Consider the following 56,693-nt stretch of genomic DNA (forward strand, 5'->3'; position numbering starts at 1 on the left):
CGTTGGCTTTGTCCTACGCCCCCTTTCCGGATTCGGTTGGGTTTTCGGCGAGTTGTTCGGGGCCGACGGGGGTGGGGCTGGGGAAGCGTTCCTGGAGGAGGCCCATGATCTCTACGCGCTTGATGGAGTCGATGCCCAAGTCCGCCTCCACGTCCATGGTGAGGTCGAGCATGTCGGCCGGGTAGCCGGTCTTCTGGGACACCACGTCGAGGAGTGCGGTCCGTACGTCGTCCGCGGAGCCGCCGGACGCAGGCTCAGCGGGGGGAAGAGCTGCGGGGGCAGAGGCCGCGGGTTCCAGGGCCGCGGGCGCGGCAGCGGCGGGCGTCTCGGGCAGCGGCGCCGCCACCCGCGGTACGGGCGCGGGAGCCACGACGGCGGGGGGCTCGGCGGCCGGGGCTGCCGCAGGGGCGGCCGGGGCGGCGGCGCCGTACTCCAGGGCCGCCAGGTCCCGCAGGATCTCGTTGGCCCGCAGATGCGTGCGCCCGATCGCCAGTCCGTGCTCCTTGACGGAGGCGACCCCCGGGAGCACTTCGCCCACGCGCCCCTGCTCGTCGGCCCGCTCCAGCAGCCCCATCAGGCGCTGGGCGCTGGACAGTTGGCCGGTGAGGTAGTCGTCGTGCAGGGACAGGTGGTCGGCGAGCAGCCCGGCGAGCCGCTCGTCGGGTGCGGGGGCCGGGTGTTCCTCTGCCATGAACTCGTACTCCAGGACGTCCGGTGGGGCGGGCTGCGCCAGCGGCGCGGCCTGCGGGGCGGGGGGCCGTTCGACGGGCGTGACCGGCTGGGAGTCCGACGTGACCTGCTGGGCGAGCTGCTGGGGTGCAGGTGCCGGGACGACCGCAGGTGCTGCCGGGACAGCCGTAGTTCCTGTCGGGACAGCCGCAGGGGAGGCAGCCAGGGGATTCGGCGCGGTCGGCAACGAGACTCGGTAGCCGCTCTCCAGCGCCTCCCGATAGGCCATTCTCCTGGCCTCGGGCACGTGGTTGATGCCGTTGAGCGGCACGGTCATGCCCTTGACCGGCTCCTCGTGCGGCGGCTCGGCCACATAGCGGTCCGTGGTGGCCAACGGCAGGCCGAGGACGGCCAGTTGGGCCACGGCGCGCTTCAGCGTCAGCTCGGCGTCGCCCTTGTCGCCCGGATCGAGCTGCACGGCGAAGTGCTCGCGCTCGCCGAGGACGCGGCGGACCAGCTGCGTCAGCACGCCCTTCGGACCGAACTCGACGAACGTGCGGAAGCCGGCCGCGTACATCTCCTCGATCCGGTCGGCGAACTCGACCGGCTTGACCAGTTGCTCGACCAGGGTGCGCCGGTTGGCGTCGGTGTCCGGGCCGTACGAGGCGCCCGGCGAGTTGGCGTACACGGGGCGGCGCGGCTCGCCCACCTCGGCGTCGGCCACCCGCTGCCCGAACTCCGCCACGGCGTGGGCGACGAACGGCGTGTGGAAGGCGGCGGACACCGGCAGCCGGAGCGCCCGTGTCCCGGCCGCGTCCGCCGCCTCCACCAGCCGCTCGACGGCCTCGGTGGCGCCGCCCACCACGATCTGGTCGGGGGCGTTGCGGTTGCAGACGGTCAGCTCCGGGTGGGCGGCGAGCAGGTCGCGCACCTGCTCCTCGGGGGCGCTGAGGGCGGCCATGGCGCCGGCGTCGAAGTCCGGGTCTGCGGGCGGTGCCATCGCCGCGCCCCGGGCCCGGGCCAGGGCGAAGTACGTGTCGTCGTCCAGGGCGCCGGCGGCCCAGAGCGCCGCCAGCTCGCCGAAGCTGTGGCCCAGGAACCCGTCCGCGTCGAAGCCCAGTTCCGTCAGGTAGCGGAAGTGACCGGCCGCCAGCGCGCCGATGGCGGGCTGGGCGTACTCGGTGCGGCGCAGCGCCGTCTCCTGGGCCGTGCGGGTCACCTCGTCGAAGGCGGGCGGCGGGAAGGCGACCCGGGACAGCGGGAGTCCGTGTCCGGCGAAGGCCGCGTTCGCCCGGTCGAAGGCCGCCCGCAGCGGGGGCAGCGCGAGCACGGCGGTGCGGCCGGGCTCGACGTACTGGCTGCCCTGCCCGGCGAAGAGCGCGCCCACCTTGCCGATGGGGGCGGCGGACTTGCGGAAGTACACGCCCTTGGGATGCGACCAGGACTCGGCCGACGGCTTGGCGCGCAGCTCGGCCGCGGCCAGGGCGCGCAGTTCCGCGAGTTCGGCGTTGCTGCCGGCGACCAGGGCGAGCCGAGGATGATCCGCCGGAGCGGGTTCGGTGCAGGGTTCCCCGCCTTCGCCGACCGCCCGCACCACCTGCTCGATGTCAGGTGCATGCCACATAAACACCCGGTTCACGGGGAACATCACCCGCAGGTCGGAGCCGTCGCCGAACTCCTCCATCACCACGTGGAAGTTGGTGCCGCCGAAGCCGAACGACGACACGCCCGCCCTCCGCTGCGGCCGGGCCGGGTCGAGGATCCAGGGCCGGGTGCGCGTGCCGACGTAGAACGGGCTCTCCGCCCAGTCGAGCGCCGGGTTGGGCCGGTCCACGTTGATGGTGGGCGGCAGCAGCTTGTGGTGCAGCGCCAGCGCCAGCTTGATCATCCCGGCCGCGCCCGCCGCCGCCTTGGTGTGGCCGATCTGCGACTTCACGCTGCTGACGGCCGCGAACTGCCGTTCCTCGGTGAACTCCGAGACCACCGCCGACAGCGCGGACAGCTCGGTCGCCTCACCGACCGCCGTGCCCGTGCCGTGCGCCTCGAACAGCTCGACGGAGGCCGGGGAGCAGTCCGCGTCCTCGTAGGCCCGGCGCAGGGCGGTCATCTGCCCCTCCTTGCGCGGGGCGTAGATGGACTTGAAGCGGCCGTCGCTGGAGGAGCCGATGCCGCGGAGCACCGCGTAGACGCGGTTGCCGTCCCGCTCGGCGTCGGCGAGCCGGCGCAGGGCCAGCATGCCGATGCCCTCACCGATGAGCGTCCCGTCCGCGTCCCCGTCGAACGGGCGGATGCGGCCCTCCTTGGAGAACGCGGGCGTCTTGCTGAAGCACAGGTACATGAAGATGGTGTTCTCGGCGTCGCAGCCGCCCACCAGCATCGTGTCCGAGCGCCGTTCCAGCAGATCGCTGACCGCCGTCTTGACCGCGCCGAGGGAGCTGGCGCACGCCGCGTCGATCGTCATGTTGGTGCCGCCGAGGTCCAGGCGGTTGGCGATGCGGCCGGCGACGACGTTGCCCAGCATGCCGGGGAAGGAGTTCTCCTCCCAGGGTGCGAAGGCCAGCTTGAACTTCTCCGCGATCTCCTCCGCGTCCCGCTCGGTGAGCCCGCAGGAGCGGACCACCTCCTTCAGGACCGGCGTCTGGAGCCGGGCGGTCAGCGGCTGGGTGAGCTGGTTGGCGCCGGTGACGCCCAGCACCACACCGGTGCGCGAGGCGTCGTACCAGTCCTGGTCGGCGGCCGCGTCCTTGAGCAGATCGCGGGCCACGACGAGGCTCAGCAGCTGGAGCACGTCGGTGACTTCGAGGGTGTTGGGCGGCAGCCCGAACTCCAGCGGGTTGAACGGGACGGTGGGGACGAAGCCGCCGCGCCTGGCGTACGTCTTGTCGGGCGCGGCGGGATCGGGGTCGTAGTGCTCCGACACGTCCCAGTGGGTCGCGGGCACGTCCTCGATGCAGTCGGCCGCGGAGACGACGTTGGCCCAGAACGCGCGCAGATCACGCGACTTGGGATACAGGGCGGACAGGCCGACGATCGCGATCGGATCCCGGGCGAGCCGGCGATCGAGGTCGGAAGGGTGCGAAGCGTTCACGGCGAGGCTCTCTTGGTCGGAACGGCGGGGCCTGGGGGAGACGCCCCGGGGCGGTTCGGGACCTGCGGGTGGCGCGCGGAAGAGGAGCGAAGCAGGGTCAGGCCGCGTGCAGCAGCGGCGCGATCACACCGAGGGAGTCGGGGCGGCTGAGCATCGTGTAGTGGTCGCCCGGACAGCTGTGCCGGGTCAGTCCGAGCGGGGCGAGCGGTGACCAGCCGAGCGTGGGGTCGTCCGGGACGAGGCTGCGCTCGGCCTGCACGAGCACCAGCGGCAGCGGCGCGGGACCGGGCCGGTACGGCGCGGTCAGCCGGTTGTTGCGCAACAGCCCGTCCACATAGGTGTCGTAGAGCTTGCGCAGGCCCGGCAGCGGGGTGTCCGGGAGCAGGGCACCCGCGGCGACGGCCGCGTCGAGCACGACGGGCAGCCCGTCGTCCGCCCCGCGTCCGGCGAGCGCCTCGGGGGCGAGCCCGATCGGCCTGCCCCGCTTGGCCCCCAGATACATCGCGAACCAGCCCAGGAGCAGCCCGGGTTCGAGCGCCTCGTCGGGCTGCTTGTACTCCTCGGTGGGCGCGATGCTGTCGAGCAGCACCAGCCGCCCGGGGCGCCGCTCGGCCGGCATCGCCCGGGTCATGGCCAGGGCGAGCACACCGCCGAAGGACCACCCGGCGAGCGTGTACGGCCGCTGGACCTGCGCCATCGCGGCGAGCAGGCGGCCGGCCAGGGCGTCCACCGTCGTGTCGGCCCGGCCGCCGTTGAGCGCCGCGTCCGCGTACTCGCCGAGCGCACCCAGGTCCAGTACGGTCAGCCCGTCGCCCTCCGGCAGCGCGTCGGCCAGGCCCCGGTGGACCTGGGCCGCGAGTGCTCCGGGATGGACGACGCACACGGTGCGGCCGCCGGCCGTGGCGGGCCTGAACTCCAGGGCGACCGGCGGGCGTCGGTCACGCGGCGGTCGCACGCCGGTCGCTCTCCTCGGCCAGGAAGGACGCCAGGTCCTTGACGGTCGGGTGATACCAGAGCGTGGTCGTGCTCAGCTCGAAACCGAGCCAGTTCTCCAGCTCGCCCGCGAGAATGAGGGCCTCGGTCGAGTCGAGGTCCAGCTCGTCGAAGTACACCTCGCGCGAGACCTCGCCCGGTGCCACGCCGAGGCGGTGGGCGATCTTCTCGATCAGCCAGCTCTCGGCCTCGGAAGCGGTCACTACGGCCATGGTGGGTCGTCCTTCCTCAGGCACGGCTCCGGGATGTCCGGAGCCGCGTGCGGTCGATGGGCATGCACCGGCCCGTCGCGCTCGGGGCGTACGGGCACACCGGGGCCCGTGGACGGTGCGGTGCGCACGCCCCCTCGGCCGGCCGGGTTTCCGCCCGGTCGGCGGGGCGCAATCCCGAAGCGCCGCCCAGAAGTCGGGCAGGCCGGGAAACGGGGGAGATATGAGCGGTGTTCTGCTTTGGGGATTCACTGCCGGGGAGGGCAGACAACAACTCGTCAGTAATCTGGCGGGTGATCGGGTCGAGCAGTGGTCAGGCCGGTCTTTCTGGTACAGACCTGCAGGTCCGCGATGTCTTCGGAGTGGCCGCCCGAAGCACGCGGGTCACAGTCTTGCCAGCTTCCGGATTCCTGGACAACCGGTCTTCCAGAGAGTGGAAAGAAATCCTGGTTGCGGGTCGCGGCGTGATGGTCGAATACGTTACGGGGAGGTGAAGCGCTCGCCGGAATCGCGGGATTCGGGCTGATGGCGGGTCCGCCCGTCCCGCCGGAATGCCCCGGGTGTCATATTCACGCGCCGCACGAAGAACTTGCCGAAGTTGGTGACCTCGGAGAAGCCGAGATGGCGGGCGATCGCCGCGATGGACAGGTCGGTGTGCAGGAGCAGCCGGCGCGCCTCCAGCGCGACCCGGGCGTCGATCACGTCCTTGGCGGACGTACCGGCGGCACGGCAGGCCCGGGACAGGGCGCGTGTACTGCAACTGAGTCTGGCGGCGTAGTCCTCCACCAGCCGGGTGGAGCGGTACGAGCCCTCCAGCTCCTGGCGGAAACGGACGAACAGTTCGTCCGTCTCGCCGCTCGGAGCAGCGGCCTCCTCGTGACGCAGACGGCACGCCTCGTCGACGCGGAGGAGCACCACTGCGAGCAGGTGCTTGAGCACCTGCTCGCCGGTTCCCCGGTCGGAGCGCCGTAACTCTGCCTGAAGCAGTGTCAGAACCTGCTGGAAAAAGGCCAGTTCGGTGTCGGAGAGCTGCCAGTGGCTGGGGCGCAGCACATCGTCGAGCAGTCCGAGGCTCGCATGCATCGGCAGGGGGAACGCCTCGGTGAACATGAGAAGTTCGCCGTCCATGTCCCCCGGAAACGACTGGATCACCTGGTTCGGCCGGGTCCACAGCAACGTGCCGGCGGAGCACGGTATGCAAGCGGAGTCGACGGCGTAGGTTCCCTGGCCGGTGGTGACCAGCATGATCTGGTGGAAGTCGAGCCGATGCGGAGCGGCGAGGAGGCCCAGGGGTGCCCGTTCGCGCAGGTCGCTCAGGGTCGAGATCGCGATACCCGGGCCGGGTCGGCAGATCGGGGTGTACGGGACGACAGGGATCGGTAACGAAGCGAAATCGACCATGAACGTTCCGAGATCGACCTTCCTTGGGCTGCTTGAAGACTTGATGATAGCGATGGCCGCCCGTCACCAGTTCACGCCTGGTGCCAGCACGAGTAAGCAAGCACCCCTGACGTGCAGGTGAAGGGAACTGAACGGGATGACCACCTCCCACTCCGGCGCCCCGGAGCGCTCCGTCGTCGACCGGACGCTCAGCATCCTCGGCGCCTTCGACCGCGACAACCGCACCCTGACGCTGACGGACATCAGCCGACGGTCGGGGCTGCCGGTCGCCACCGTTCACCGCATCGTCACCAAGCTCACCGGATGGGGAGCCCTGGAACGGGACTCCGACGGCGGCTACAACATCGGTCTGCGGCTGTGGGAGACGGCAGTGCTGGCACCGCGCGGCTCGTCACTGGCCGAAGCGGCCCAGCCCCATCTGGTCGAACTGCACAGGCAGACCTCGGCCGGGGCGACCATCGCCATCCGCGACGGCGCCGAGAGTGTCTGCCTGTCCCTCGTGACCAACCGGACCGATCTCGCTCACCTGCACTCCGACCCGGGCGGACGGCTGCCGCTGCACGCCTCCTCGGTGGGCCTGGTGCTGCTCGCCCACGCGGGAGAGCCCCTGCGGAGCGCGGTCTGCGCCGGTCCGCTGCCCGCGTACACACCCGCCACGATCACGGACGGCGCCGCTCTGGGCCGCTGCCTCGTCCGCATCAGACGCGAGGGCCACGCGCTGGTCCGCAACACGCTCACCGTGGGAAAGGGCGGGCTCGCCGTTCCGGTGCGCGACGGCCGCGGCGCCATCGTGGCCGCCGTCGGGGCGGTCGGGCCCGTGGAACTCGTCCAGCCGGTCCGGCTGCTGCCGCACGTCCGTGCCGCGGCCGAGGCCATCGCCCGCGCCGTCCGGTCGGGCGGCTGGCGGGACGTGGAGGTCGGCACATGACCGACGCGACGACGGAGCAGACCGTGCCGAATCCGCCGCGGAGTGGTGTTCCGCACAGCGGACGACATCCAGGTTCCTTAGGGATTTTCCTGACCATTTCGGGCGTGGATGCGGGGTGCACGCCGAGGTCCGTGGTGGATCGGGGGCGCGGAGGCACTAGCGTGGTGGGTGCTGTGTGCGAGCCTGCCCGGGTTCGTGCTGGTCCTTGGGTGTGGATGGGGTAGACGTGCTGGCCGGAGCGGTGTCGTGAGAGTGCTGCACACGTCCGACTGGCATCTCGGCCGGGCCTTCCACCGGGTGAACATGCTCGCGGCCCAGACCGAGTTCATCGGCCACCTCGTCGCCACCGTGCGCGAGCACGCGGTGGACGCGGTGGTCGTGTCCGGGGACGTGTACGACCGCGCGGTGCCCCCGCTCGCCGCCGTCGAACTGTTCGACGACGCCCTGCACCGACTCGCGGACCTCGGCGTGCCCACGGTGATGATCTCCGGCAACCACGACTCGGCCCGCCGCCTCGGCGTCGGCGCCGGACTCATCGACCGCGCCGGCATCCATCTGCGCACCGAGCCGTCCGCCGCCGGCACCCCGGTCCTGCTCGCCGACGCCCACGGCGACGTGGCCTTCTACGGTCTGCCGTACCTCGAACCGGCCCTGGTGAAGGACGAGTTCGCGGTGGAGAAGGCCGGCCACGAAGCCGTGCTCGCGGCCGCCATGGACCGCGTCCGCGCCGACCTCGCCGGCCGCGCGCCGGGCACCCGTTCCGTCGTCCTCGCCCACGCCTTCGTCACCGGCGGCCAGGCCAGTGACAGCGAACGGGACATCACCGTCGGCGGAGTGGCCGCCGTACCGGCCGGCGTGTTCGACGGCGTCGACTACGTGGCGCTCGGGCATCTGCACGGCTGCCAGACGATCACCGAGCGCGTGCGCTACTCGGGCTCCCCACTCGCGTACTCCTTCTCCGAGACCGACCACCGCAAGAGCATGTGGCTCGTCGACCTGGACGCCGACGGCTCGGTCACCGCCGAGCGCCTCGACTGCCCGGTGCCGCGCCCGCTGGCCCGCATCCGTGGCACCCTGGACGACCTCCTCGCCGACCCCGGGCTCGCCCGCCACGAGGACGCCTGGGTCGAGGCCACCCTCACCGACCCGGTCCGCCCGGCCGACCCCATGGCCCGGCTCACCGAGCGCTTCCCGCACACCCTCAGCCTGGTCTTCGCCCCGGAACGCGCCCCGGACGACCCCGAGGTGTCCTACGCCCGGCGGCTCGCGGGCCGCAGCGACCAGCAGATCGCCGAGGACTTCGTGGCCCACGTGCGCGGCGCCGGACCCGACGACCAGGAGACCGCCGTGCTCCGCGACGCCCTCGACGCGGTGCGGGCCGACGACGCCGTGCGGGAGGTGGCCCGGTGAGGCTGCACCGGCTCGACATCTCGGCCTTCGGCCCCTTCGGCGGCTCCCAGAGCGTCGACTTCGACCCCCTGTCCGCCGCCGGACTCTTCCTGCTGCACGGCCCCACCGGCGCGGGCAAGACCTCCGTCCTGGACGCCGTGTGCTACGCGCTCTACGGCTCCGTGCCCGGCGCCCGGCAGAGCGGCCAGGGCATGACCCTGCGCAGCGACCACGCGGAGCCCGGCACCCGCACCGAGGTCAGCCTCGAACTGACCGTCGCAGGACGCCGGTTGGAGATCACCCGGCAGCCGCCGTGGGAGCGGCCCAAGCTGCGCGGCAAGGGCACGACGGTCGACAAGGCCCAGACCTGGCTGCGCGAGTACGACACCACAGCCCGCGCCTGGAAGGACCTCAGCCGCTCCCACCAGGAGGTCGGCGAGGAGGTCACCCAGCTGCTCGGCATGAGCCGCGAACAGTTCTGCCAGGTCGTCCTGCTGCCCCAGGGCGACTTCGCACGCTTCCTGCGCGCCGACGCCGAGGCCCGCGGCCGGCTGCTCGGCCGCCTCTTCGACACGCAGCGCTTCGCCGACGTCGAGAAGCGGCTCGCCGAACGCCGGCGCGCCACCGAGGCCCGGGTACGGGAGGGCGACGCCGCGCTGCTCGCCGACGCGCACCGCATGCAGCAGGCGGCGGGCGACGCCATGGAGCTGCCCGAGCTGAGCCCCGGCGAGCCCGGCCTGACCGAGACCGTCCTCGGTGCCGCCGCCGCGGCCCGCAGCACCGCACGCGAGCGCCTCACCATCGCCCACTGCCGCCTCACCGCCGCCGAGTCCGGCCACGCCGCGGCGCAGCGCGCCCTGGACGACGTACGCGAACTCGCCCGGCTGCAGGCCCGGTTCGCCGAAGCACGGCAGCGGGCCGAGCGCCTCGAGGAACGCGTCGGTGCCCACCGCGAGGCGCAGCAGCGCATGGCCCGCGCCCGCAAGGCGGAGACGGTGGCGCCCGCGCTGGAGCTGTGGGAGTCCGCCGAGGCCGAGCACCGCAGGGCCGCCGAGGCCGAGGCCCGCGCGCGCGGAGCGCTCCCCGACTCCACTGCCACCGCCGGCGCCGGTCCCGCGGGCCTCGCGGCCGCCGCCCGCCGCGCCGCCGAGGAGCTGGGCGGTCTCGAGTCGGCCCGGCGCGCCGAACAGCGGCTCGCCGAACTGGTCGAGGAGCGAGCGGGGTTGGACCGGCAGGAACGTGCCGACGAGGACGCCCTGCGCGAGGCCGACGGCTGGCTCGACGAGTGGGACGCCACCCGCGCGGGTCTCCGGTCCCGCATCGAGTCCGCCCAGGAGGCGGCCACCCGCGCCGAACAGCTCGCCGTCCAGCGCGAACCCGCACGGCGGCGCCTTGGCGCGGCCCGCACCCGGGACGAGCTGGCCGCGGACCTGGAGGAGGCACAGCGCCGGTCCCTCGCCTCCGGGCAGCGCGCCCTGGACGCCCGCACCCACTGGCTGGACCTCAAGGAACAGCGCCTGAACGGCATCGCCGCGGAGCTGGCCGCGCACCTCACCGACGGCGCGCCCTGCGCCGTCTGCGGAGCCGTCGAGCACCCCGCCCCGGCCCGCAGGGTCGCCGGACACGTCGACCGTGAGGCCGAGGAGCACGCCCTCGCCGCCCACCAGCGGGCCGGGGAACAGCACACCGAGGACGAACGGCGCCTGGGCTTCGTACGGGAGGCCCTGGCCGCGGCCGGCGCCGAAGCCGGCGACACACCCACCGCCCGGCTCGCCGCCGAGGCCGACGCGCTGGAACAGGAGTACACGCGCGCCCGCCGCAACGCCTCCGCCCTGCACGCCGCACAGGAGGAGCTGCGGCAGGCCGAGCACGAGCGGGAACAGCGCCTTCGGGCCCGCCAGCAGGCCGCCGTGCGGACCGCTTCCCGCCTCACCCGGCGCGAGACACTGGACCGTGAACAAGGGGCCCTGGTACAGGAGTTGACGCAGGCGCGCGGTACCGCCGCCAGCGTGGCCGCCCGCGCCGCACAGCTGGAGCGGCAGGCGGCACTGCTCACCGAAGCCGCCGACACCTCACGCGCCGCCGAGGACGCCGCCCAGCGCCTCAAGGACGCCGACGCCCGCCTCGCCGACGCCGCCTACCGCGCCGGCTTCGACACCCCGCAGGCCGCGGCCGCCGCCCTCCTGGACGACACGGCCCACCGCGATCTCCAACACCGCCTGGACACCTGGCAGTCGGAGGAGGCGGCCGTACGCGCCGTGCTGGCGGAGGCCGGCACGGCGGACGCCGCCCAGCAGCCGCCCGCCGGCCTCGCCGCGGCCGAGCAGACGGCGGCCGAGGCGGAACGGCGGCTGCGCGAGGCCGCCTCCCGGCACGACGCTGCGGCCCGCAGCCGCACCGAGCTGGACCGCCTCTCCGCCCGCGCCGCCGAGGGCGTACGCGGCCTCGCCCCGCTGCGCGAGGAGTACGACCGGGTGGCCCGGATGGCCGCCCTCACGGCGGGAACCTCCGCCGACAACGAACGCCGGATGCGCCTGGAGTCGTACGTCCTGGCGGCCCGTCTGGAGCAGGTCGCGGCCGCCGCGACCGTACGCCTGCAGCGCATGTCCTCGGGCCGGTACACCCTGGTCCACTCCGACGACCGCACCGGACGCGGCCGCAGCGGACTCGGACTGCATGTCGTGGACGCCTGGACCGGCCGCGAGCGGGACACCGCCACCCTGTCCGGCGGCGAGACCTTCTTCGCCTCCCTCGCCCTCGCCCTCGGCCTTGCCGACGTCGTCACCGACGAGGCCGGAGGCGTCCGGCTGGACACCCTCTTCATCGACGAGGGCTTCGGCAGCCTCGACGACCAGACCCTGGACGAGGTCCTGGACGTCCTCGACTCCCTGCGCGAACGCGACCGCAGCGTCGGCATCGTCAGCCATGTCGCCGACCTGCGCCGCCGGGTCCACGCCCAGCTGGAGGTCGTGAAGGGACGGTCGGGGTCTTCGCTGCGGCAGCGGGGCGCGGACGGCTCGTGAGCCTTCGCTCGCCCGCCCGTACATTGCGGCCAGTCAGGACGCATTTATCACCTGCCTTTTTGTTCCCTTCCTTGGTCGTCTTCGCCCTTCTGTCCCCCGCCTGTCCCCCGGACGGGCCGTCGCGTGAGCCACGGGTGTCAACGCCGTTCGTGGCCAGGAGGTCGGTGATGCCATGGGCTGCAGCAACCCTGCGGGGACTGTTGAAGTTCATGGCGGTGGCGAGGTCTTCCGTGGCGAGGCGTGCCTGGAAGCCGCGGACCGTCGCTGCGTCGGGCCATGCCTTTTGGAACTGCAGAAGCCGCGGCCGGAGCATGGACATGTACTTGCGGCGCGCATGGAAGCCGGCGTCGCAGATCACCGCCCCCATGTGTGTCCAGCCGCGAGGCGGGGGAAACGGGCCCTCGCCGAGGACGGTCTGTGCATGGGCGGCGAGTTGCTGGACGGGGTTGCGAGCGGTCATGGGCCAATGGTGGTTACCGGGCCTGACCATCCGGGCGGCAACCTGGAAATCAGGTGGGCTCAGGATTTCGGTCGCCTGTGCGGGCGGCGGTCAGGTCGTGGGTGCGGCCGGGCAGGGCGCGCGAGATCCACAGCAGTTGTCCGGCCGGGTTGGTCACCACCTGTAGGTTCGTCCTGTGCCGGCGGTGCCTGGGGGAGAAGTCGGCCCGGCCGTCGCCGACCCGGTCGCGCTCCGCCAGGGTGCCGTCCAGCAGAACGTGGTCCGGCTTGGCTTCGCGCAACGCGGCCTTTTCAGACCTGCGACGTCTGTGACCCGGCATTCCGTGCGCCGGAGCCCGGACGCTGGCGGGACCTGCCGATCCGGCAAGGGTCTTCGTGTGGCGGCCGAGATCCGCAGTCTCCCCTCCCATTCGACATCGCCGTGATCACTCGGTCACCGTCGCCGTGATCATCCGGTGTGTTCAGGGCGCACCCAGGAGGCGATCCAGTGACGGCGCCAGAACCGGGGCGAGCGCCTCGGCGTACGCCTCTGAGAGGTGGCTGTCGTCGCGGTAGACGGCGGTGTCGGCGACGACTACGGGGCACATGCCGGTGCGGGGGGAGCAGAGCCAGGGGGTGGGGTCGATGACTGTGGTGGCCGTTGCGGATGCGGCGGTGCGGATGGCTGCGCCGCGGGTCGCGTCGCGGGTCGCGTCCGGCAAGTGGTTTGCGCAGGTGCGTAGTTGCAGGGAGTTCCTGGCGGCGCAGTCGATCGGGTCCCCCTTGGGCCATGGGGTGTCGAGTAGGGCGGTGACCCGGGAGCCGGAGGCGGCCAGGGCGCGGAAGGTGTTCTCGAAGCCGGTGGTCCACTGGTGGAGGGAGTCGGCGGCGGGGCGGGCCGGGTCGCCGGCGTCCGAGGAGGAGACGACGACCAGGGCGGGGCGCAGGGTCTTGATCCTTGCCATGGCGTTGGAGCGCCAGGTGTCGCAGGCGGTGTACGGCTTGTGACCGGTGACGATGGTCACGTCGGCGACCTTGCATGAGGCCTTCGTCAACGAGACCAGCTTCCAGCCGCGTGCGGTCGCGAGCTGTTGCAGGGCCGGGAACCACTGGGCCGCGTGGGAGTCGCCGAAGAGGACGACCGTACGGGACGATGTCCGGTCACCGTAGACGCAGGGCCGGGTGCGGGTGGCGGCGTAGTCGACGTGGCAGCCGTCTCGGTAGACCGCGGAGCGGGAGGACTTCACCTTCGGCAGGGGCGGGGCGAGGTTGCTCGGCAGGGCGGTGGGGGACGACGTCAGGAGTTCGTTGAGACGTGCCTGCGGGGCCGGTGCGTCGGAGAGAGTCGGCGCCAGCGCGGGCGCGGGGTCGCCCACCTCGATCGTCGGTGGAACCGCCGTCGCCGTCAGAGACAGCGCCGAGGCGCCCGCGGACAGCGCGGCCCCGAGGGCCAGGGCACGGCGGGGGCGCCTGCGGAAGGCCCGGTGGAAGCGGACCGGGTTCTCGACGAGGCGCAGCGTCAGCCACGCCAGGCCGAGCGCCGCCGCGGACAGCCCGAGCGCGAGCGGCACTTCGGCGGTGCCGTCGGCGCGGCCCAGCGCCGCCGGGGCTATGACCAGCAGCGGCCAGTGCCACAGGTACCAGCCGTACGAGAGTCCGCCGAGCCACACCAGCGGTCGCCGCCCCAGCAGCCACCCCGCGCCGTGCGGGGTGGGCGCGCAGCCGCCGGCCAGTACGAGCGCGGTGCCGACGACCGGCAGGAGGACGTGGTAGCCGGGGAAGGGCGTCTCGTCGTCGTACCAGACCGCTGCCAGCGTGACGCAGGCAAGGCCGAGCCACGTCAGCGGGGCCATGAGGGCGGCGGGCAGTCGTTCCAGCCGGCCGGTGGCCAGCGCCAGGAGCGCGCCGACACCCAGTTCCCAGACTCGGGTGTGGGAGCCGAAGTACGCCCAGGGCGCCGAGGAGTTCGTCACGAGAACGTCCTCCGCGAACGACCCCAGGCACAGCACCCCGAGCGGAACCGCGACCAGTCGGCGCCGACCGCGGGCGACCCGCCAGGTGAGCAGCAGGAGCAGCGGCCACACCAGGTAGAACTGCTCCTCCACGGCGAGCGACCAGAAGTGCTGGACCGGCGACGGCGGACTGTTCTGGGTGAGATAGTCCGTACCGGCCGCCGCCAGCCGGAAGTTGACCGCGTACACCGCGCTGGCGAGCGCGTCGCCCGCGTACTCGGCGAGCCGCGCCTTCGACAGGAACAGCCACGACCCGCCCAGCGTGACGGCGATGACCAGGGACGACGCGGGAAGCAGCCGCAGTGCCCGGCGGGCGTAGAAGGAACGGACCGACACCCGGCCGGTGGTGGCGAGTTCGCGGGACAGCAGCGACGTGATGAGGAAGCCGGAAATCACGAAGAAGACGTCGACACCGATGTAGCCGCCGCTGACCTGGGACACCCCGGCGTGGGAGAGCACCACCAGCCCGACGGCCACCGCGCGCAGCCCCTGGATGTCGAGCCGCAGGGCGTGGCCTTGGGGCGGTGCGGATCTGCCGCTCGCCGGGACGGTACGTATCTCGGCGGACGTGATGCTCGGCATCAGGGGGTGACTCCTTGGGGCGACTGACATGCTTCGGCCAATAGGATCTGTCCGGCCGCCACACGGGTTCCGCTGGTGTCGCCCCCCGACTTCGCCTCAGCCGTGAACGTTCAACCGCGTGAAACCATCGGTTCACCCCCATTCAGCCCGGTGACAAGAAAGCTCTTCGAGCGTTGCCGCTCCAGGGTGAGGACCGCCGCAGTGATGGGCGACATTCGATTCGGACCACACCGGGCCTCGCGGAAGACCCGCCGGGACCTCAGCCGGGCCACACCTTGTTTTCATGGTGTTGCCCGCCCGCCGGATCGGCATGCCGTCGACGTCACGACCACCTGCGGCGGAGTGGGCGGCCGCGGCCGCGTCGGTGAGGTTGCCGGCGCTGTCGTAGGCGTAGGTCTCGCACCAGCCGTGGGCGCGTACACCCGTCACTCGGCCCATGGCGTCGAGGTCGAAGCGGCGCGTGCCCGTGGAGAGCTCTCGGATCGCCGCTCGTGAGCCTTCGCCCGCCCGCCGGTACGTGACCCATTCGGGGGCGGCAACGCTCCGGTCGGGTCAGCGGCCGAGCGGGCGCCGGGGCAGGGGCGAGGAGTACACCACGCTCGTGGTCACCGAACCCAGCGCGCCGATCCGGCCGGAGACCTCCTCCAGATGCGGCATCGACCGCACGGCGACCTTGATGACGAAGCAGTCGTCGCCGGTCACGTGGTGGGCCTCCAGGATCTCCGGGGACGCCGCCACCAGGTCGTGGAAGGGCTTGTAGTTGCCGTTCGGGTAGCGGAGGCGGACGAACGCGAGGATCGGCAGGCCGAGACGCTCGGGGTCCACGACCGCCGCGTACCCCTGGATGACGCCGGCCTCCTCCAGCCGGCGTACCCGTTCGGTGACCGCGCTCGGCGACATGGAGACGGCGCGTGCCAGCTCGGCGTAGCTGGCCCGGCCCTCACGCTGGAGGACTTCGAGGATGCGCCAGTCGGTGGCGTCCGGGGAATACACGGTCATGCCGGATGGATAGCAGGGAGATCCCCGGCCGAACAAGAGGAACCCCGGGGATCGCCACTTCAGTGAGCCGGCCCGCGGCCCTAGATTTCTGGTCATGATCACTCACTCCGTGAACCCCGTCCTGCGGGTCGCCCCCGCCGCCCCTGCCGAGGCCGCCGCCTACTTCCGGGCCGGCCTGGCCTTCCACGCCGACGTGTCCGACGTGGCCACCGCGCTCGCGGCCGGCGGCGACCCCGGTTTCGTCGTGGTCGACTCCCGCTCGACCGAGTCCTGGGACCAGGGGCACATCCCCGGCGCCGTGCACCTGCCGACCGCGCTCATCCCCGAGCAGGCCGAGCAACTCCTCGACAGGTCCGTCCCGGTGGTGACCTACTGCTGGGGCCCCGGCTGCAACGGCGCCACCCGCGCCGCCCTCGCCCTGGCCGAACTCGGTTACCAGGTCAAGGAGATGCTCGGCGGCTTCGAGTACTGGGCGCGAGAGGGCTTCGGGTACGAGACCTGGGAGGGACCGGCGCAGCGGGACGCCGACCCGCTGACCGCACCCGTGGAAGGCGCGTGCGGCTGCTGACTCCCGCCCGTGTAGGTTCTGCCCATGGCTCGATACGCGGATCCAGGCGCACTGGAGTGGGTGGAGTCGGGCGGCGGCCCGCTGATAGCCGTACCGGAGACGGTGCTGGCCTTCTGGGCGGGCGCCGACAGCGAGGAGTTGGCCACGGACTACGACCGCGCCTGCGAGGTCGACGGGTACGTCGGACTGCTCCCGGTCGGCGACAGCGCGGCCCTCGTCTTCGGCGACGAACCCGCCTCCACCTCCTACCTGCCCGACCACGGCACCTTCGTGCGCTGGTCCGCCGCGAACTCCGAGAGCGAGCTGCTGGCCCGGATCCCCGCCGCGCTCGACACGGCCGTGTGGGAACACGAGATCCGCTGGAACGTGCCCGGCCCGGTGGTGCTGTTCGACTCGGCCTGGCCGGGCGGCGCGGCGGCGGGCGAGGAGCACCTGCGCGTCCCGCTGGATCCGGGCCCCTACCTGGTGCGCGCCGCCTACGCCCAGCCCGGACCGGAGACCTGGGTCGGCCTGGTCCGGCTCAGCCGGCTCGCGCACTGACCCGGCCGCCGACGGGAGTGCCCTCGCGCCGGCTCCGTCCGAGCGTGGGGGAGGTCACTGGAGGGCGTCGAACGTGATGTTCAGGTGGCGCGGGCCGCGGAGCACGGCGTTCGGGCGGTAGGGCGGCGGGTCCTCGACCAGCCGGGGGTTGTCGAGGCGGCGGACGAGTTCGGTGAGCGCGATCTGGGCCTCCAGCCGGGCCAGCGGGGCGCCGAAGCAGCTGTGGATGCCGCTGCCGAAGCCGAGGTGCTGGATGTCCCCGCGGTCCGGATCGAAGCGGTCGGGGTCCGCGAACCGCTGCGGGTCCCGGTTGCCCGCGGCGAGCACGAGCCAGATCCGCGAGCCCTTGGGAATGGTGACACCGCGCACCTCGATGTCGGCGATGCAGGTGCGCTGCGGCACGAGCTGCACCGGCGGCTCGTAACGCAGGAGTTCCTCGACGATCTTCACGGACAGGCCCGGGTCGTCGCGCAGCCGTTGCAGGTACTCGGGGTGGCGCAGCAGGGTGAGCATGCCGTTGGTGATCAGGTTGACGGTCGTCTCGTGGCCCGCGATGAGCAGCAGCACCGCGGTGCTGAGCACCTCCATCGTCGTCATGGCGCCGTCCGGAGCGTGACTGTGCACCAGGTCGGACAGCATGTCGTCGCGCGGTTCCCTGGCGCGCTGCTCCACCAGCCCGTTCAAGTACATGCCGAGCTGCAGCCGTGCCTCCTGCGCGGCCTGCTCGGAGCCGGGGCTGGTGCGGGTGTCCGGGTCCAGGCCGGCGACGATCGGGTCGACCCAGGCACGGAAGCGGGGCTCGTCCTCGCGGGGCACACCGAGCAGCCGGCAGATCACGGTCACCGGGAAGGGGTACGCGAACTGGTCGACCACGTCGATCTGCCGCGCGTCCCCGAACCCGTCGATCAGGTCGGTGACGATCCTGGCGAGTTCGCCGCGCATGGAATCGATACGGGTGGGCTGGTGCGGGGGTCCGAAGGAGCTGTTGGCGATCCGCCGCAGCCGGTCGTGCTCGGGCGGATCGAGCCGGATGAAGCTCGGAGGCAGCCCCGTCGCCTCCGGTCCGGACAGCTCGTCGTCGCCCACGGCGGTGAGGTTGGTGAAGTCGGAGCTGATCCGCGGGTCGTGGAGCAGGCTCTCGATGTCCCAGTACGAGCTGATGACGAACGGACCGTTCGCCTCCTCGTGCAGCACCGGAGTCTTGCGGAGCTCCTCGTACAGCGGATACGGGTTGGCACGGTTCGCGAAGTCGGTGATCTGGCGCAGGAGCGAGGCGTGGGTCATGCGGGGTCCTTGGGGGCGTGAAGGTCCGTGGGGTGGGTCAGGGCCGGGCGCCGGGTCAGTGGCCCGGGGTGAAGACCAGTTGCCGGTCGGTCGGCGAGTAGCCGCTGAGGGTCACGGTCGGGCCGTGGGTCGGCAGGGACGGGTCGGGGAACTCGGCCGGCACCGGATGGCGGCCGTCGGGGCGGCGGTCCACCGTCGGGTACTCCACCGGGAACGGCGCGCCCCGCTCGATCTCCCGCTGGTAGAACTCCAGCCACCGGGTGTTGTCGAAGCTCACGGCGGCGATGGTGCGGCCCTGGTAGCCGTAGACGCCGACGAAGCGGCGTTCGGCCAGGGAGCCCTGCGTGATCATGACCTGATCGCCCATGGGCGGGACGCCGACGGACTTGATGTTCACGCGGAACTGCGACGACCAGAAGGCGGGCACCCACAGGTGCGGGCGGCGCTCACTGCTGGGGCTGATCATGTTGTGCGCGGCGATCTCGGCCTGCGCGACGGCGTTGCCCCAGTGTTCGAGGGAGAGGAACTGGTAGCCGAACAGCGCGTGCGGGGACCGGGCGACATCGCCCGCGACGAAGATGTCGTCGGTGACGATGCCCCGGAAGTCGAAGGCGCGGCACCCCGCGTCACAGGCGATGCCCCGGGGACCCGCGCCGAGCCCCGACCCGGCCAGCCACTCGGTGTTGCGCATCGAGCCGAGCGAGACGACCACCAGGTCCGTCTCGACGGCACTCTCGTCGGACAGATGGGCGGCCCTCACCCGGCCCACCGAATCGCCCTCCAGCCCCGTGACCATGACACCGGTGCGCAGGTCGACACCGTTCTCGTGGTACATCTCCGCGGACACCGCGCCGATCACCCCGCCGAGCGCTCCCGCCAGGGGTGCGCCCGCGCGTTCGGCCACGGTGACCGCGAGGTCCATCTCCCGGCAGGCCGAGGCGATCTCCGACCCGGCGAACCCGGCGCCGATGATGAGGACGCGGCGCGGCCGTGCCTTCAGCCGTCGGTACAGGGCGGCCGCGTCGCCCCGGGTCCGCACCACGAAGACGCCGTCCAGCTGCGCCTCCGACTCCTTCGGCCAGGGCCGGGCGCGCACTCCGGTCGCGATCAGCAGACGGTCGTAAGCGACCTCGTCCCCGTCGGCCAGCCGCACCCGTTTCGCGGTCATGTCGAGACCGGTCGCGGCGACGCCGAGGCGCCACTTCGCGTCGACCTCGCGGCACCGGGGCAGCTCGGTGTGGAGCGGGTCCGCCTTGCCCAGCAGGACAGCCTTGGACAGCGGCGGCCGGTCGTACGGCTCGTACGGCTCGTCGCCGATCAGGGTGAGTTCACCGGCAAAGCCCTCGGCCCGCAGGGTCTCGGCGGCCCGCAGGCCGGCCAGTGAGGCGCCCACGATGACGATCCGGCCCTCGCGCCTGAGCCAGTCCAGGTAATCAGCGGCCATCGGACGCCTCCCGGCCGGACACGGCACTCTCCTCCGTGCCGCCGTCCAGACCGTCGGCGGTGATCGCCTGCACGGGGCAGGCGGCGACGGCGCGCGCCAGCCGTTCCCGCTGCTCCTCGTCCGGCCTGGGGTTGTACACGAGCGACTCCTCGCCGTGCATGGCGAAGACGTCGGGCGCGAGGAACGCGCACTGGGCGTATCCCTGACACTTGTTGAGATCGACGACGAGCCTCATCGACGCTCCGCCCTTCCGGTGGCCAGGTCCGGTGCGTACCACCACGATTCGCGCGGGCATCTCCGGACAGCGGTCATGTCCCGTTCGCCAGCATGGGTGAGGCGACGGAGGCCTCGCGCGCGGGGGCACGCCGTTCGGGTGAGCGGCGCCCTGCGGGGTCACGGCGACGCCGCGACGTGCGACCGGGCACGACCGCTCGCCACCAGGATGTAGACACTCAGCACCAGCGCCCACGCGGGGAAGACCAGTTCTGCCCACGGGACGTTCGACGAGACGAACAGCAGCGTCAGTGCGGTGGGGAAGCCCAGCAGGCTGAGCCAGCGCGGCAGCACGCCGAGGCGGTGCCCGATCACCGACATGGAGCACACGAAGACGGCCGCCATCCGCATCGCGTACCCCGTCATCATCGTGTACGCGAAGTACCGGCCGAAGTCCCGGGCGGACAGCCCGGGACTGGCATCGGAGGGATGCGCGACCGCCAGCACGGCATCGGCCGCCGCCGCGGCACCGAACATCGTGGCCGTGAAGACCAGTCCGCTGCCCAGGAGGACGGTGGCGAGGAACTTGTCCTCGACCGCCCCGACGTGGGCCCGTACGGCTCCTACGAACCACAGGAAGAAGATGCCGGCGAACGGTACGAGGGCGAGGGCCGTCCGCACCGCGGTGCGTCGCGCTGAGTCCGTGAACCCCGGCGGGGTGACCGCGTCGGCCCCTTCCGGGATCCCCAGCCGGATCAGCACGATCGCCGCGGCCAGCAGCAGCGCGAACACGACTCCGGCCAGCCCGGCGGCCCGCGGCGTCTCCATCGCTTCCTGCCCCGGCCCGGGACCTCTTGCCTGCATGTCCGGCCCGCCTCCTCCGACTCGCCCTCTGCCACCAGCAAGCGGCCTCACCAGGGGCCCCGCCACCGGGGGACGGCCGTACGGCCGACGGGGGCGGGCGTTCACGCGGCTCGTGCAGAGCGTGTTGTTGAGTGGTCCGGCTCGTCGGCGCTCCTGCGTACGTCCCGGATCCGCAACACCTGACGTTCCGAACGCGCCATCCTCTGAAGCCCGGTCACGATTCCGGCGCTCCGCTGCACCGCCCGCACCCCGCGTACAGTGATCGCCCATGCCCGCATCCACGCACCCCACCCCCGGCGCGCTGCGCCGCGACCCCCTGCCCCTGCGCGGCCGTACCGCGCTCGTGACCGGAGCCAGCAGGCGTGCCGGTATCGGGCACGCGGTGGCCCGGCGGCTGGCCGCGTACGGCGCGAGCGTCTATGTGCATCACCATGTGCCGCACGACGCCGCGATGCCTTGGGGCGCCGACAGCCCCGAAGCCGTCGCCGACTCCGTGCGCGAGGCGCTCGGCGATCCGGAGGCGCGCGTCGTCTCGGGACCCGGTGATCTGGCCGACCCGGCGGTACCGGCCCGCCTGGTCGACAGTGCCGTGGCGGAGTTCGGCCGGCTCGACATCCTCGTCGCCAACCACGCCCTGAGCGGATCCGACGGCTCCCTGGACGAGATCGACGCGGCGATGCTGGACGCCCACTGGGCGGTGGACACCCGCTCGGTGCTGCTGCTCGTCCAGGCGTACGTCCGCTCGCGCGCCCGGCTGACGGAGGGCGCTCCCGGCGGGCGCGTGGTGATGATGACCTCCGGACAGGACATCGCGGGCGGGATGCCCGGCGAGATCGCCTACGCCCTGCAGAAGGGCGCCCTCGCCTCGATCACCCGTTCCCTGGCCGCCACCCTCGCAGAGCAGGGCATCACCCTGAACACCGTCAACCCGGGCCCCGTCGACACCGGTTACGCCACCGGCGAGGCCCACGCGGCCGTGGCCGCCCGGTTCCCCGACGGACGCTGGGGCCTGCCCGACGACCCGGCCCGGCTCATCGCGTGGCTGGCCACGGACGAGGCGGGCTGGGTCACCGGTGAGGTCGTCAACTCCGAGGGCGGCTTCCGGCGTTGAGACCTCGCGGCGGTCAGAGCCGGGACAGCTCGTCCACCAGGTCGTCCAGGCCCAGCGAACCCTGGGACAGGGCCGCCATGTGCCAGGCCTTCAGGTCGAAGGCGTCGCCGTGCCGCGCGCGGGCGTTCTCGCGGCCCAGCAGCCAGGCACGCTCGCCGAGCTTGTAGCCGATCGCCTGGCCCGGAATCGTCAGGTACCGGGTCAGCTCGCTCTCCACGAAGTCCGCGGGCCGGCTGCTGTGCGCGCCGAAGAACTCCTGCGCCAGCTCCGGCGTCCAGCGCTCGCCGGGACGGAACGGCGAGTCGGCCGGGATCTCCAGCTCCAGGTGCATGCCGATGTCGACGATCACCCGGGCCGCGCGCATCATCTGGGCGTCCAGGTAGCCGAGACGCTCCTCCGGTTCGGTGAGGTAGCCCAGCTCGTCCATCAGCCGCTCCGCGTACAGCGCCCAGCCCTCCGCGTTGGCGCTGACCCCGCCGACCGTGGCCTGGTAGCGGGAGAGGTCCTTGGCCACGTGCGCCCACTGCGCGAGCTGGAGGTGATGCCCGGGCACGCCCTCGTGGTACCAGGTCGACACCAGGTCGTAGACCGGGAACCGGGTCTGCCCCATGGTCGGCAGCCAGGTGCGCCCGGGACGCGAGAAGTCCTCCGACGGGGCCGTGTAGTACGGGGCCGCGGCACCGCCGGGCGGGGCGATGCGCGACTCCACCTTCCGCACCCGTTCGGCGAGTTCGAAGTGTGTGCCGTCCAGGTCCTCGATGGCCCGGTCCATCAGGCCCTGGAGCCACTCGCGGACCTCGTCGACGCCCTCGATGTGCCGGCCGTGCTCGTCCAGGTGCGCGAGCGCCACCCACGGTGTCTCGGCGCCGGGCAGGATCTTCTCCGCCTCCAGCTTCATCTCGCCGAGGATGCGGTGGAACTCCGACCAGCCGTACGCGTACGCCTCGTCCAGGTCCAGGTCGGTACCGTTGAAGTAGCGGGCCCAGCGCGCGTACCGCTCGCGGCCCACCGTGTTCGGGGCGCCCTCGATGGCCGGCGCGTACACGTCCCGCATCCAGTCCCGCAGCTCCGCCACGGCGGCGGTGGCGGCACGGGCGGCCTCGTCCAGCTCCGCGCGCAGCGCGTCCGGACCGGCGGCGGCGAAGTCCTCGTACCAGCCGCGGCCCTGGCCGTCGGTGTCGGACCACTCGGTGAGCTGCTCGACGAAGGTCGCGGTCGGCCGCGGCGACGCGAACAGCTTGCGCTCCAGACCGAGGGCGAGGGACTCCCGGTAGCCCGCGAGCGCGGCGGGCACCGCGCGCAGCCGCTGCGCGATCGCCGCCCAGTCCTCCTCCGTCTCCGAAGGCGTCACCGTGAAGACGTCCCGCACCGAGTGGCCCGGCGTGTGCATGTTGCCCACCGCGCGCAGATGGTCGTCGGCCTCGTGCACGGCCAGCTCGGCGGTCAGTCGCTCGCGCAGCAGCCGCCCGCAGCGACGCTCGACGTCACTGTCCGCGCCGGGCTGCCGTTCCGCCTCGTCGAGCTTGGCGAGGGTGGTCCGCGCCAGCTCCGCGAGGGCCTCCTGGCCCTGCGGCGAGTAATCGGGCAGCCTGCTCGAACTCTCCTTGACACCGAGGTAGGTGCCGGTGACCGGGTCGAGGGCGATGAGGTCGTCCACGTATGCGTCGGCGACCTGGCGGGGCAGCAGGCTCTGGATCTCAGACATGCCGCCCATCCTCATACGCGGACTATGCCTGCGTCACCCAGGTATCCCCGATTCAGCTCTGGGCGTGGCCGGTGGCAGCAGTGGTCCGCAGTCCCACTGCTGGAAGATCAACCGGGTCTCCACCCGGGCCACTTCCCGGTGTGCCGTGAACTCGTCCAGAACCAGCCGCTGCAGATCGGCCATGTCCGCGACAGCCACATGCACCAGGTAGTCGTCGGGGCCGGTCAGATGGAACACGGTCCGCGACTCCGGCAGCGCGCGGATCCGCTCGACGAACGGTCCCACCAGCTCCCGCCGATGCGGCCTGACCTGCACCGACAGCAGGGCTTCCAGGCCGCGCCCCAGCTTGGCCGGATCCAGCCGCAGCTGATGGCCGAGGATCACGCCCGAGCGGCGCAGCCGGGTCACCCGGTCCAGACAGGTCGACGGCGCCACGCCGACCTGCGCGGCGAGATCGCGGTAGGTGGTCCGGGCGTCGTTCTGCAGCAGCCGCAACAGATGAAGATCCACCGGATCCAGTACGACAGATTCAGCCATTGGCCGAACGTAGCACGGTGTTCGAATCCAGACGCCCGTCCGGTGTTCAACCTTCCGCCATGGACACAGCGAGCACCGGTGCCTACGACGACGTACGCACCGCACCGAGAGCACTGGCCACCGAGGCCGTCCACGCCGGCCGCGACGACCTCGCCCGCCAGGGCCTGCACGCCCCGCCCATCGACCTGTCCACCACCTACCCCTCCTACGACAGCCGCGCCGAGGCCGCCCGCATCGACGCCTTCGCCACCGACGGCGCCGACCCGGTGGGCCCGCCGGTCTACGGCCGCCTCGGCAATCCGACCGTCGCCCGTTTCGAGACCGCCCTGGCCCGGCTGGAGGGCACCGAGTCCGCCGTGGCCTTCGCCAGCGGCATGGCCGCGCTGAGTGCGGTCCTCCTCGCCCGCTCCGCCGCCGGCCTGCGCCATGTCGTCGCCGTACGGCCCCTGTACGGCTGCAGCGACCACCTGCTGACCGCGGGGCTCCTCGGTACGGAGGTGACCTGGACCGACCCGGCGGGCATCGCCGACGCGCTGCGGCCCGACACCGGTCTGGTGATGGTCGAGTCCCCGGCCAACCCGACCCTCGCCGAAGTCGACCTGCGGGCCGTCGCCCACGCCTGCGGCTCGGTCCCGCTGCTCGCCGACAACACCTTCGCCACACCCGTCCTGCAACGCCCCGCCGAGCAGGGTGCACGGCTGGTGCTGCACAGCGCCACCAAGTACCTCGGCGGCCACGGTGACGTGCTGGCCGGAGTGGTGGCCTGCGACGAGGAACTGGCCGGACGACTTCGGCAGATACGTTTCGCCACGGGCGGTGTCCTGCATCCGCTGGCCGGCTACCTGCTGCTCCGGGGCCTGTCCACGCTGCCGGTGCGGGTCCGGGCCGCCTCCGCCAGTGCCGCCGTGTTGGCCCGCCGGCTCGCCGCCGACCCGCGCGTCGCCCGCGTCAGCTATCCGCGCCTGGGCGGGGCGATGCTCGCCTTCGAGGTGCACGGCGACCCGCACGAGGTGATCTCCCGGGTCCGGCTGATCACCCCGGCGGTCAGCCTGGGCAGCGTGGACACCCTCATCCAGCACCCCGCGTCCATCAGCCACCGGATCGTGGATGCCGACGACCGGCGCGGCGCGGGAGTGAGCGACCGGCTGCTGCGGATGTCGGTGGGCCTGGAAGACGTCGACGACCTGTGGCTGGACCTGGACAACGCCCTGGGGGAGCGGACCCGGACGCCGGTACGGCTGCCGGAGCCCGTGGGCCTGCGGGAGGCCGCGGGCTGACGGCTGTCCGCCCGACGGCGGCCCGGCGCTGGGGACCGGGCCGCCGTCGGGCGGCGACCTCAGTCGCGGCGGGCGGACCCGCCGAGCCGCTCCCCGCTGCCGTCGTACGGCGGCAGCACGGCCACCGGGGCGGCCTCCAGACGGGCCGTGATGACCAGGGTGCCCTCCTCGATCTGGTAGTCCAGCGGCAGCCCGAGACCGCGCATCGCGGCGACCATCCCGGTGTTGGAGGCCTGCGTCACGGCGTACACGCTCGCGCAGCCCGCCTCCACCGCCATCGCCACCAGACGGCCCAGCAGCTCGGCGCCGATGCCCCGCCGCTGCCAGTCGTCCTCGATCAGCAGCGCGACCTCGGTCTCGTCGCCGTCCCACAGCAGATGCCCGAGGCCGACGATGCGGCCGGAGCCGGTCTGAGCGGCCAGCGTCCGCCCGAAGCGCGGGCTGAGCAGGTGGTTCAGATAGCGGTCGGCATCGCCGACCGGCCCGTGGTACCGCATGCCGAGCGTGCGCTTCGAGCACCGCTCGTGCATCGCCCGGGCCGGTGCCAGGTCACCGGTGTCCACCCGGCGCACGGTGATGTCGTTGCCCTCGGGCAGCGTCAGCACGTCCTGGCCGCGAGGGATCCGCGGACCGAGCCGGGCGTCCAGCTCCACCAACGCCCTGGCCCGGGCGAACTCGGTCGGCGTGAACGGCAGGTACGGCCGCTCCACGGTGAGCACACCGCCCTCCGGCGCCCGCAACCGCATGACCGTGTCCTCGAGGACCCCCTCGACCGGCACGGGCTCCGGTCCGCGACCGCCGCCGACGGGCTTGGCGGGCAGCGAGCGGATCGTGCACCGGCCCAGCAACTGTCGTAGGGCCAGCGGGAGTTCCGCCGCGTCCAGCGCGGTGCGCGCCGCGAGGCCGAGGACCCGGGTGGGGGCGTCCACCAGGTCGTGGGCGTCGGCCCGCTCGATCCAGGTGGACGTCCCGCCGGCCAGCGAGACCGCCCGGGCGATCTCGGTCGCCGCCAGCGCCCCGGGCGCCCGCAGCAGGAACTCGTCGACCGTGCCGTCGCCCAGCGGGTGCGCCTGCAGACTCAGGATGTCGACCCGCCGCCCGGCCAGCGCCGTGCACAGCGCCGCCAGCGAACCGGGCTCGTCCCGTACGGTCGTCCGCATCCGCCACAGCGCGCTCGCCCCGGTCACGTCCTGCGCCGACGCCTCCGGTTCCGGCGAGAGCCCGGCCGGCCGCGGCTCCGCGGCCGGCCGGGCACCGGTATCCTCGGTCGGCGGTGCGTGCCCGTGGCGCCGAGCCCACCAGGTGTGGAAGCCCGCCGTCGCGGCCAGCACGATCGCCGAGATCACCAGCAGGGCCGGACCGTCGGGCCCGTGTCCGATCAGGTTCGCCACCCCGTCCGCCACCGCCACGGCGGTGAACAGGGCGGCGAGTTCGACGAGGTCCCGCCGCCAGTGGTGCACGGGCCGTCCGTGCTTCGTCCGGGTCACATGAGACATCTCTGGAGTCATGCAGCCACTGTGGAGGAACGGTGTTGCGTGATCACGAACGATGTGTGACCGATGAGTAAAGCATGCTTCCGCCCCCTTTGTTGCATTTTCTATCGTTGACGTGTGCGGATATCCCGGTCCGGCTCAGGCGGCCACCACCGCCTCCGCCTCCACCGCCAGGGCGTCCCGCAGCCGCCGCGCCTGGGTGACCAGACGGGAGGCGCCGGTGCGTGCGGCGGTCTCCGCCAGATGCGGTACGTCTCCGCGGGCCCCGGAACGCTCGGCGCACTCGGCCGCGGCGGCCAGCAGGTCCCCGAGGCCCCGGGCCGCCACGGCCGCCGCCTCCGGGCGGGCGGTCGCGAGGCCGGCCAGCGGAACGGGCAGGGCGTGCCGGAGCATCTCCCCTATCGTTGCATGGGCTCCCGTGGCCGCCGCCGTCCGCGCCGACTCGGCCAGCCGCTGCGGCTTCACCGCACCGCGCCCGACCAGCTCGCCCAGATCCGTGCCCAGCCGCGCCGCGTCGAGCTGTCCCCGCGCGGCGAGCACCAGCAGGGCGTCCACGGCGGCGAGCCGGTCCTCCTGGTGCCGCGCACCGAGCCCGTACGCCATGCACAGGTGGACGGCCTCGCCCGCCTCGCCGCCGGACTCGGCGAGCAGGGGGAGGACGGCGGCGGCACCGCGGTCGTCCTCGACGGCCGTGTCGGCCAGATCGTGGAGCATCCGCGCCGCGACCAGCTCCCGGCGCTCCGGGAGCACGGCGAGCCAGTGCGGGCGTATCGCGTGGTTCCAGTGGGTGCAGTGCCAGCGGTCGGCGAAGGTGGACAGCGGTTGGCCGAGCTGGCGGAACTCCTGTGGGAATCCCCCCTGCAGCTCCGGGAGTTCGCCCAGCTCCACGAGGATCCGCACGCCCTTGGTCCGGCGCCGGGCCGGCTCCGGAGCGGTGGTGCCGGTGCGCAGCCAGTGGGTGAGCCGCCTGCCCGGGGCGGCGTCGTCGGTGGTCAGCCAGCGGGCGAGTCGTGCGCCCTCCCGGGTGCCGAGCGTCTTCGCCCGCAGGGCCGCCTCCTCGGCCGCCGCACGGTCGTCCCTGCGAACACGCAGCAGAGCCTGGGCGAAGTCGGTCGCGCCGACCCGGGCGTCCAGGCGGCGGTACTCTGCGAGACGGGTCACCAGCTCCTCCGGCTCCAGCAGGCCCGTGCCCCAGGTGGGCGTGGCGAGGAGCAGCGGCATCGGTTCCGTGCGCAGGCGGTAGGCCACTTCGCGAAGCCGGGCGTCGAAGACCCGGGCGAGCCCGCTGTGTGCGCACTCGTGTTCCTTCGGTCCCTGTCGCACCGCCGCGTGCAGCGTGGCCGTGGTCACCTTGCCGTGCAGCGCTGCGAGGAGCAGGTCGAGGCCGTCCTGGGCGTTGACGGTGCCGTAGCGGGTGTTGCCGAACATGTCGTCCGCGCGTGGCCAGTGACGGGTCTGGTCCTTGGCCCACCAGCGGTTCGCGATCACCGGTACGAGCGCCGCGCGCAGCGCGTCCGGGTCCTGGTACACGTGCCGCACCAGACCGTCCAGCGCCCGCTCGAACGCGGCCACGTCACCGTCGGAGGCCAGCAACGCCCCCAGTTCCTCGGCCAGTTCCACCGCCGCCTGCGGCGCAGGCTCCAGCCGTACCGGCTCCGGGGCCGGCGGCAGCACCTCCTCGAACACCTCCTCCGATCCGACCGTGGCGACACCCAGCGCGGCGGCCGCCCGTGTGCGCAGCGCCGGAGCCAACTGATCGGCCGCACGGACGAGTTCGTCACGCACGTCGACGGAGTCGAGTTTCTTCACGTGTCGTTCGACGAGCTTCAGTGCCCGCTCCTGCACCTGGGTGTCCTCGTGCCCGAACGCCTGGGCCACGACCGGCAGCAGCTCCGCCGCCGTGCCCGGATCGCGGGAGAGCACCTTGCCGAGCAGGACCAGCTGGGCCCGTACGAGCTTCTTCTCGCCGCGGAACAGCAGCCCTTCGGAAGCCTCGGCCAGCTGCCGCGTGTCCAGGGCACCGTCCAGCGCCAGGGCGGCCAGCACCTCCTGCGCGCGGGAGGCGACGGGGGAGACCGCATCCCGGGACAGCGCCGTCCAGTCCGGGATCCGCGCCCGCTCCTCCTCCTGGGTGAGCGCGAGTTCCGTCAGCAGCGGAAGGAAGATCCGGTGGTCGGTGGGCCCGCCCCCGCGCAGCAGCCGGGCCACGCAGGCGTCGACCAGGAACGTCCGGTCCAGGAAGCCTTCCCGGGTCACTTCCGCCAGGGCGCTCTGCCACGAGCCCGGTCCTTCGCCGAGCAGCCAGCGCACCTCACCGACATCCGAGAGGGTGAACAGCCCGCCGACCAGCGGTGCGAGGTTCGGCTCGCGGCGCAGCAGCTCGGCGAGGCCGTCCCGGCGCCGGACGCCGCTGCTGATGTGCCGGATCCAGCCGATCACATAGGCGTCCGTCACCGGCACCTCGCAACCCGACCGGCTGACCAGCCCCGCCATCAGCTCGTACTGCACGCTTGCGGAGGTGGGGCGCTGTGCCAGCCGGTGTGCCACGTCGGCCAGCCAGCCCGTGTCCCGGGCCTCCAGCGCACGCAGGAGGGAGTCGACGGGCGCCTGGCTCCAGCGCAGGTCGCTCGCCGCGAGCCAGGCGGCGGCCGCGGCGGCCCCCGTGTGGCAGGCGGCCCCGGCCAGGTGCAGCGCCGGGAGGACCCGCTGCGACCGGCTCTCCCACATCGGGACGGCCCGCAGCTCCTTGCGCAGCTCCTTCAACTCGCCCAGACACGCGCGCCGTTCCGCGTCCGTCATTCCCGTCACCAGCCGCAGCGTCTCCGCCGTGCGCCCGGCCCGTACCGTCTCCGTCAGTGCGGTCATCGCACACCCCCGCCGATCGCCATGTCCTGTCCCACCGCGGCGCCCCGTCGCACCATCCGCACCGCCAGCGCGTGCTTGCACGGGCCACGTCCGCCCCGGTACTTCGCCCACCACAGGCAGCTGCAGCTGAGCACCCCCGCCTCGTCCCGCACCCGGTGCACATGTCCGTCCTCGGCGGTCACCGTGGCCGGCCCGCCGTCCAGGGACACCGCGCCCGCCGCCACCAGCGCCCGGGCCGAGCGCAGCCGGGGGTTGTGCCGCTCGACGCGCTCGGCGTCGTAGGGCAGCTCCCTGTGGAAGTAGGCCGCCTCCGCAGTGTCGTACCCGACACGGCCCGAGGTGCCGAGGCGGACCAGCGCGGCCCGCACCCGCTCGGGCGTGAGACCCGAGGCCGCCGCGAGGTCGGCCACCTCGATGCGCGGTTCCCAGGCAAGCAGCACGGCGATCAGCTCGGCGTCCCCGGCGGCCTCCTCCGTGGCGAGCGCATCCAGCACGCCGCCCTCGCCGGAGAAGCCACGCGCGGCGTCGGGGGACAGGGTCAGTGTGAGCCGCATCCCGGGCAGGACGACCTCCCAGGCGGCGGCCGCAGCGGCCGCCGTACCGCCGCCGTCGACCGCGGGGCCGTACACCCGCAGCGCCGTCGCATGCCGCAGCACCCGCTGCAGTGCCGCCAGCCGCTCCGGACCCGGCAGGCAGACCGCGCCCGGCACCGCCCGCGTCGTCGGCCGCAGCCCCCGGCCCACCGGCACCACCCAGCGCGGACCGCCCGAGGCCCGCCTTCCCCCGCCCGCCCTCGGCAACCCGCGCAGGAACCGCACCGCCTCGTCCGCCGGCAGCTCCGCCCGCAGATCGAAGCCGGCCGCGACCACCTGGGCCTCGGCGAAGCCGCGCAGCCACCGGTCGGGCAGCGGGACCTTCTTCTCCACCACCGGGCCGTCCAGCGTCGTGACCGCCAACTCGTCCGGTCCGACCCGCAGATGGAGCGGATCGTCCGTGCCGATCCGGGACAGCGCCTCGCGCAGCGGGTTGTTGACGTCCACGTTCGTCGTCCCGTGCCCCACCTCGCCGCCGTCGAGGCCCGGGGTGAGCACGTCCAGCCGTGCGTACACCCCGCCGCAGCCGGAGAAGGACTCGAAGCGCAGCCGGTCGCCGTTGCCCGTCACCACCGGGTCGAGTGAGGCGCGCAGCTGCGGCTGGTAGTAGCGCGCGGCCGCCACGTCGGCCACCGCCAGCAGTGCCGCCGCCGAGATCTGAGGCGAGGTCAGAAAGCCTGCGAAGAACCGCGGATGGTCCTCGGCACCCGTGGGTGTGGCACCCCGGGACGTTTCCAGCCCGAGCCGGCGCCCGTCCGCCGCGGACTCGAGTGCGGAGGGTCGGCGATAGGTCACGGCCTGCAGAGATCGCGTCATGGGAAAAACCGTAGAGGCGACCACTGACAATCGGTCTGACCTGCGAAAACACCCGCCAGGCGGGGAGTTGGCGGGGAGGCGACCGTGCCGCGCTCCGGGGGATGACGCCGGTGCGCGGCACGGTTTCGAGCGTACGGGACCCGGTGGCCCCGCGGCGCCACCTACTGGCCGACCCGGCCCGGCTGCAGCGTCTGCGTGAACAGCACCGTGCCGTCCTGCTCGCGCAGTCGTACCGTCAGTTCGCCGCTGTCGCCGTCGATGTCGACCTCGCCGAAGAACTGGTAGCCGCCCGCGGGCGACACGTTCGACGCGGTCGGCGCCTTCACGAACACCCGCTCCGGACCGAAGGTGTTGTCCAGCGCGCTGGCCGGGAACGCACCGGCGTTCAGCGGTCCGGAGACGAACTCCCAGAACGGCTCGAAATCGGTGAAGGCGGCCCGCGCCGGCTGGTAGTGCTGGGCCGAGGTGTGGTGCACGTCCGCCGTCAGCCACAGCGTGCCGGTGATCCGGCGGTGCTTGACGAAGCGCAGCAGTTCGGCGATCTGCAGCTCGCGGCCCAGCGGGTCGCCCGGGTCGCCCTGCGCCACCGCCTCGAAGTCCGGCTTGTTCTCCATCGGGTCGGGCACCACGAGCCCGAGCGGCATGTCGGCGGCTATCACCTTCCACACCGCGCGCGACCGGGACAGTTCCCGCTTGAGCCACTCCAGCTGCTCACGGCCGAGGATGCCCTGCGGGTCCACGGTCTGGTCGTCGGTGGAGTTGGCGTTGCGGTAGGTCCGCATGTCCAGCACGAACACGTCCAGCAGCGGGCCCTGGTGCAGCACGCGGTAGACCCGGCCCTCCTTCGCGCCCGGGCGCAGCGTGGAGACCGGGAAGTACTCGCTGAACGCCCGCCGGGCGCGCGCCGCCAGCACGTCGACGCTCTTCTCGGTGTACCGGGTGTCGGTGGAGGCGATCACCTCGCCCGGATACCAGTTGTTGCGCACCTCGTGGTCGTCCCACTGGATGACCGACGGCACCTGGGCGTTGAACCGCCTGAGGTTCTCGTCGAGCAGGTTGTAGCGGAAGTTTCCCCGGTACTCGGCGAGGGTCTCGGCGACCTTCGCCTTCTCCTCGGTGGTGATGTTCCGCCAGGTGGTGCCGTCCGGCAGGGCCTGGGTGGCGGTGATCGGGCCGTCGGCGTAGATGTTGTCGCCGCTGCACAGGAAGAAGTCCGGGTCGAGATTCGCCATCGCGTCGTAGATCCGGTAGCCGCCGTGGTCGGGGTTGATGCCCCAGCCCTGGCCGGCCAGGTCGCCCGACCACAGGAACCGCACGCCGTCGCGGCGGTGCCGGGAGACGGTGCGGAAGGTGCCGGTCACCGGCTCGCCGGTGCGGCGCGGGTCGTCCGGGTCCGCGAGGAGCACGCGGTAGTGGATCTGCTCGCCGGAGGGCAGGCCGTGCAGCCGTGCGGTGCCGGTGAAGTCCGTGTCGGCGCCCAGCAGCGGGCCGTGCCATCTGCGCGGGTTGCGGAACGACTCGGTGGCCGAGGTCTCCACGACCATCCGGGCCGGCCGGTCCGAACGCACCCACACCAGGCCCGAGTCGGCGGTCACGTCGCCCGTCTGCACGCCCCAGCCCGCCTCGGGACGCCCGGAGAGGGCGAACGCCGGTGCCGCGCCGAGGCCGGCTGGCAGGGTCAGGGCCGCCGACGCGGCGAGGGAGCCGCGCAGCACGCTGCGGCGGCCGGGGAACGGACGGTGGGACATGGCTGCGCCTCCTGTGACGGGATCCTGCCCGTGTGCAGAGCCACACCTACTGGTGCGCCGCGGCGCGCACGCAAACCACAAGTGAACAACGGTCCGCGGCCCCGCCGATCGCATCCGGTCAGCCGGCGAGCGCCTCGGCCAGGATCCGTACCCCCGCACGGATCCTGGTCGGCGCGAGATGCGCGTACCCGAGCACCAGCCGCACCCTGCCGTCACCGGTACGCGCGCGCGTGCAGGCACCGAGCGGGCGTACGGCGATGCCGGCGTCGGCGACCCGTTCCACGAAGTCGTCCTCCGGGCCGTACCGTTCGGGGAGTTCGGCGATGGCATGCAGGCCCGCGGCGATCCCGGACACCCGCGCCTCGGGGACGTGCTCGGCCAGGGCGGCGACCAGGGTGTCGCGCCGCTCCCGGTAGGCGCGCTGGCAGCGGCGCAGCTGCCGGTCGTAGTCGCCGCGCTCCACGAAGTGCGCGAACAGCGCCTGGTCGAGCGAGGGATGGCCGAGGTCGGTGGTCCGCTTGCGCTCCACGACCTCCTCCGTCAGAGCCGCGGGCACGAGCAGCCAGCCCAGCCGCAGGCCGGGGGCGAGGGACTTGCTGGCCGAGCCCATGTAGGCGACGCGTTCCGGATCGAGGCCCTGGAGGGCGCCGACGGGTGCGCGGTCGTAGCGGAAGTCCCCGTCGTAGTCGTCCTCCAGCACCAGGCCGTCCACCGACCGTGCCCAGTCCAGCAGTTCGGCGCGCCGCGCCGCGGAGTACGCGATTCCGGTGGGGTACTGGTGCGCCGGAGTCGTCACCACGGCCCGTGCACCGGACGCGCGCAGCGGTTCGAGGGCCAGGCCGTCCTCGTCCAGCGGCAGCGGTACGGTGCGCAGGCCGGCCGCCGCGTACAGGCCGTCGTGCTGCGGACTGCCCGGGTCCTCGACCCCGATCGTGCGCATCCCGCGCGCGTGGAGCACGGATCCGACCAGGGCACTCGCCTGGGCGACACCGGAGACGACCACGATCCGCTCCGGGTCGGCCACCACGCCCCGGCGGCGGGTGAGCAGTCCGGCGAGCGCGGTGCGCAGCCGGGGCAGCCCGCGCGGGTCCGGGTAGCCGAGGTCGTGGTGCGGCAGCTCGGCCAGCACGGCGCGCTGTACGGCGGCCCAGGCGGTCCGCGGGAACAGCGACAGGTCCGGCGTACCCGGGACGAAGTCGGCCCGGGTACCGGGGGCGCGGGGAGCGAGGTCGCGCGCGGGGGGCCGGGCCGCCCGTACGGCGTCGCCCACCCAGGTTCCCGCGCCCCGGCCGCTGCGCAGATACCCCTCGGCCGTCAGCTGCTCGTACGCCTCCGTGACCAGACCCCGTGACACGCCGAGGTCGGCGGCGAGGTCCCGGCTGGACGGCAGTCGCGTGCCAGGCGCGAGGCGCCCCGAGCGGATCGCCTCGCGCAGCGCGGCCTGGAGGGCACGGCCACGCGCGCGCGGCGGTGACGAGGCCGCCGGCAGCAGCAGTTCCCACGCGGCGGAGCCCACGAGGCCGCCCGTATTGGTCCCCGATGACGTCATGGAAGTGGACCTTAAACCGGGCCGCTCGGCTTCGTAGCGTCGCCGTCATGAAAGCCGCCACCGCCCGCACGGGCACCACCACCCGCGGCGCCCTGCTCGCCGCCCTTGCCTGTGTGCTCGTCGGCGGGTCCTTCACCGCCAACAGCGTCCTGGGCCACTACCCGTACGCCGGCGGCCAGTTCCTGCGGTACACCCTGGCCTGTCTGCTGCTGGCCCCGCTCGCCGGACGGGACGGGGCGCGGCGGCTGCGCGCGCTCGGTCCACGTCAGTGGGCGCGCCTCGCCCTGCTGGCGGCCGTCGGGATGGTCGGGTTCAACCTGGCCGTCATCGCCGCCGAGCGCGGCGCCGAACCGGCGGTTCCGGGTGTCTTCGTCGGCTGCGCACCGGTCGTGGTGGCCGTCCTCGTCCCGCTCCTCGACGGGCGCCGCCCGCAGCGTGCGGTGCTGTACGGCGCGTCGCTCGTCGCCGTCGGCGCGTTCACCGTGCAGGGCTGGGGCCGCACGGACGGACCGGGCATCGTCTTCTCGGCGTGCGCGCTCGGCGGGGAGGTGGGGTTCGCCGTCCTCGCCGCGCCGGTGCTGCGGCCGCTCGGGCCGCGGCTGCTGTCCGCGACGGTGTGCGCCGTCGCCGCCGTCGAGGCGGCGCTCGCCGGTGTGGTCCTGGACGGCGACGCCTGGCTGCGCCGTCCCGACGCCGGGGAGACCGCCGCACTGCTGTGGCAGGCGGCTGTCGTCACCGTCGTCGGCTTCGTGTGCTGGTACGTGGCCATGCAGCGGCTCGGCGCGGAACGGGCCACGCTCTTCTCCGGGCTCATCCCGGTGGCCGCAGCCTGCACCGCCCCGCTGGTCGGCACCGGCTCCTACGGGCTCGCGCAGGCCGCAGGCAGCGCCCTGGTGGGCGCCGGGGTCGTCCTCGGCTCCGGCGCGCTCGGCGGTCGGTCAGCGGCTGCCGTCGAGGATCACGCGCGCGACGAGCGCCGGGTCGTCGTTCATCGGGCAGTGCCCGCAGCCGGGCAGCCGGACCAGCCGGGCGTGCGGGATGATCGTCTTGGCCCGGATGCCCTGACGGCGCACGAGGAGTCGGTCCCGGGTGCCCCAGGCCACGGTGACCGGCAGCCCCGGCAGATCGTCGGTGAACCGGACGGTGGCGCCCGCCTGCAGGGTCGCGTCGAATCCCGTGGCCCCCACCAGGGCGAGCGTCTCGGCGACCACGGCCTCGGGTGAACGGCGCGCGGGACGGCCGTAGATGGTGCTGGTCAGCGCGGTACGCCCGGCCGCGGTCCGCGACAGCCGCTCCACCAAGGGCAGCGGGAGCCGCTGGGCGATGCCCCGCATCGTGAGCAGGAGTGCGAAGGCGTAGCGCCGCTCGGCCTCCGTCCAGAAACCGGCCGGGGAGAGGGCTGTGACGGACCGTACGAGCTTCTCGCGGCCCAGCTCCAGGGCCAGCAGGCCGCCCAGCGAGTTGCCGGCCACGTGCGGGCGGTCCAGGTCCAGGGCCTCGAACAGGGCGCCGAGCACGGAGTCGGTGCTGGGCAGGTCGTAGGCCAGGCCGGCCGGCAGGCCCGGGGACGCGCCGAACCCCGGCAGGTCGACGGCGATCACGTCGCGTTCGGTCGCGAGGATGTCCACCACCGGGTCCCAGGCCTGCCGGTGGTGGCCGATGCCGTGCAGCAGGACCAGCGGCTCGCCGCGTCCCACGCGCGCGTAGGAGACGGTCACGTCCTTCGGGCCGTGCCGAGTGGGGACCTTGAAGGAGACGGTGGCGGACATGGGGGTGCTCCTCGTCTGGGCTGCTGACGGACGCCGTAGACAGCTTGTCAGCAATTGCTACCGGCGGGTAGCCCCTTGTTGTGGCGCGTGTCGCGCTCCTGTGGGCCTCAATGTCCCCGGCGCACCTCGATGTTGAAATCGGCGTGCCCGAACTTCTGGAAGAGCCCGAACCACAGCGGCAGCAGCATCTCCACGGACCGCGCCGACCGGATCCCGCCGAGGTCCAGGACCCGCTCGGACGACCAGCCGAACTCGCCCAGCAGCTGCGTCACCTGCTGCTTGGCGTCGGCATCGTCACCGCACACGAACAGGTTGTGCCCGCCCGGAACGCGCCCCGGCGCCACCATCACCTGGCAGTTGACGGTGTTCAACGTCTTCACCACGCGCGCGTGCGGGAAGGCCCGCTGGATCTGCTCGCCCACGCTGTCCGACTCCGCCGGCTCCAGCCGCAGCTGCCCGTCCTCGAAGGACACGGGATTGCAGACGTCCACCAGGATCCTGCCGTCCAGGTTCTCCGCCCCTGTCGCCCGCAGGGCGTCGAGCGCCACCCGGCCGCCCACCGCGTTCACGACCATGTCGGCCGTCGCGGCCGCGTCCGCGAACGTGCCCGCGTGCGCCCGGCCGCCCGCGGCCGTGGCCCACTCCACCGCGATCGGATTGTCCCTCACCCGCGACCCGAGGGTCACCTCGTACCCCAGCTCCACCAGTCTGCTGCCGAGTGTGCAGCCCACCTCGCCCGTGCCCAGCACCGCGAAGCGCATCGGTCACCTCCTGGACCCCGGCCGCCGGCCACCGGCGGTCCGCGGACATTGTGGTCCGGGCCGGTCCCGCGGGAGCTGATTCGGCCGGGACCGCGGCAGGCGTGTCGCCGGCGCCGAGCACGTGGACCGGAAGACCCCGGCTGCGCCCCGAAAACTCCGTCGTGCGACGGGGGCTTTGCCGGGATGTCACACATGCGGCCGCGTACGAACGCCTCGTGAACGCTTCACTGCTCCGCCCTGTGCATTGCCCCAGGGATCGAGGATTGGTCTTGACCAAGGGTGACAGCCGCCCTATCGTCGCTGATAAGTGCAACAACCTTTAATAAACAAGGGCGCTAAAAACTGCCGGACCACGGCTCTTGCGGAGGACAGGGTGGGGACCACGCAGCTGGAATCGGTGCCGGAACCGAAGTACTGGCATCTCAAGACCGTGCTCAGTGAGGCACTGGACTCGGAGTTCTCGGTCGGCGAGATCCTGCCCAACGAGCGCGACCTCGCCGCCCGCTTCGGCGTGGCCCGCGCCACGCTCCGCCAGGCCCTCGAACAGCTGGAGCTGGAGGGTCGGCTGCAGCGCCGCCGCGGTGTCGGCACCACCGTCGCGCCCCCGCGCGTGGGCGTGGCCGTCGGCACCGAGCAGCACGCCTGGCCGGGCGCCGCCGCCGACGCCTGGCAGCCCGTGGACTGTGCCCAGTCCGCGCCGCCCGCAGCCGTCGCCGCCGCCCTGAAGACCGGCTCCGGCGAGCCCGTGCACATCGTGCGCCGCTCCCGGATGTCCCACGGCCAGCGCGTCGCCACCGACCTGCTCTACGTCCCGGCCGCCTCGGTGCCCGACCTCACGGCGATCGACGCCCCGTCCGGTCCGGCACGCGCGCGTGCGGTGCTGCGCGAGCTGCAGCGCCTGGAACTGGAGGGCCAGGACCGCGCCGTCGAGCTGGGCTCGGCCCGCGCGGACGACGCCAAGGACCTCGACCGGCTGCCCGGCTCGCCCGTCCTGGTCGTCACCACCCGCTTCTTCGCCGAGGGCCGCACCGCGGCACTCTCCGCAGCGACCTACCGCGCCGACACCTGTCGGCTCACCTTCGGCGACTCGCCCGACGTGGAGATACACCACGACCCCGAGCAGCGGGCTTCCTGACGTCGTCCGCAACCCGCCGCGCCCCGGAATCCCACCGGGGCGCGCGGTTCCGGCGGCGGGCTCACCTCGAGGCAGCGTCGTGTGGCGTCGGGCGGCGGGCTCGTATCGGTCCAGTGCCGTGTGGTGTCCGGTCGCCGGCCCGTAATGTCTTGGCGTCGTGTGGTGTCCGGCGGCCGGCGTGTGTCGGTTCGGCGCCCTGTGTGTCTGGTGGCGGGCACGCCTCGGCTCAGTACGGTGTGGTGTCCGGCCGCGGGTGCGCATCGGCTCGGCGCCGTGTGGTGTCCGGGCGTCGGCCCGTACTGTCTTGGCGTTGCGCGCCGCCCGACCGCCGGCCCCGACCCGCTCAGCGCCGCGCCGTCACCGTGCCCTCCACCGCGAACAGCTGCTCCTCGACATGGTCGAGGGCCAGCCGCAGCGCGCCCGTGGCCACGGCCGCCTCGCCCAGCAGGGACAGTGCCACCCGGGGCGGGCGCAGGCAGTAGCGCGCGAGTTCGCGGCGCAGTGGGTCCAGCACGCCGTCCAGGCCGGCCGCCCAGCCGCCGATCACGACCAGTTCCGGGTCGAGGGCCAGTACGAGCGCGGCCACGTCGTGCACGAGCCGCTGGATGAACCGCTCGACGGCCGCCCGCGCCCGCTGGTCGCCCTCGCGGGCGAGCGCGAACACCTCGGCGACGGCCTGTTCGTCCAGCGGGTGCAGCGGCTCGTCGGTGGTGGACAGCAGCGTCTCCGGGGTCACCTCCCGGCCCAGCAGATGCAGCGCGCCGATCTCCCCGGCCGCCCCGCCGTACCCCCGGTGCAGCCGTCCACCGATCAGCGAACCAGCGCCGGGGCTGAGCCCGGCCAGCACGAACACCACGTCGTCCGTCTCCCTCGCCGCACCCTTCCAGTGCTCGGCGACGGCCGCCGCGTTGGCGTCGTTCTCGACCAGCACCGGGCACTTGAAGGAGCGACTGAGCCGCTCGCCGAGCCTCAGGCCGGTCCACTGCGGCAGGGCCGTGCCCAGCCGGACCGTTCCGTCGGCCTCCACGATGCCCGGCGCGCCCACGCCCACCGCCCGCAGGGAACTGCGCGCGACCCCGGCCCGGCGCAGCAGCTCGGCGACCGCGCCACGCAGCCGCTCCAGCCGCTCGTCCGCCGGAGCAGTCTCGTCCACCTCTTTGGCCTGCGCGCCCAGCACCCGCCCGTCCAGGTCGGACAGGAGCGCGGCGACCCGGTGGGCGCCGATCTCCAGGCCCAGCAGATGCCCGGCCTCGGCCCGGAACCGGAACCGGCGGGCGGGCCGCCCCTGACGGCGTGCGGTGCCCTCCTCGGCCACCGTCTCGACCACGAGCCCCGCCTCGATGAGCCCTTCCACGACCCCCTCGACGGTCGGCCGGGACAGCCCGGTGACCCGGGTGATCTCGGTGAGCGTCGCGCAGTCCGTGGTTCGCAGCGCGTGCAGCACCACCGCGGAATTGATCCTTCGCAGCAGCGAGGGATCGCCGCCGGTCAGCTGCCCCACCGTGGGTCCTTCCAGCTTGCGGGCGTGTTGGGCGGATCGTACTCGGGCCCGGCCCGCCCGGCGAGTGCCGGGCTCCGCCGACCCGGCGTGCCCGGCGGATCAGCCCGGCGCGACGAATCCCGACTCGTAGGCGGCGATCACCGCCTGGGTACGGTCGCGCGCCCCGAGCTTGGCCAGCACGGCACTCACGTGCGACTTCACCGTCTCGGTCCCTACGACCAGCAGGCCGGCGATCTCCGCGTTCGACAGCCCCCGCGTCATGAGCCGCAGCACCTCCGCCTCCCGGTCCGTCAGCCCTGCCTCCGAGAGCGGGGCACTCGGCTCGTGATTGCCGCCGTACCGGGCGGCGAGCTGCCGTACGGACGCGGGGAACAGCAGCGACTCGCCCTCCGCCACCAGCCGGACCGCATGGACTATCTCGGCCGGCCGGGCCCGCTTCAGCAGGAACCCGTCGGCACCCGCGCGCAGCGCCTCGTACACGAACTCGTCGTCCTCGAACGTGGTCACCACGAGGATCTTGGGCGGGGCGTCCACGGTGCGCAGCACCGCGCGCGTGGCCTCGATCCCGTCCATCAGCGGCATGCGCACGTCCATCGCGACCACGTCCGGCCGCAGTTGGCGCACCAGCGGGATGACCGCCGCACCGTCGGCCGCCTCGCCGATCACCTCGATGTCGGGCTGCGCCTCGAGCACGGCGCGCAGACCCGCGCGGACCAGGGGTTCGTCGTCGACGAGGAGAACGGTGACCGGCATCCGGCCAGCGTAGATCAACCCAGCGGCAGCTCCGCACGCACCCGCCAGTCGCCCGCGTCGGGCCCGGTACGGGCGCTGCCCCCGAGCAGCGCGGCACGCTCCCGTATGCCGCGCAGCCCGCTGCCCCGTCCGGGCCCCGGTATCGCGGCCGGGAGGGGATTGCGGACCTCCAGGGCGAGCGTGCCGTCGGCGACGGACACCCGGACCTGCACGGGGACGGTGCCCGCATGCCGCAGGACGTTGGTGAGCGCCTCCTGGAGGATGCGATACCCCTCGCGTGAGACGGGCCCCGGAACCGCCGCCACGGGGCCGGTCACTTCCGCGTCCACCTCTGCGCCGGAGGCGCGCGCCGAGTCCAGCAGACGGCCGGCGTCGGCCAGCGTGGGCCGGGCGCTCGCGGGCCGCTCCGACTCGCGCAGCACCCCGAGGACCCGCTCCAGGTCGGCGAGGGCGGCCCGGCCGGTCTCCTCGATGGCGCCGAGGGCGCGATCGGTGAACTCAGGGTCGCCCGCCGCCCGCGCCGCACCGGCCTGTACCACCGCCACCGTCAGGGCGTGTCCGATGGAATCGTGCAACTCGCGCGCGATGCGGGTACGTTCGAGCAGCTGCTCGGTGCGCTCCTCCAGAGCGGCCAGCCGCTCTGCCGCGGACGGTCCGAGCAGCCGGCGCGCGATGGCGGTGGCCAGCGCGCCGAGGCCCACCACCAAGCCGTACAGGGCGATCAGGGGAAGCAGGGCGAGCAGCCCGTAGGCCCAGTGCGGCCGTGCCGAGTCCAGCAGCGGTGAGGTGGGGTTGGTGTACCCGCAGGCGAGTCGGATCAGTTCGTAGGTGAGGATCGGCAGCCACACCGAGGCGAACATCGCCGGCACCGCGAGGAGCATCCGCACCTCCAGCCACAGCACCGTGCGCCCCCGGTCCCGCCAACTCGCCGACGGTGTCACGGAGATGCCCGGCTCCTCCTTGCCGGGCGTCAGCAGCAGCCGGGCCTGGACGCCCTCGCCCACGCGCACGGCGGGCACGAGCCCGACCGGGACGAGGATGAGCGCGGGCACCCAGGGCTTCGACATGTCGATGAACAGCCACACGCTCTCCATGAGCATGGGCACCCACAGGTGCAGCAGGCGGGTGTACGTCGTCCCGCGCAGCAGCGGGCGCAGGAAGCGGACCATGGCGACATCGTCGCAGGTGGCACTGACAACGGGCCTCCCCCGCACGGGGGAGACGATCTCCACCGGCGGGGGAGGACCCGAGCCGCGCGCGCCCGCCAGGCTGGTGCCATGACCAGCATCGACGTACGAGACCTCACCAAGGAGTACGGCAGCCGGCGGGCCGTGGACCAGCTCACCTTCAGCGTCCGCCCCGGCCGCGTCACGGGTTTCCTCGGACCCAACGGCGCCGGGAAGTCCACCACCATGCGGCTCGTCCTCGGCCTCGACCGGCCGACCTCCGGCACCGCGACCATCGGCGGTCGTGCCTATGCCGAACTCCGTGAACCCCTGCGCCAGGTGGGCGCCCTGCTCGATGCGCGGGCCGCGCACGGCTCCCGCACCGCTCGGGATCATCTGCGCGCCCTGGCCGCGAGCAACCGCATCCCGGTCCGCAGGGTCGACGCCGTGCTGGAGGAGACCGGACTCTCCGCGGTGGCCCGGCGCCGGGTGAATACGTACTCCCTCGGCATGCGTCAACGGCTCGGCATCGCCGCCGCCCTGCTCGGCGACCCCGAGGTGATCCTCCTGGACGAGCCCGCCAACGGCCTCGACCCCGAAGGCATCGTCTGGATCCGCACCCTGCTGCGCAGGCTGGCCGAGGGCGGCCGTACCGTCCTGGTCTCCAGCCACCTGATGCACGAGACCGCCGTCTTCGCCGACCACCTCGTGATCCTCGGCCGGGGCCGCCTGCTCGCCGACACCCCCGTCCAGGAGTTCATCCACGCACGCGTACGGCCCGAGGTCAGGATCCGCACCACCGACACCGGCGCGCTCGGCGACCTGCTCGCCCGTCACGGCCACGACGCCTCCCGGGACGAGGACGGGACGTGGACCGTGCGGCACGCGCGCGTGGACGACCTCGGCCGCCTCATGGCGGAGGCGGGCGTTCCCGTACTGGAACTGGCCGCCCAGGAAGCAACCCTGGAGCAGGCCTACCTCGATCTGACCGCGGCCGAGGTCGAGTTCACCACCCAGCCCCAGGAGGCCTGACCATGTCGTTCGCACCCGCTCTGCACGCCGAGTGGATCAAGGTCCGGACGCTGCGCTCGCTCGTCGGAGGCCTGGCCGCGATCCTCGTCGCCACCGCCGTGTTCTCGGCGCTCTTCGCCTCGTCCGCGGACTCCGGCGTCGACGACACGGACCCGCTGTTCTCTGCGTTCTTCGGCGTCAGCTTCGGACAGATCGCCGCGATCGCCTTCGGTACGACGGCCCTGTCCTCGGAGTTCCGGGGCGGCGCGCTGCGCCTGACCCTGTCGGCCGTGCCCGACCGGGGGCGCTGGTTCGCCGCGAAGGCCACGGTGATCGCCCTGCCGGTGCTGGCCACGGGCCTGCTCACGGGACTGGTGACGCTTCTGCTGGGCAAGGCCCTCCTCGGCTCCTCCGGACCGGCCTGGGGCGAGGGACTGCGCGGCGCCGTCGGCTGCGGCCTGCACCTCACCCTCATGGCGCTGTTCGCCGCCGGACTGACGGCCGTGCTGCGCAGCGGCGTCGCGACCCTCTCGATCCTGATCCCTTTCCTGCTGATCGTGTCGTTCGTGATCGGCGACCTGTCATCGGGCGTCGCCGACCTCCTGCCCGACCGGGCCGGTCAAGTCGCCCTGCACAGCAGCTGGGACGGTTCCCTCGGCCCCTGGAGCGGGCTCGCGGTGACCGCGGTGTGGGCGGCGGCGGCCCTGCTCGCGGGAGCCTGGAGCATCCGGCGCAGGGACGCCTGACAGCCCGCCACTTGTCAGTGGGGCCCGCTTTACTGGATCGCATGGACATCGCGAACCACCTCGCCGTGATCGACCGGCTGTGCGCCCGGGAGTTCCCCGCGGCACACGACAGGACGGACGTCGGCACGGGCGGGCCCGGATATCTCATGGCCGAGTTGCAGACCAGCGGCGACTTCTACGAGGACGACGGGACCGAGCGGGAGGAGACGGAGGCGCTGTACGAGGCCGACCGGGACGCACTGGGGGAGCGGCTCGCCGAGCGATGGGGACCGGCGGACGTGTTCGGCCTGGCCGGGGTGTTCCTGCGGAGCGTGGCCGGGGAGGAGTTGGCGGAGCCCTGGGGCACGCTCGCCTCGCACGTGCCCGATGTCCATCTGTGGCGGGCGGAGTCGGGCCGCTGGGTCGCCCTGGGCGTGTCCCAGTGGGACGGCGAGCTGCCGTTCCAGCTGTTGGCGGTGGTCACCGAGACCGGCCCGCCCTGACTCCTCAGGCCTGCGCGGCCTCCCGCAACCGCGCGAACTCCTCCGCCATCGTCTCGGCCGTCCAGTGCGCATTCAGTCCGCTGGGATTGGGCAGCACCCACACCCGCGCGTCCCCGACGGTCCGCTCCTGCGGTCCCACCTGGGCCCTGCGATCCGCGAAGGCGGCCCGGTACGCGGTCACCCCGACCACGGCCAGCCAGCGCGGACGCCACCGCGTCACCTTGGCGGTCAGCAGCCGTCCGCCCTCGACGTACTCCTCGGGCCTCAGCTCGTCGGCCCGCGCGGTCGCCCGCGCCACCACGTTCGTGATGCCCAGCCCGTACGACAGCAGTTCGTGCTGTTCGGCGGGGACCAGCAGCCGCGGGGTGAAGCCGGACCGGTGCAGCACGGGCCAGAAACGGTTGCCGGGGCGGGCGAAGTGATGGCCCGTGGCCGCCGTCATCAGGCCCGGGTTGATGCCGCAGAACAGCACCTGGAGACCGTCCGCGACCACGTCGGGGACGAGACGGTCGCGGGCGGCCTCCAGTTCCGCCGGGGTGAAGCGGGTCAGAGGATCGCTCCGGGGGTGTAGCCGGCGGCCTCCGGGTGCTGCTTGACGATCTCGGCGATCCGGCCGACGACGATGCCGACCTGGTCCGCGGCCGCACCGGTGAAGGACAGCTTGTCGGCCATCAGCGCCGCCAGCTGCTCGCGGTCGAGCGGCAGCCGCTCGTCGGCGGCGAGCTTGTCCAGCAGGTCGTTGCGCTCGGCACCCTGCTCGCGCATGGCGAGCGCGGTGGCGACGGCGTTCTCCTTGATCGCCTCGTGCGCGACCTCACGGCCGACCCCGGCGCGCACGGCGCCCATGAGCACCTTGGTGGTGGCGAGGAACGGCAGGTAGCGGTCCAGCTCACGGGCGACCACCGCCGGGAAGGCGCCGAACTCGTCGAGCACGGTCAGGAAGGTCTCCAGCAGGCCGTCGAGGGCGAAGAACGCATCGGGGAGGGCCACCCGGCGCACCACCGAGCAGGAGACGTCGCCCTCGTTCCACTGGTCGCCCGCCAGCTCGCCGGTCATCGACGCGTAGCCGCGCAGGATCACCATCAGGCCGTTGACGCGCTCGCAGGAGCGGGTGTTCATCTTGTGCGGCATCGCCGAGGAGCCGACCTGGCCCGGCTTGAAGCCCTCGGTCACCAGCTCGTGCCCGGCCATCAGCCGGACCGTCTTGGCCAGCGAGGACGGCGCCGCGGCCAGCTGCACCAGCGCGGTCACCACCTCGTAGTCCAGCGAGCGCGGGTAGACCTGGCCGACCGAGGTGAAGGCCTGCGAGAAACCCAGGTGCTGCGCGATCCGGTTCTCCAGCTCGGCGAGCTTCCCGGCGTCCCCGCCCAGCAGGTCCAGCATGTCCTGCGCGGTGCCCACCGGGCCCTTGATGCCGCGCAGCGGGTAGCGGGCGAGCAGCTCCTCGACCCGTCCGTGGGCGACCAGCAGCTCGTCGGCGGCGGTCGCGAACCGCTTGCCGAGGGTCGTGGCCTGGGCGGCCACGTTGTGCGAGCGGCCGGCCATGACCAGCTCGGCGTACTCGCCCGCCAGCTTGCCCAGACGCACCAGGACGGCCACCGTACGGTCGCGCATCAGCTCCAGCGACAGCCGGATCTGCAGCTGCTCGACGTTCTCGGTGAGGTCGCGGGAGGTCATGCCCTTGTGCACGTGCTCGTGCCCGGCGAGGTCGTTGAACTCCTCGATCCGTGCCTTCACGTCGTGCCGGGTGACCTTCTCGCGCTCGGCGATCGAGGCCAGGTCGACGGTGTCGAGGACACGCTCGTAGTCGGCGATCGCCTCGTCCGGCACCTCGATGCCGAGGTCCTTCTGGGCCCGCAGCACGGCGAGCCAGAGCTGCCGCTCCAGCTTCACCTTCTGCTCGGGCGACCAGAGCGTGGCGAGCTCGGCGGAGGCGTAGCGTCCGGCGAGGACGTTCGGGATGCGGGGCTTGGCGGGCGCTGAAGTCACGTAGACGGATTCTACTGGCGATTCGTGCAGGCCAGCGCCATGGGGTTGTTCGGCGGATGCTACGAGAGCTGCGCCACGTCTCACCACCAGCGGATCCGGCCCCTGACTCTGATCACCCGGTCGGTCCCGGACGGACGCTACGCCGGACCCTCGTACGGCAGCAGTTCCGGCCGCTTCGCCGGGCGGCCGTCGCCGGAGGAGCGGCCGGTCAGGCGCCGGCCTATCCACGGCAGCAGGTACTGCCGGGCGAACCGCGCGTCCGCGGCCCGGCGTGTCGCCCAGCCGGGCGGCGGCGTGGCCGGCGGCGGGGTGTGCCACTCGGCGTCCTCGGCCTCGTGGCCGAGCCGCTGCCACACCGCCTCCGCGACCCGGCGGTGCCCGTCGGCCGTCAGATGCAGCCGGTCCACGTCCCACAGTCGCGGGTCGGCCAGCGACGGTGCCCCGTACAGGTCGACCACCAGGGCGCCGTGCTTGGCGGCCAGGTCGTCCACGCAGGCGAACAGCTCCTCCATGCGCGGCCGGAACCGCTCCAGCACCGGGCCGTGCCGGCCGGGGCTGCGCATCAGCACGAGCTGCCTGCAGCTGGGTGCCAGCCGCTCGACGGCCTCGGTCAGCAGGCCTTTGACCCGCCCCATGTCGCACTTGGGCCGCAGCGTGTCGTTGAGTCCGCCGACGAGGGTGACCACGTCGGCGTTCATCGCGGCCGCCGCGTCCACCTGCTCGTCGACGATCTGCCCGATCAGCTTCCCGCGCACGGCGAGGTTGGCGTACCGGAACGAGGGGGTGCGGGCGGCCATCCGCGCGGCGAGGAGGTCGGCCCAGCCCCGGTAGGAGCCGTCGGGCAGCAGGTCCGACATGCCCTCGGTGAAGGAGTCACCGACCGCGACCAGGCTGGAGTACGGGGGAGGTGTGGGAATCGTCTGCATGGCGACAGCGATGGTATCCCGGCTCCATACCCGCCGGTCGGTCACCCCCGGCCGGTCCGGAACGGCTCAGGCAGGCTGCCCGAACAGCTCCCGCAGCACGTCCTCCATGGTCACCAGCCCGGCCAGCCGCCCGTCGTCTCCGAGCACGCCCGCGAGGTGCGTGCGGCTGCCGCGCATCGCGGTGAGCACGTCGTCCAGTGGGGTGCTCTCGCGCACGCGCGCGATGGGCCGCATGTCACGCAGCCGGAACGGCAGGTCCCGGGGCGAGGCGTCCAGCGCGTCCTTGACGTGCAGATAGCCGACGATCCGGCGGCCCTCGTCGACCACGGGGAACCGGGAGAAGCCCGACTCGGCCGACAGCCGCTCCAGCTGTTCCGGGGTGACGCCGACGCGCGCGTACACGACCCGCTCCAGCGGTACGACCACGTCCCGCACCGGACGTCTGCCCAGCTCCAGAGCGTCGTGCAGCCGTTCCTGCGCCCGGTCGTCGATCAGGCCCGCCTGGCTGGCGTCCCGGACGATCTCGGCGAGCTGGGCGTCCGTGAAGGTCGCGGCCACCTCGTCCTTGGCCTCCACGTGGAGCAGCTTCAGCAGTCCGTTCGCGAAGGCGTTGATCGTGAAGATCACCGGGCGCAGGGCGCGGGACAGCGCGACCAGGGGAGGGCCGAGCAGCAGCGCGCTGCGCACCGGCTCGGCGAGCGCGATGTTCTTGGGCACCATCTCGCCCAGCAGCATGTGCAGGTAGGTGGCCAGGGTCAGCGCGATCACGAAGGACACCGCGTGGCCCGCGCCCTTGGACACGCCGACCGCGTGGAACACCGGCTCCAGCAGGTGCGCGATGGCCGGCTCGGCGACCACACCCAGGACCAGCGTGCACAGGGTGATGCCGAGCTGGGCTGCGGCCAGCAGCGCGGAGACGTGTTCCAGGCCCCACAGCACGCTCTTCGCGCGCCGGTCGCCCTCCTGGGCGAGCGGCTCGATCTGCGAGCGGCGCACGGAGATCAGCGCGAACTCGGCGCCCACGAAGAAGGCGTTGACGACCAGCGTCGCCAGACCGATCAGCAGCTGTACGGCGGTCATCGCGCCCCCTCCGTCTTTCCGTAGCTCTTCCCGTAGCCCTTCCTGTCGGTCTTCTCGGCGTCCTTCCCGTCGCCCTGCTCGGCCTCCGTCGGTGCGTGCAGCAGCACCCGGGCCGCCCGGCGCCCCGAGGCGTCCACCACGTCCAGCCGCCAGCCGGCCACCTCGACGGTGTCCCCGACCGCCGGTATCCGGCCCAGCTCCGTGGCGACCAGGCCGGCCAACGTCTCGTACGGGCCCTCGGGCACGCGCAGACCCACGCGCGCGAGCTGGTCGGTGCGGGCGGCGCCGTCCGCCGAGTACAGGTCGCGGCCCTCCTCGTCGGCCCCGGCGGGGGCCAGGTCGGGCGTCTCGTGCGGGTCGTGCTCGTCCCGCACCTCGCCGACTACCTCCTCGACGATGTCCTCCAGCGTCGCCACGCCCGCCGTACCGCCGTACTCGTCGATGACGACGGCCATGGTGCGCCTGCCGGAGAGACGGTCCAGCAGCCGGTCGACGGTGAGGGATTCGGGCACCAGCAGGGGCTCGCGCATCGCCTGGGTGACGGAGCGGCGGGTGCGCTCCTCGGCGGGCACGGCCAGGACGTCCTTGATGTGCGCGACGCCGACGACCGAGTCGAGGCTGCCGCGGTAGACCGGGAACCGGGACAGGCCGGTCGCCCGGGTCGCATTCGCCACGTCCTCGCAGGTCGCCTGGGTGTCGAGGGCGATGACCTGGACGCGCGGGGTCATCACGTTCTCCGCGGTGAGACCGGCCAGGTTCAGCGTCCGGACGAACAGCTCCGCGGTGTCCGCCTCCAGGGCGCCCTGCTTGGCGGAGTGCCGGGCGAGGGCCGCCAGCTCCTGGGGCCCGCGTGCGGAGGCCAGCTCCTCGGCGGGCTCGAGGCCGAACCTGCGCACCACGTGGTTGGCCGTGGTGTTGAGGTGGGTGATGAAGGGGCGGAAGGCGGCGCTGAACCAGCGCTGCGGGTTGCCCACCCGCTTGGCCATGGCCAGCGGCGAGGAGATCGCCCAGTTCTTGGGCACCAGTTCGCCGACGACCATCAGAAACACCGTGGACAGCGCCGTACCCAGCACCAGCGCGACCGAACTCGCCGTGGTGGGCGACAGGCCCATCGCCCGGAACGGGCCGGCGAGCAGCTTGGCGATCGACGGCTCGGCGAGCATGCCGACCACCAGGTTGGTCACGGTGATGCCGAGCTGCGCGCCGGAGAGCTGGAAGGTCAGATTCCGTACGGCCTTCAGGGCGCCCGCCGCTCCGCGCTCGCCGCGTGCGGCGGCCCGCTCCAGCTCGCCGCGTTCGACCGTGGTCAGCGAGAACTCGGCCGCGACGAAGGCACCGCAGGCGAGCGAGAGCAGGATCGCCACCAGGAGGAGCAGCACTTCGGTCATCGGGTCACCCCCGTCCCATGATCGGACAGGGCGGGCTGGAACGCGCGGTGTCGCGGACTGGGAGGTTCGTCCATCGGGGGACGCTCACAACCTTTCATGGAGGACCGAGTGCTCCCTCAATGGTAAAGGATGAGCAAAGTGTCCTCGGAGGTCGGTCCGCGAGGCCCTCGGAGTCCGGTCCTCGCCGAGTCCCCCCTCAGTCCTTGAGCGGCTTCACCCAGCGTCGCCACTGCTCCTCCGGTGCGTACCCGGCCGCCCGCCACGCGTGCTGCGCGCTCTCGTTGCGGACCAGCACCATCGCGTCCCCGCGCCGCCCCCCGAGCCGTACGAACCGCTCCTCGGCGGCGGCCAGCAGCGCCGAGCCGACGCCCTGCCGCCGCCGCTCCGGATGCACCGCGAGCCGGTACAGATGGCAGCGCCAGCCGTCGAAGCCCGCGATCACCGTGCCGACCAGCTCGCCCTCCTGCTCGGCGAGGATCAGTGCCTCGGGATCGCGGGCCACCAGCCGCTCCACTCCGTCCCGGTCGTCGCTGATGCTGGTGCCCTCCGCGGCCGTCTTCCAGAAGCCGAGGACGGCGTCCAGGTCGGTGTGCCGGGCGGAACGTATGCGCAGTTCACTCATGGGATCACCCCATCACGCGAGCCTGCCGCCGACCCGGAATTCCATCATGCGGACTCCTCCCGCAGCCGGGCGAGCACCGGCGCGAACGCCTCCATGGACGGCTCCAGGACGGTCAGATACGAGAACCCGAACCGCTCCCGCAGCGCCCGCACCCGCTGCACGAGGTCCTCCAGGGGGCCGGCCAGCACGACGGGCAGGGTGAGCGCCCGGTCCAGGGTCAACCGGGGCTGCCGTTCCAGCAGCGGCTTGAGTACGGGCTCAGCGTCGTCGGTGACGGCCACGAGCTGGAGGAGCAGGTTCAGCTCGGCGGTCTCGGCCCGGCCCGCCGCCAGTTCCCGGTAGCGGGCCACCCGCTCGTCGACCTCCTCGGCGTCGACGGGTTCCAGCTTGCCCGTCGTGCTGCCCGGCACCAGCCGTGCCCCGGTGAAGCCGACGACGTCCGCGTGCTCCGCGGCCAGGCGCAGCATCCGGTTGCCGTTGCCGCCGAGCAGCAGCGGCACCCGGTCCTGGGCGGGGCGGGGCCGGTACTCCGGGGAGCCGAGCAGCCGGTCCAGCTCCTCGACCGTGTGCCGCAGGTGGTCCACGCGTTCGCGCGCGGAGCCGTACGGCAGCCCGGCCGCCTCGTGCTCGGCCTGGACGTAGCCGGTCCCGAGGCCGAGTTCGAGCCGGCCGCCGGTCAGCGCGTCGGTGGTCGCGACCTCGCGGGCCAGCAGGGCCGGATTCCAGAGTCCGGCGTTGAGCACGAACGTGCCGAGGCGGGGCCGCTCGGTCGCCTCGGCGGCGGCCACCAGTGCGGGGAACGGCGCGACCATGCCGAGGTGGTCGGGGACCAGGATCACGTCGTACCCCAGCTCCTCGGCGCGGCGGCACTTGGCCCGCCACTCGGCGGCGGGCGAGGGCGTGAGCAGATTGACCCCGAAGCGGAACGGGCGCGACATGAACTCTCCTCAGCAGAACGTGACTCGAGTCTTGAGCGGTGATTCCATCACGCGCTCGCCGCTTAGGTCACTCGTACACGCGCCCGCCGCTTCCGTCGCCCGTGCACGCGCCGGGCCGGCCGGGTCACTCGTACACACGCCCTGCCGGTCCCGTCCCCCGTGTACGCGCCCGGCCGACTGCGTCACTCGTACACCCGCCCGCTGGTCCCGTCCCCTGCACGCGCCCGGGACGGCTGCGTCACTCGTGGGCGATCGCCGCCAGCACGTTCATCCGGGAGGCCCGCAGTGCCGGCAGGAGCGCCGCCACGATGCCCACCAGCGCCGAGCCGAGCACGACCGCGACGATCGTGCCCCAGGGGATCGCGAGCGCGGTCATGCCCTGCAGGGCCAGCACCTGCTGGGTGCACACGCCCCACACGAGCCCGAGGCCCAGCCCGAGGACCGCGCCGAACACCGCGATCACCACGGACTCCAGCCGGATCATCCGCCGCAACTGCCGCCGGCCGAGCCCGATCGCGCGCAGCAGCCCGATCTCCCGGGTGCGCTCCACCACCGACAGGGCGAGGGTGTTGACCACGCCGAGCACGGCGATGACGATCGCGAGCCCGAGCAGCGCGTACACGAGGTAGAGCAGTACGGCGATCTGGTCGTGGACGAGCTTCTTGTAGTCGGCCTGGTCGCGCACCTGGACCTGCGGGTAGGGCTTGAGGGTCTGCTCCAGGCGGGAGCGCAGCTGGTCGGCACCGGTGCCGGCGGCCTTGTTGACGTACAGCGCGGCGTCCTGGCCCCCGGGTACGTACTTCTCCGCGGTGGCGATGCCGAAGAACAGCCCGCCCTGCATGCCGAATCCGCCGCTGCCGTCCTGGTCGGTGAGGGCGCCCACACGCATCTCGGCCGTGCGGCCGCCGGGGAACTCGACGGGCAGCGTGCTGCCCACGTGGACGCGGTGGTCCTCGGCGAAGGTGACGTCCATGCCGAGACTGCCGTCCGCGAGCGCCGCGGCGCTGTTCCCGGCCGCGTAGGTGACGTGGGCGACCTCGTCCACCTGGGGGTCGTAGCCGGCTGCGGTGGTCTCCACCCGCCTGCCGTCGGGCAGCCGGACGGCCACGGGCGCGAACCGCTGCCGTACGACGAGCCGTACGCCCTCGGTGCCGCGCACCTTGTCGGTGATCTCCTGGGTGAACGGCAGGAAGTTGCTGTTCTGCACGGTGAAGTCGGCGCCCAGCGTCCTGTCGATCTGCCGGTCGAACGAGGCGGACATGGAGGCGCTCGCCACCGACATCCCGCCGACCAGCGCGAGGCCCACCATCAGCGCGGCTGCAGTGGCGCCGGTACGGCGCGGATTGCGCAGGGCGTTGCGCTGGCTCATCCGGCCGACCGAGCCGAACAGCGCGGGGAAGGCGCCGCCCAGGACCCGGATCACCGGCCTTACCAGCAGCGGCCCCGCGATCACGGTCGCGATCAGCGTCAGCACCACGCCGAGGCCCAGCAGGGAGGCCGCGGAGCCCGTCTTCGTGGCCGCAGCGCATCCGGCCAGCGCGGCCGCCCCGGCCGCCCCGACCACGGTCCCGACGATCGCCCGCACCCTCAGCGGCTTGCCCACGCCGGCGACTTCGGCGTCGGCGAGCGCCGCCATCGGTGAGACGGCCGCCGCGCGCCGCGCGGGCAGGTACGCGGCGACGAAGGTGACGCCGACGCCGACGACGTAGGCCGCGACGGGCGTCGGCCAGCCGATGACCATCTCCGTGGCCTTCAGGTTCATCCCGAACGCGCTCATCAGCCGGATCAGCCCGAACGCGAGCCCGATCCCGGCCGCGAGGCCCAGCGTGGAGCCGAAGACACCGAGCAGCACCGCCTCGGTGAGCACCGAGCGCCGCACCTGCCGCCGGTCGGCGCCCAGCGCCCGCAGCAGGCCCAGCTCGCGGGTGCGCTGGGCGATCAGCATGGAGAAGGTGTTGACGATCAGGAAAATGCCCACCAGCACGGCGATGCCGGCGAATCCCAGCATCACGTATTTGATGACGTCCAGGAATCCGCCGAGGTCCGCCGCGGCCGACTTGGCCTGCTCGTCGGCGGTCTTCAGGTCGTAGCTGCCGGAGCCGACGGCCTGGCCGACGCGGCGCTTGAGGTCCGCGTCGGTCACGCCCTTCGCCGCGTCCACCGAGATGCTGGTGGCCCGGTCGGCGGAGCCGAGCAGTTGGCGAGCGGCCACCGCAGGGTCGAGGAAGACCAGGGCCGCGCCCGGGTTGGTGGTGGTGAACGTGGCGATGCCGACCACCCGGACCCGGAACGTGCCCGGCTGCGCCTGCACCGTCAGCGTGTCGCCGATCCGCACGTGCTTCTTGCCGGCGGTGTCCGCGTCGAGCAGCGCCTCGCCCGCACCGCCCGGCGCATGACCGGAGGTCAGCTTCACCGGGCTGCGAGGGGTGACGTACCAGGAGGTGGCGATGGTCGGGGCGCCGGTGGTCGGGCCGACGGACCTGTTGCCGCTGTCGACCACCACCACGTTCTGCACCGACACGTCCGCGTGGGCCGCCGCGACCCCGTCGACCTTCGCCACCCGCTCCTTCAGGGCCGCGGGCACGGTCTGGACCGCGCCGCTCGGCACCGGGGACTTCAGGTCCTGCTTCGGCCCGACCGTCACATCGGCGGAGGTCGAGGCGAACAGCCGGTCGAAGGTGCGGGTGACGGTGTCGGAGAAGATCAGACTGCCCGCGACGAACGCCACGGACAGGACGACGGCCAGCGCCGACAGCGCCAGCCGCCCCTTGTGTGCGAGGAAGCTCCTCAGGGTCGCCTTGAGCACCGGGTCAGTCCTCCTGCACGGCGCTGTCGTCGCCGAGCCGTCCGCGCACCAAGTCGAACGCCTTCATGCGCTCCAGTACGGCGTCCGCCGTCGGCCGCTCCATCTGGTCCACGATCCTTCCGTCGGCGAGGAAAAGCACCAGGTCGGAGTGGGCCGCTGCGCCCGGGTCGTGGGTGACCATGACGACGGTCTGCCCGAGGTCGTCCACGGCGCTGCGCAGGAAGCCCAGCACCTCGAGACCCGCCCGCGAGTCCAGGTTGCCGGTCGGCTCGTCGGCGAAGATCAGCTCGGGCCGCGAGGCCAGCGCCCGCGCGCAGGCGACCCGTTGCTGCTGACCGCCCGAGAGCTGCGCCGGGCGGTGGGTCAGCCGTCCGCGCAGCCCGAGGGTGTCGATGACCTGGTCCAGCCACGCCTGGTCGGGCTTGCGGCCCGCGATGTTCATGGGCAGCGTGATGTTCTCGGCCGCGGTCAGCGTCGGGATGAGGTTGAACGACTGGAACATGAACCCGATCCGGTCCCGCCGCAGCCGGGTCAGCTCCCGGTCCCGCAGGCCGGTGATCTCCGTGTGACCGAGCCAGACCTGGCCGGCCGAGACACTGTCCAGGCCCGCCAGACAGTGCATCAGCGTGGACTTCCCCGAACCCGAGGGTCCCATCACGGCGGTGAAGCGACCGCGCGCGATGTCCACGTCGACCGAGTCCAGGGCGAGCACGGCCGTCTCGCCCGAGCCGTACGCCTTCGTCAGCCCGCGGGCACCGGCGGCGACCCCGCTGTCCGGCGCCGGGCCCGGCACGTGCTCCGCAACAGGTGTGGACAAGACCGCCTCCGGGTCGTCGACTCCCTCGTACCGGCCGAGCCTAGTGTGACCCGACCCACAGCCGGAATCCCTCCTGGGGCCGAGGACACGGACACCGTGTAAGGGGCACCTAGGGGCACCTTCTCCTCGGAGGCCCTTGCCGCTGCTAGCACCTCGGCGCTAGCGTCGAAGCATGGCGAAGACCCAGCTGAACGTGCGCGTGGACGAGGACACCGCCCGCGCGGCCCGCGAGCGCGCCCTGGCCCGCGGCATGAGCGTCAACCGCTACATCGAAGAGCTGGTCAGACAGGACGCCGGGGAGGCCGGCCGCGCCTTCGTGGACGCCGCCGCCGACTTCATGAAGCAGTACGAGTCCGTGTTCGCCGAGGAGTTCACCGAGGCACGCGGCACCGACTCCGGCGAAGGCCGCAGCTGAACCCTTGAACGATCTCAGCATCGACCTCGCCTGGCTGCTCATGCTCGCCGAACAGAAGACGCCCGGGGACCCCCAGGTCAGTGACTGGGGCGCGCTGGTCGCCGCCGTCGCCCGCCACCGGGCCGAGATATTCGGCGTGCCCGTCTACGACACCCCGCACACCCGCGCGGCCGCACTGCTCCAACTGCTCATCCACGTGCCCGCGCTGGAGCGTTCCAACGCGCTGTTCGCCTCGGCCGTCGCCTACGCCTACCTGGTCGCCAGCGGCCTGAAGGTCGTCACCACACCCGAGCAGGTCCGCGACCTCGCGCGGCTGGTGAAGGGCGGCGAGGCGAGCGTCGAGGACATCGCCCGGGAACTGCGCCGCTGGAGCCTGTGACGCATCGCCGGGCCGGTGAATCATCGGCGGACCGGTGCATCATGAATCGTCGTCGGACCGATGATTCATCGCCGGCCGGTAAGTCATCGACGCGCCGGCTCGCCGGGCCGCCAGGCGGTCCCCAGCACCCCGTACGAGGTCGGCAGCTTCGGACCCTTCTCCGGCAGCAGCACCCGCCGGTACGGGCCGAGTTCGAACCCGGCAGCGCGCAGCGCCTCGACCGGCTCCCGGGCGAGGTGGCAGCCGCCGCTCAGCGCGGGCCAGAGCGTCCGGTCCAGGGTGCGCTGGGTCAGCGTCATCACCCGGCCGCCGCCCCGGCCGTGCTCGAAGAACCGCACCTCGCCGCCCGGTTTGAGCACCCGCCGTACCTCGCCCAGCGCCCGTGCCACGTCCCGCACACTGCACAGCACCAGCGACAGCACGGCCGCGTCGAAGGCCTCGCTCTTCACCGGCAGCGCCTCCGCCACCCCCGGCGCGACATCGACCGGCACCTCGGCGCGCAGGGCCGACTCCAGCGCCAACTTCCTGAGCAGTGGCTCCGGTTCGATCGCGACGACCTCCGCGACGGTCCCCGGATAGTGCCCGAAGTTCAGCCCGTTGCCGGCGCCGATCTCGATCACCCGCCCCGACAGCCCGGCGAGCAGCCGCTCGCGCACCCCCGCCAGGCCGAGCCGGGTCTCCGCGCCCACGCTGACGCGGGCGTAGCACCGAGCGAAGATCGGGTGGTGGACGGGGCTCTGCGCCACCGTGCCGGAACCGGTCGACAACAGCCGCATGGCAACCTCCCGGAAGGGTCGGTCCTACGGTGATTGTCCCCCGGGAAGCCCCGTCGCACCCCGTTCGACACCTCACGCGACGAAGTCGCGCACCTGTTCGTAGACGCCGTGGTCGTTGTTCATGTCGGTGTGCGAGATACAGCCGACGTCGACGTTGGTCGCCCCGCTCAGCTCCGCCGAGGTGTCGGGGTTGATCGCCTCGTCGCAGTCCGACCAGTAGGCGGCGTACGCGAGGCTGCCCGGCGTCTCGTCACCGGAATTCAGCGCGGTCAGGAACGCGCTGCCGCTCTGCATCTCCTTGCACGAGGTGTACAGCCACCCGCACAGGGAGGCGACGGACGTGCCGTGGTTCACCCCGGCGACCGACACGAAGTGGTCGACGTACGACGTTCCGCCGAGGTTCTTCAGGTAGTAGCGGCCGTTGAGCGCGCCCATCGAGTGGACCACCAGGTCGACCTTCGAGGCGCCCGTCTGCGCCAGCACGCTCTTGATCTCGGTCGCCAGCTGCTGGGCGGTGGTGGCGTTGGACTGCGACCAGTCGTACGACCAGGCGAACAGCTGTGAGGAGCTGTAACCGTCGGCCTCGAAGTCTGCGACCCAGTCGTCCCAGCTGCTCGCCGAGCTGCTGATGCCGTGCACGAAGACGACGGGGTCGTGGCTCGCCGCGTGCGCGGGGGCCGCCGTGAGGGGGAGTGCCAGAAGGAGTGATGCGGCCATCGCCGACAGTGCCGTGGCGATGCGACGCTCGTGGCGCTGCATGATGCCTCCTGAAACAGGTGGGGTTGTCAGGAGTGTCGGGACGGGTCTACGCGCGCCGCATCGGTGAAGTCGCCAGTCTTTACTAGTCAACTAACCCGCCAGTAACGTCGATGGTGTGGTGACTCCGGTCAACCCC

Annotated in this window: 47 protein-coding genes and 3 pseudogenes (1 of these 50 running past the window's edge); 15 read left to right on the forward strand and 35 right to left on the reverse strand. The window is 72.9% G+C overall.

What is annotated here, in order from left to right; translation table 11 throughout:
• Positions 1-13: 13 nt before the first annotated feature.
• The 4 genes from ABZ471_RS11155 to ABZ471_RS11170 all read right to left on the reverse strand — a co-directional run bounded on the left by ABZ471_RS11155 (position 14) and on the right by ABZ471_RS11170 (position 6,360).
• A complete protein-coding gene (locus ABZ471_RS11155; RefSeq protein WP_359064845.1) occupies positions 14-3,757 on the reverse strand; it encodes a beta-ketoacyl synthase N-terminal-like domain-containing protein in 3,744 nt (1,247 codons plus the stop codon).
• Between the two features lie 97 nt (positions 3,758-3,854).
• Positions 3,855-4,712 carry an alpha/beta fold hydrolase gene (locus tag ABZ471_RS11160; RefSeq protein WP_359064847.1) on the reverse strand — a complete coding sequence of 286 codons (858 nt, stop codon included), beginning with the start codon at positions 4,710-4,712 and terminating at the stop codon, positions 3,855-3,857.
• Positions 4,696-4,962 carry an acyl carrier protein gene (locus ABZ471_RS11165; RefSeq protein WP_359064849.1) on the reverse strand — a complete coding sequence of 89 codons (267 nt, stop codon included), beginning with the start codon at positions 4,960-4,962 and terminating at the stop codon, positions 4,696-4,698. Before ABZ471_RS11165 ends, ABZ471_RS11160 begins: the two co-directional genes overlap by 17 nt.
• Positions 4,963-5,439: 477 nt before the next feature.
• Positions 5,440-6,360 (reverse strand): helix-turn-helix transcriptional regulator, encoded by a 921-nt coding sequence (locus tag ABZ471_RS11170; RefSeq protein WP_359064851.1) that lies wholly within the window; start codon positions 6,358-6,360, stop codon positions 5,440-5,442.
• Between the two features lie 136 nt (positions 6,361-6,496).
• Between ABZ471_RS11170 and ABZ471_RS11175 the strand changes: the two genes are divergently transcribed.
• From ABZ471_RS11175 to ABZ471_RS11185, 3 genes are all read left to right on the forward strand, one after another.
• Positions 6,497-7,288: an IclR family transcriptional regulator gene (locus tag ABZ471_RS11175; RefSeq protein ID WP_359064853.1), complete on the forward strand. Its 792-nt coding sequence runs from the start codon at positions 6,497-6,499 to the stop codon at positions 7,286-7,288.
• 246 nt (positions 7,289-7,534) lie between these two features.
• Complete coding sequence (locus ABZ471_RS11180; protein WP_359064854.1) at positions 7,535-8,698, forward strand: exonuclease SbcCD subunit D; 1,164 nt, start codon at positions 7,535-7,537, stop codon at positions 8,696-8,698.
• Positions 8,695-11,700, forward strand: coding sequence for an SMC family ATPase (locus tag ABZ471_RS11185; protein WP_359064856.1), 3,006 nt, complete (start codon positions 8,695-8,697; stop codon positions 11,698-11,700). The genes ABZ471_RS11180 and ABZ471_RS11185 overlap by 4 nt, the downstream gene beginning before the upstream one ends.
• Before the next feature lie 536 nt (positions 11,701-12,236).
• On the opposite strand, the pseudogene ABZ471_RS11190 reads toward ABZ471_RS11185, so the two are convergent.
• The 4 genes and pseudogenes from ABZ471_RS11190 to ABZ471_RS11205 all read right to left on the reverse strand — a co-directional run.
• Positions 12,237-12,440: pseudogene (locus tag ABZ471_RS11190) on the reverse strand (transposase family protein); the annotation flags it as partial.
• Positions 12,441-12,620: 180 nt separating this feature from the next.
• Positions 12,621-14,732 carry an acyltransferase family protein gene (locus ABZ471_RS11195; RefSeq protein WP_359064858.1) on the reverse strand — a complete coding sequence of 704 codons (2,112 nt, stop codon included), beginning with the start codon at positions 14,730-14,732 and terminating at the stop codon, positions 12,621-12,623.
• 170 nt (positions 14,733-14,902) lie between these two features.
• A pseudogene (locus tag ABZ471_RS11200) lies at positions 14,903-15,019 on the reverse strand (IS5/IS1182 family transposase); the annotation flags it as partial.
• A 265-nt stretch (positions 15,020-15,284) separates the two neighbouring features.
• Positions 15,285-15,731 carry an Lrp/AsnC family transcriptional regulator gene (locus ABZ471_RS11205; protein ID WP_359064860.1) on the reverse strand — a complete coding sequence of 149 codons (447 nt, stop codon included), beginning with the start codon at positions 15,729-15,731 and terminating at the stop codon, positions 15,285-15,287.
• Positions 15,732-15,825: 94 nt separating this feature from the next.
• Between ABZ471_RS11205 and ABZ471_RS11210 the strand changes: the two genes are divergently transcribed.
• A complete protein-coding gene (locus ABZ471_RS11210) occupies positions 15,826-16,299 on the forward strand; it encodes a rhodanese-like domain-containing protein (protein WP_359064862.1) in 474 nt (157 codons plus the stop codon).
• A 24-nt stretch (positions 16,300-16,323) separates the two neighbouring features.
• Positions 16,324-16,839 (forward strand): immunity 21 family protein, encoded by a 516-nt coding sequence (locus ABZ471_RS11215; protein WP_359064864.1) that lies wholly within the window; start codon positions 16,324-16,326, stop codon positions 16,837-16,839.
• A 54-nt stretch (positions 16,840-16,893) separates the two neighbouring features.
• Here the strand turns inward: ABZ471_RS11215 and ABZ471_RS11220 are convergent, their stop codons facing one another.
• From ABZ471_RS11220 to ABZ471_RS11235, 4 genes are all read right to left on the reverse strand, one after another.
• Complete coding sequence (locus ABZ471_RS11220; protein WP_359064866.1) at positions 16,894-18,123, reverse strand: cytochrome P450; 1,230 nt, start codon at positions 18,121-18,123, stop codon at positions 16,894-16,896.
• 55 nt (positions 18,124-18,178) lie between these two features.
• Complete coding sequence (locus tag ABZ471_RS11225; RefSeq protein ID WP_359064868.1) at positions 18,179-19,567, reverse strand: FAD/NAD(P)-binding oxidoreductase; 1,389 nt, start codon at positions 19,565-19,567, stop codon at positions 18,179-18,181.
• The gene (locus ABZ471_RS11230; RefSeq protein WP_359064870.1) at positions 19,557-19,802 is read right to left on the reverse strand and encodes a ferredoxin; all 246 of its coding nucleotides are present in this window, start codon (positions 19,800-19,802) and stop codon (positions 19,557-19,559) included. Before ABZ471_RS11230 ends, ABZ471_RS11225 begins: the two co-directional genes overlap by 11 nt.
• Before the next feature lie 158 nt (positions 19,803-19,960).
• Positions 19,961-20,608: a hypothetical protein gene (locus ABZ471_RS11235; RefSeq protein ID WP_359064872.1), complete on the reverse strand. Its 648-nt coding sequence runs from the start codon at positions 20,606-20,608 to the stop codon at positions 19,961-19,963.
• 304 nt (positions 20,609-20,912) lie between these two features.
• On the opposite strand from ABZ471_RS11235, the gene ABZ471_RS11240 reads away from it, so the two are divergent.
• Entirely contained in the window at positions 20,913-21,755 is an 843-nt protein-coding gene (locus ABZ471_RS11240; protein ID WP_359064874.1) for an SDR family oxidoreductase, read from the forward strand.
• 13 nt (positions 21,756-21,768) lie between these two features.
• Here ABZ471_RS11240 and ABZ471_RS11245 read toward each other — a convergent pair whose 3' ends face one another.
• Positions 21,769-23,460 carry a DUF885 domain-containing protein gene (locus ABZ471_RS11245; RefSeq protein ID WP_359064876.1) on the reverse strand — a complete coding sequence of 564 codons (1,692 nt, stop codon included), beginning with the start codon at positions 23,458-23,460 and terminating at the stop codon, positions 21,769-21,771.
• Between the two features lie 33 nt (positions 23,461-23,493).
• Entirely contained in the window at positions 23,494-23,997 is a 504-nt protein-coding gene (locus tag ABZ471_RS11250) for an Lrp/AsnC family transcriptional regulator (protein ID WP_359064878.1), read from the reverse strand.
• Between the two features lie 59 nt (positions 23,998-24,056).
• Here ABZ471_RS11250 and ABZ471_RS11255 point away from each other — a divergent pair, with 59 nt between their 5' ends.
• Positions 24,057-25,274, forward strand: a complete 1,218-nt coding sequence (locus ABZ471_RS11255) for a PLP-dependent transferase (protein ID WP_359064880.1) — start codon at positions 24,057-24,059, stop codon at positions 25,272-25,274.
• A 59-nt stretch (positions 25,275-25,333) separates the two neighbouring features.
• On the opposite strand, the gene ABZ471_RS11260 is transcribed toward ABZ471_RS11255, so the two are convergent.
• The 5 genes from ABZ471_RS11260 to ABZ471_RS11280 form a co-directional block, all read right to left on the reverse strand.
• Positions 25,334-26,782 carry a GNAT family N-acetyltransferase gene (locus ABZ471_RS11260; protein ID WP_359064882.1) on the reverse strand — a complete coding sequence of 483 codons (1,449 nt, stop codon included), beginning with the start codon at positions 26,780-26,782 and terminating at the stop codon, positions 25,334-25,336.
• Between the two features lie 123 nt (positions 26,783-26,905).
• On the reverse strand, positions 26,906-29,632 hold the full coding sequence (locus tag ABZ471_RS11265) for a DUF6493 family protein (RefSeq protein ID WP_359064884.1): 2,727 nt from the start codon (positions 29,630-29,632) through the stop codon (positions 26,906-26,908).
• Complete coding sequence (locus tag ABZ471_RS11270; RefSeq protein ID WP_359064886.1) at positions 29,629-31,041, reverse strand: SWIM zinc finger family protein; 1,413 nt, start codon at positions 31,039-31,041, stop codon at positions 29,629-29,631. The genes ABZ471_RS11265 and ABZ471_RS11270 overlap by 4 nt, the downstream gene beginning before the upstream one ends.
• A gap of 161 nt (positions 31,042-31,202) precedes the next feature.
• A complete protein-coding gene (locus ABZ471_RS11275) occupies positions 31,203-32,789 on the reverse strand; it encodes an alkaline phosphatase D family protein (RefSeq protein WP_359064888.1) in 1,587 nt (528 codons plus the stop codon).
• 118 nt (positions 32,790-32,907) lie between these two features.
• Positions 32,908-34,338: a PLP-dependent aminotransferase family protein gene (locus ABZ471_RS11280; protein ID WP_359064890.1), complete on the reverse strand. Its 1,431-nt coding sequence runs from the start codon at positions 34,336-34,338 to the stop codon at positions 32,908-32,910.
• 47 nt (positions 34,339-34,385) lie between these two features.
• Between ABZ471_RS11280 and ABZ471_RS11285 the strand changes: the two are divergent.
• Positions 34,386-35,240 (forward strand): annotated as a pseudogene (locus ABZ471_RS11285) (EamA family transporter); the annotation flags it as partial.
• 36 nt (positions 35,241-35,276) lie between these two features.
• On the opposite strand, the gene ABZ471_RS11290 reads toward ABZ471_RS11285, so the two are convergent.
• Together ABZ471_RS11290 and ABZ471_RS11295 are read right to left on the reverse strand one after the other, a co-directional pair.
• The gene (locus tag ABZ471_RS11290) at positions 35,277-36,107 is read right to left on the reverse strand and encodes an alpha/beta fold hydrolase (RefSeq protein ID WP_359064892.1); all 831 of its coding nucleotides are present in this window, start codon (positions 36,105-36,107) and stop codon (positions 35,277-35,279) included.
• Positions 36,108-36,214: 107 nt separating this feature from the next.
• Entirely contained in the window at positions 36,215-36,868 is a 654-nt protein-coding gene (locus ABZ471_RS11295; protein WP_359064894.1) for an NAD(P)-binding domain-containing protein, read from the reverse strand.
• 373 nt (positions 36,869-37,241) lie between these two features.
• Between ABZ471_RS11295 and ABZ471_RS11300 the strand changes: the two genes are divergently transcribed.
• Entirely contained in the window at positions 37,242-38,003 is a 762-nt protein-coding gene (locus ABZ471_RS11300; protein WP_359064896.1) for a GntR family transcriptional regulator, read from the forward strand.
• Between the two features lie 343 nt (positions 38,004-38,346).
• Here the strand turns inward: ABZ471_RS11300 and ABZ471_RS11305 are convergent, their stop codons facing one another.
• The 3 genes from ABZ471_RS11305 to ABZ471_RS11315 form a co-directional block, all read right to left on the reverse strand.
• Complete coding sequence (locus ABZ471_RS11305) at positions 38,347-39,504, reverse strand: ROK family transcriptional regulator (protein WP_359064898.1); 1,158 nt, start codon at positions 39,502-39,504, stop codon at positions 38,347-38,349.
• A gap of 99 nt (positions 39,505-39,603) precedes the next feature.
• Positions 39,604-40,257, reverse strand: coding sequence for a response regulator transcription factor (locus ABZ471_RS11310; protein ID WP_359064900.1), 654 nt, complete (start codon positions 40,255-40,257; stop codon positions 39,604-39,606).
• Positions 40,258-40,271: 14 nt separating this feature from the next.
• On the reverse strand, positions 40,272-41,426 hold the full coding sequence (locus ABZ471_RS11315; protein ID WP_359064902.1) for a histidine kinase: 1,155 nt from the start codon (positions 41,424-41,426) through the stop codon (positions 40,272-40,274).
• A gap of 108 nt (positions 41,427-41,534) precedes the next feature.
• Here ABZ471_RS11315 and ABZ471_RS11320 point away from each other — a divergent pair, with 108 nt between their 5' ends.
• The 3 genes from ABZ471_RS11320 to ABZ471_RS11330 are packed head-to-tail and all read left to right on the forward strand — an operon-like array spanning position 41,535 to position 43,662.
• On the forward strand, positions 41,535-42,455 hold the full coding sequence (locus ABZ471_RS11320) for an ATP-binding cassette domain-containing protein (protein WP_359064904.1): 921 nt from the start codon (positions 41,535-41,537) through the stop codon (positions 42,453-42,455).
• A gap of 2 nt (positions 42,456-42,457) precedes the next feature.
• Complete coding sequence (locus ABZ471_RS11325) at positions 42,458-43,180, forward strand: ABC transporter permease (protein WP_359064906.1); 723 nt, start codon at positions 42,458-42,460, stop codon at positions 43,178-43,180.
• Positions 43,181-43,221: 41 nt separating this feature from the next.
• Positions 43,222-43,662, forward strand: coding sequence for a hypothetical protein (locus ABZ471_RS11330; RefSeq protein ID WP_359064908.1), 441 nt, complete (start codon positions 43,222-43,224; stop codon positions 43,660-43,662).
• A 4-nt stretch (positions 43,663-43,666) separates the two neighbouring features.
• On the opposite strand, the gene mug is transcribed toward ABZ471_RS11330, so the two are convergent.
• The 9 genes from mug to ABZ471_RS11375 form a co-directional block, all read right to left on the reverse strand.
• The gene (mug, locus tag ABZ471_RS11335) at positions 43,667-44,212 is read right to left on the reverse strand and encodes a G/U mismatch-specific DNA glycosylase (RefSeq protein WP_359065090.1); all 546 of its coding nucleotides are present in this window, start codon (positions 44,210-44,212) and stop codon (positions 43,667-43,669) included.
• Positions 44,209-45,651 (reverse strand): adenylosuccinate lyase, encoded by a 1,443-nt coding sequence (gene purB, locus ABZ471_RS11340; RefSeq protein WP_359064910.1) that lies wholly within the window; start codon positions 45,649-45,651, stop codon positions 44,209-44,211. Before purB ends, mug begins: the two co-directional genes overlap by 4 nt.
• A gap of 137 nt (positions 45,652-45,788) precedes the next feature.
• Complete coding sequence (locus ABZ471_RS11345) at positions 45,789-46,577, reverse strand: SGNH/GDSL hydrolase family protein (RefSeq protein ID WP_359064912.1); 789 nt, start codon at positions 46,575-46,577, stop codon at positions 45,789-45,791.
• A gap of 66 nt (positions 46,578-46,643) precedes the next feature.
• Entirely contained in the window at positions 46,644-47,657 is a 1,014-nt protein-coding gene (locus ABZ471_RS11350) for a hemolysin family protein (protein ID WP_359064914.1), read from the reverse strand.
• The gene (locus ABZ471_RS11355) at positions 47,654-49,045 is read right to left on the reverse strand and encodes a hemolysin family protein (protein WP_359064916.1); all 1,392 of its coding nucleotides are present in this window, start codon (positions 49,043-49,045) and stop codon (positions 47,654-47,656) included. Before ABZ471_RS11355 ends, ABZ471_RS11350 begins: the two co-directional genes overlap by 4 nt.
• Positions 49,046-49,241: 196 nt before the next feature.
• Entirely contained in the window at positions 49,242-49,667 is a 426-nt protein-coding gene (locus tag ABZ471_RS11360; RefSeq protein ID WP_359064918.1) for a GNAT family N-acetyltransferase, read from the reverse strand.
• Between the two features lie 44 nt (positions 49,668-49,711).
• Positions 49,712-50,605 carry an LLM class F420-dependent oxidoreductase gene (locus ABZ471_RS11365; RefSeq protein ID WP_359064920.1) on the reverse strand — a complete coding sequence of 298 codons (894 nt, stop codon included), beginning with the start codon at positions 50,603-50,605 and terminating at the stop codon, positions 49,712-49,714.
• A 238-nt stretch (positions 50,606-50,843) separates the two neighbouring features.
• Positions 50,844-53,411: an ABC transporter permease gene (locus tag ABZ471_RS11370; RefSeq protein ID WP_359064922.1), complete on the reverse strand. Its 2,568-nt coding sequence runs from the start codon at positions 53,409-53,411 to the stop codon at positions 50,844-50,846.
• Positions 53,412-53,415: 4 nt separating this feature from the next.
• Positions 53,416-54,228, reverse strand: coding sequence for an ABC transporter ATP-binding protein (locus tag ABZ471_RS11375; RefSeq protein ID WP_359064924.1), 813 nt, complete (start codon positions 54,226-54,228; stop codon positions 53,416-53,418).
• Positions 54,229-54,400: 172 nt separating this feature from the next.
• Here ABZ471_RS11375 and ABZ471_RS11380 point away from each other — a divergent pair, with 172 nt between their 5' ends.
• Together ABZ471_RS11380 and ABZ471_RS11385 are read left to right on the forward strand one after the other, a co-directional pair.
• Positions 54,401-54,643 (forward strand): toxin-antitoxin system HicB family antitoxin, encoded by a 243-nt coding sequence (locus ABZ471_RS11380; RefSeq protein WP_359064926.1) that lies wholly within the window; start codon positions 54,401-54,403, stop codon positions 54,641-54,643.
• Positions 54,644-54,647: 4 nt separating this feature from the next.
• Positions 54,648-55,022 carry a fic family toxin-antitoxin system, toxin component gene (locus tag ABZ471_RS11385; RefSeq protein WP_359064928.1) on the forward strand — a complete coding sequence of 125 codons (375 nt, stop codon included), beginning with the start codon at positions 54,648-54,650 and terminating at the stop codon, positions 55,020-55,022.
• 83 nt (positions 55,023-55,105) lie between these two features.
• Here ABZ471_RS11385 and ABZ471_RS11390 read toward each other — a convergent pair whose 3' ends face one another.
• Together ABZ471_RS11390 and ABZ471_RS11395 are read right to left on the reverse strand one after the other, a co-directional pair.
• Positions 55,106-55,798, reverse strand: coding sequence for a class I SAM-dependent methyltransferase (locus ABZ471_RS11390; RefSeq protein ID WP_359064930.1), 693 nt, complete (start codon positions 55,796-55,798; stop codon positions 55,106-55,108).
• Between the two features lie 72 nt (positions 55,799-55,870).
• Positions 55,871-56,557, reverse strand: a complete 687-nt coding sequence (locus ABZ471_RS11395; RefSeq protein ID WP_359064932.1) for a triacylglycerol lipase — start codon at positions 56,555-56,557, stop codon at positions 55,871-55,873.
• 115 nt (positions 56,558-56,672) lie between these two features.
• Here ABZ471_RS11395 and ABZ471_RS11400 point away from each other — a divergent pair, with 115 nt between their 5' ends.
• Positions 56,673-56,693 carry the beginning of a LuxR C-terminal-related transcriptional regulator gene (locus tag ABZ471_RS11400; protein ID WP_359064934.1) on the forward strand. Its footprint extends 2,190 nt past the window's final position, so the window shows 21 of its 2,211 coding nt (coding positions 1-21); it begins with the start codon at positions 56,673-56,675; its stop codon lies beyond the right edge, outside the window.

It is taken from the genome of Streptomyces sp. NPDC005728 (assembly GCF_040630895.1).
Taxonomy (GTDB): Bacteria; Actinomycetota; Actinomycetes; order Streptomycetales; family Streptomycetaceae; genus Streptomyces.

Bases quoted from the DNA above. Each gene is read 5' to 3' on its own strand.
- ABZ471_RS11165 (WP_359064849.1), bottom strand. From the start codon at position 4,962: ATGGCCGTAGTGACCGCTTCCGAGGCCGAGAGCTGGCTGATCGAGAAG.
- ABZ471_RS11170 (WP_359064851.1), bottom strand. From the start codon at position 6,360: ATGGTCGATTTCGCTTCGTTACCGATCCCTGTCGTCCCGTACACCCCG.
- ABZ471_RS11175 (WP_359064853.1), top strand. From the start codon at position 6,497: ATGACCACCTCCCACTCCGGCGCCCCGGAGCGCTCCGTCGTCGACCGG.
- ABZ471_RS11195 (WP_359064858.1), bottom strand. From the start codon at position 14,732: ATGCCGAGCATCACGTCCGCCGAGATACGTACCGTCCCGGCGAGCGGC.
- ABZ471_RS11205 (WP_359064860.1), bottom strand. From the start codon at position 15,731: ATGACCGTGTATTCCCCGGACGCCACCGACTGGCGCATCCTCGAAGTC.
- ABZ471_RS11210 (WP_359064862.1), top strand. From the start codon at position 15,826: ATGATCACTCACTCCGTGAACCCCGTCCTGCGGGTCGCCCCCGCCGCC.
- ABZ471_RS11215 (WP_359064864.1), top strand. From the start codon at position 16,324: ATGGCTCGATACGCGGATCCAGGCGCACTGGAGTGGGTGGAGTCGGGC.
- ABZ471_RS11220 (WP_359064866.1), bottom strand. From the start codon at position 18,123: ATGACCCACGCCTCGCTCCTGCGCCAGATCACCGACTTCGCGAACCGT.
- ABZ471_RS11225 (WP_359064868.1), bottom strand. From the start codon at position 19,567: ATGGCCGCTGATTACCTGGACTGGCTCAGGCGCGAGGGCCGGATCGTC.
- ABZ471_RS11230 (WP_359064870.1), bottom strand. From the start codon at position 19,802: ATGAGGCTCGTCGTCGATCTCAACAAGTGTCAGGGATACGCCCAGTGC.
- ABZ471_RS11235 (WP_359064872.1), bottom strand. From the start codon at position 20,608: ATGGAGACGCCGCGGGCCGCCGGGCTGGCCGGAGTCGTGTTCGCGCTG.
- ABZ471_RS11240 (WP_359064874.1), top strand. From the start codon at position 20,913: ATGCCCGCATCCACGCACCCCACCCCCGGCGCGCTGCGCCGCGACCCC.
- ABZ471_RS11245 (WP_359064876.1), bottom strand. From the start codon at position 23,460: ATGTCTGAGATCCAGAGCCTGCTGCCCCGCCAGGTCGCCGACGCATAC.
- ABZ471_RS11250 (WP_359064878.1), bottom strand. From the start codon at position 23,997: ATGGCTGAATCTGTCGTACTGGATCCGGTGGATCTTCATCTGTTGCGG.
- ABZ471_RS11255 (WP_359064880.1), top strand. From the start codon at position 24,057: ATGGACACAGCGAGCACCGGTGCCTACGACGACGTACGCACCGCACCG.
- ABZ471_RS11260 (WP_359064882.1), bottom strand. From the start codon at position 26,782: ATGACTCCAGAGATGTCTCATGTGACCCGGACGAAGCACGGACGGCCC.
- ABZ471_RS11265 (WP_359064884.1), bottom strand. From the start codon at position 29,632: ATGACCGCACTGACGGAGACGGTACGGGCCGGGCGCACGGCGGAGACG.
- ABZ471_RS11270 (WP_359064886.1), bottom strand. From the start codon at position 31,041: ATGACGCGATCTCTGCAGGCCGTGACCTATCGCCGACCCTCCGCACTC.
- ABZ471_RS11275 (WP_359064888.1), bottom strand. From the start codon at position 32,789: ATGTCCCACCGTCCGTTCCCCGGCCGCCGCAGCGTGCTGCGCGGCTCC.
- ABZ471_RS11280 (WP_359064890.1), bottom strand. From the start codon at position 34,338: ATGACGTCATCGGGGACCAATACGGGCGGCCTCGTGGGCTCCGCCGCG.
- ABZ471_RS11290 (WP_359064892.1), bottom strand. From the start codon at position 36,107: ATGTCCGCCACCGTCTCCTTCAAGGTCCCCACTCGGCACGGCCCGAAG.
- ABZ471_RS11295 (WP_359064894.1), bottom strand. From the start codon at position 36,868: ATGCGCTTCGCGGTGCTGGGCACGGGCGAGGTGGGCTGCACACTCGGC.
- ABZ471_RS11310 (WP_359064900.1), bottom strand. From the start codon at position 40,257: ATGCCGGTCACCGTTCTCCTCGTCGACGACGAACCCCTGGTCCGCGCG.
- ABZ471_RS11315 (WP_359064902.1), bottom strand. From the start codon at position 41,426: ATGGTCCGCTTCCTGCGCCCGCTGCTGCGCGGGACGACGTACACCCGC.
- ABZ471_RS11320 (WP_359064904.1), top strand. From the start codon at position 41,535: ATGACCAGCATCGACGTACGAGACCTCACCAAGGAGTACGGCAGCCGG.
- ABZ471_RS11325 (WP_359064906.1), top strand. From the start codon at position 42,458: ATGTCGTTCGCACCCGCTCTGCACGCCGAGTGGATCAAGGTCCGGACG.
- ABZ471_RS11330 (WP_359064908.1), top strand. From the start codon at position 43,222: ATGGACATCGCGAACCACCTCGCCGTGATCGACCGGCTGTGCGCCCGG.
- ABZ471_RS11345 (WP_359064912.1), bottom strand. From the start codon at position 46,577: ATGCAGACGATTCCCACACCTCCCCCGTACTCCAGCCTGGTCGCGGTC.
- ABZ471_RS11350 (WP_359064914.1), bottom strand. From the start codon at position 47,657: ATGACCGCCGTACAGCTGCTGATCGGTCTGGCGACGCTGGTCGTCAAC.
- ABZ471_RS11355 (WP_359064916.1), bottom strand. From the start codon at position 49,045: ATGACCGAAGTGCTGCTCCTCCTGGTGGCGATCCTGCTCTCGCTCGCC.
- ABZ471_RS11360 (WP_359064918.1), bottom strand. From the start codon at position 49,667: ATGAGTGAACTGCGCATACGTTCCGCCCGGCACACCGACCTGGACGCC.
- ABZ471_RS11365 (WP_359064920.1), bottom strand. From the start codon at position 50,605: ATGTCGCGCCCGTTCCGCTTCGGGGTCAATCTGCTCACGCCCTCGCCC.
- ABZ471_RS11380 (WP_359064926.1), top strand. From the start codon at position 54,401: ATGGCGAAGACCCAGCTGAACGTGCGCGTGGACGAGGACACCGCCCGC.
- ABZ471_RS11390 (WP_359064930.1), bottom strand. From the start codon at position 55,798: ATGCGGCTGTTGTCGACCGGTTCCGGCACGGTGGCGCAGAGCCCCGTC.
- ABZ471_RS11395 (WP_359064932.1), bottom strand. From the start codon at position 56,557: ATGCAGCGCCACGAGCGTCGCATCGCCACGGCACTGTCGGCGATGGCC.